Annotated in this window: 58 protein-coding genes, 1 tRNA gene and 4 pseudogenes (2 of these 63 running past the window's edge); 31 read left to right on the forward strand and 32 right to left on the reverse strand. The window is 44.5% G+C overall.

Annotated features, from left to right (window positions below):
* From KHO06_RS14450 to KHO06_RS14475, 6 genes are all read right to left on the reverse strand, one after another.
* Window positions 1-647, reverse strand: partial view of a LacI family DNA-binding transcriptional regulator gene (locus KHO06_RS14450; RefSeq protein WP_212581788.1) — the 5' portion only. 352 nt of this gene lie to the left of the window's left edge; the window shows 647 of its 999 coding nt (coding positions 1-647); it begins with the start codon at window positions 645-647; its stop codon lies beyond the left edge, outside the window.
* A gap of 105 nt (window positions 648-752) precedes the next feature.
* Window positions 753-1,508, reverse strand: a complete 756-nt coding sequence (chbG, locus tag KHO06_RS14455; RefSeq protein ID WP_212581789.1) for a chitin disaccharide deacetylase — start codon at window positions 1,506-1,508, stop codon at window positions 753-755.
* Between the two features lie 17 nt (window positions 1,509-1,525).
* The gene (locus KHO06_RS14460; protein ID WP_005432872.1) at window positions 1,526-2,848 is read right to left on the reverse strand and encodes a 6-phospho-beta-glucosidase; all 1,323 of its coding nucleotides are present in this window, start codon (window positions 2,846-2,848) and stop codon (window positions 1,526-1,528) included.
* 10 nt (window positions 2,849-2,858) lie between these two features.
* On the reverse strand, window positions 2,859-3,170 hold the full coding sequence (locus KHO06_RS14465; RefSeq protein WP_005432874.1) for a PTS lactose/cellobiose transporter subunit IIA: 312 nt from the start codon (window positions 3,168-3,170) through the stop codon (window positions 2,859-2,861).
* 47 nt (window positions 3,171-3,217) lie between these two features.
* Window positions 3,218-4,552: a PTS sugar transporter subunit IIC gene (locus tag KHO06_RS14470; RefSeq protein ID WP_010450374.1), complete on the reverse strand. Its 1,335-nt coding sequence runs from the start codon at window positions 4,550-4,552 to the stop codon at window positions 3,218-3,220.
* 88 nt (window positions 4,553-4,640) lie between these two features.
* Complete coding sequence (locus KHO06_RS14475; protein ID WP_258104083.1) at window positions 4,641-4,937, reverse strand: PTS sugar transporter subunit IIB; 297 nt, start codon at window positions 4,935-4,937, stop codon at window positions 4,641-4,643.
* Between the two features lie 257 nt (window positions 4,938-5,194).
* On the opposite strand from KHO06_RS14475, the gene cod reads away from it, so the two are divergent.
* On the forward strand, window positions 5,195-6,478 hold the full coding sequence (gene cod, locus KHO06_RS14480; RefSeq protein ID WP_212581790.1) for a chitin oligosaccharide deacetylase: 1,284 nt from the start codon (window positions 5,195-5,197) through the stop codon (window positions 6,476-6,478).
* A gap of 354 nt (window positions 6,479-6,832) precedes the next feature.
* Here the strand turns inward: cod and KHO06_RS14485 are convergent.
* Window positions 6,833-6,917 (reverse strand) — tRNA-Leu (locus KHO06_RS14485).
* 316 nt (window positions 6,918-7,233) lie between these two features.
* Complete coding sequence (locus tag KHO06_RS14490) at window positions 7,234-8,340, reverse strand: hypothetical protein (protein ID WP_212581791.1); 1,107 nt, start codon at window positions 8,338-8,340, stop codon at window positions 7,234-7,236.
* A gap of 370 nt (window positions 8,341-8,710) precedes the next feature.
* On the opposite strand from KHO06_RS14490, the gene KHO06_RS14495 reads away from it, so the two are divergent.
* A complete protein-coding gene (locus KHO06_RS14495; protein ID WP_212581792.1) occupies window positions 8,711-9,184 on the forward strand; it encodes a hypothetical protein in 474 nt (157 codons plus the stop codon).
* Window positions 9,185-9,253: 69 nt separating this feature from the next.
* Here the strand turns inward: KHO06_RS14495 and KHO06_RS14500 are convergent, their stop codons facing one another.
* Together KHO06_RS14500 and KHO06_RS14505 are read right to left on the reverse strand one after the other, a co-directional pair.
* A complete protein-coding gene (locus KHO06_RS14500) occupies window positions 9,254-10,378 on the reverse strand; it encodes an XRE family transcriptional regulator (protein WP_074531561.1) in 1,125 nt (374 codons plus the stop codon).
* Window positions 10,378-11,031 carry a peroxidase gene (locus KHO06_RS14505; RefSeq protein WP_228767618.1) on the reverse strand — a complete coding sequence of 218 codons (654 nt, stop codon included), beginning with the start codon at window positions 11,029-11,031 and terminating at the stop codon, window positions 10,378-10,380. Before KHO06_RS14505 ends, KHO06_RS14500 begins: the two co-directional genes overlap by 1 nt.
* Window positions 11,032-11,830: 799 nt before the next feature.
* On the opposite strand from KHO06_RS14505, the gene KHO06_RS26565 reads away from it, so the two are divergent.
* The 4 genes from KHO06_RS26565 (at window position 11,831) to KHO06_RS14520 (ending at window position 16,140) form a co-directional block, all read left to right on the forward strand.
* Window positions 11,831-12,709 (forward strand): hypothetical protein, encoded by an 879-nt coding sequence (locus KHO06_RS26565; protein WP_244858364.1) that lies wholly within the window; start codon window positions 11,831-11,833, stop codon window positions 12,707-12,709.
* 61 nt (window positions 12,710-12,770) lie between these two features.
* The gene (locus KHO06_RS14510; RefSeq protein WP_244858365.1) at window positions 12,771-14,702 is read left to right on the forward strand and encodes a DNA polymerase; all 1,932 of its coding nucleotides are present in this window, start codon (window positions 12,771-12,773) and stop codon (window positions 14,700-14,702) included.
* 621 nt (window positions 14,703-15,323) lie between these two features.
* On the forward strand, window positions 15,324-15,794 hold the full coding sequence (locus tag KHO06_RS14515; RefSeq protein ID WP_212581793.1) for a hypothetical protein: 471 nt from the start codon (window positions 15,324-15,326) through the stop codon (window positions 15,792-15,794).
* A 43-nt stretch (window positions 15,795-15,837) separates the two neighbouring features.
* Complete coding sequence (locus KHO06_RS14520) at window positions 15,838-16,140, forward strand: hypothetical protein (RefSeq protein WP_244858366.1); 303 nt, start codon at window positions 15,838-15,840, stop codon at window positions 16,138-16,140.
* 103 nt (window positions 16,141-16,243) lie between these two features.
* Here KHO06_RS14520 and KHO06_RS14525 read toward each other — a convergent pair whose 3' ends face one another.
* Window positions 16,244-16,444: a glycine zipper domain-containing protein gene (locus KHO06_RS14525; protein WP_031841092.1), complete on the reverse strand. Its 201-nt coding sequence runs from the start codon at window positions 16,442-16,444 to the stop codon at window positions 16,244-16,246.
* A gap of 286 nt (window positions 16,445-16,730) precedes the next feature.
* On the reverse strand, window positions 16,731-16,997 hold the full coding sequence (locus KHO06_RS14530) for a hypothetical protein (protein WP_212581794.1): 267 nt from the start codon (window positions 16,995-16,997) through the stop codon (window positions 16,731-16,733).
* A 267-nt stretch (window positions 16,998-17,264) separates the two neighbouring features.
* Here KHO06_RS14530 and KHO06_RS14535 point away from each other — a divergent pair, with 267 nt between their 5' ends.
* The gene (locus KHO06_RS14535; RefSeq protein WP_212582483.1) at window positions 17,265-18,146 is read left to right on the forward strand and encodes a WYL domain-containing protein; all 882 of its coding nucleotides are present in this window, start codon (window positions 17,265-17,267) and stop codon (window positions 18,144-18,146) included.
* Between the two features lie 531 nt (window positions 18,147-18,677).
* Here the strand turns inward: KHO06_RS14535 and KHO06_RS14540 are convergent.
* The 5 genes from KHO06_RS14540 to KHO06_RS14560 form a co-directional block, all read right to left on the reverse strand.
* Window positions 18,678-19,121, reverse strand: coding sequence for a DUF2787 family protein (locus KHO06_RS14540; protein WP_212581795.1), 444 nt, complete (start codon window positions 19,119-19,121; stop codon window positions 18,678-18,680).
* 254 nt (window positions 19,122-19,375) lie between these two features.
* A complete protein-coding gene (locus tag KHO06_RS14545) occupies window positions 19,376-19,855 on the reverse strand; it encodes a hypothetical protein (RefSeq protein WP_212581796.1) in 480 nt (159 codons plus the stop codon).
* A gap of 50 nt (window positions 19,856-19,905) precedes the next feature.
* Window positions 19,906-20,280, reverse strand: coding sequence for a hypothetical protein (locus KHO06_RS14550; RefSeq protein ID WP_212581797.1), 375 nt, complete (start codon window positions 20,278-20,280; stop codon window positions 19,906-19,908).
* A gap of 102 nt (window positions 20,281-20,382) precedes the next feature.
* A complete protein-coding gene (locus KHO06_RS14555) occupies window positions 20,383-21,609 on the reverse strand; it encodes a site-specific integrase (protein ID WP_212581798.1) in 1,227 nt (408 codons plus the stop codon).
* 684 nt (window positions 21,610-22,293) lie between these two features.
* Window positions 22,294-22,959 (reverse strand): SDR family NAD(P)-dependent oxidoreductase, encoded by a 666-nt coding sequence (locus KHO06_RS14560; RefSeq protein WP_212581799.1) that lies wholly within the window; start codon window positions 22,957-22,959, stop codon window positions 22,294-22,296.
* 236 nt (window positions 22,960-23,195) lie between these two features.
* Between KHO06_RS14560 and KHO06_RS14565 the strand changes: the two genes are divergently transcribed.
* A complete protein-coding gene (locus KHO06_RS14565; protein WP_005432836.1) occupies window positions 23,196-23,675 on the forward strand; it encodes an RDD family protein in 480 nt (159 codons plus the stop codon).
* A gap of 73 nt (window positions 23,676-23,748) precedes the next feature.
* Here the strand turns inward: KHO06_RS14565 and lptG are convergent, their stop codons facing one another.
* Both lptG and lptF read right to left on the reverse strand, forming a co-directional pair.
* Window positions 23,749-24,819, reverse strand: coding sequence for an LPS export ABC transporter permease LptG (gene lptG, locus KHO06_RS14570; protein WP_005432857.1), 1,071 nt, complete (start codon window positions 24,817-24,819; stop codon window positions 23,749-23,751).
* 3 nt (window positions 24,820-24,822) lie between these two features.
* A complete protein-coding gene (gene lptF, locus KHO06_RS14575; RefSeq protein WP_005432848.1) occupies window positions 24,823-25,923 on the reverse strand; it encodes an LPS export ABC transporter permease LptF in 1,101 nt (366 codons plus the stop codon).
* Window positions 25,924-26,123: 200 nt separating this feature from the next.
* Here lptF and pepA point away from each other — a divergent pair, with 200 nt between their 5' ends.
* The 5 genes and pseudogenes from pepA to KHO06_RS14600 form a co-directional block, all read left to right on the forward strand.
* A complete protein-coding gene (gene pepA / locus KHO06_RS14580) occupies window positions 26,124-27,632 on the forward strand; it encodes a leucyl aminopeptidase (RefSeq protein ID WP_005534257.1) in 1,509 nt (502 codons plus the stop codon).
* A gap of 115 nt (window positions 27,633-27,747) precedes the next feature.
* Window positions 27,748-28,197, forward strand: coding sequence for a DNA polymerase III subunit chi (locus tag KHO06_RS14585; protein ID WP_005432852.1), 450 nt, complete (start codon window positions 27,748-27,750; stop codon window positions 28,195-28,197).
* A gap of 94 nt (window positions 28,198-28,291) precedes the next feature.
* Window positions 28,292-31,150: a valine--tRNA ligase gene (locus KHO06_RS14590; protein ID WP_212581800.1), complete on the forward strand. Its 2,859-nt coding sequence runs from the start codon at window positions 28,292-28,294 to the stop codon at window positions 31,148-31,150.
* Window positions 31,151-31,376: 226 nt separating this feature from the next.
* Entirely contained in the window at window positions 31,377-31,775 is a 399-nt protein-coding gene (locus tag KHO06_RS14595) for a DUF2061 domain-containing protein (RefSeq protein WP_005441986.1), read from the forward strand.
* 66 nt (window positions 31,776-31,841) lie between these two features.
* Window positions 31,842-32,318, forward strand: a pseudogene (locus KHO06_RS14600) (GNAT family N-acetyltransferase); the annotation flags it as partial.
* 16 nt (window positions 32,319-32,334) lie between these two features.
* Here the strand turns inward: KHO06_RS14600 and KHO06_RS14605 are convergent.
* Both KHO06_RS14605 and rraB read right to left on the reverse strand, forming a co-directional pair.
* The gene (locus KHO06_RS14605) at window positions 32,335-33,135 is read right to left on the reverse strand and encodes a hypothetical protein (RefSeq protein WP_212581802.1); all 801 of its coding nucleotides are present in this window, start codon (window positions 33,133-33,135) and stop codon (window positions 32,335-32,337) included.
* A gap of 171 nt (window positions 33,136-33,306) precedes the next feature.
* On the reverse strand, window positions 33,307-33,723 hold the full coding sequence (gene rraB / locus KHO06_RS14610; RefSeq protein WP_005432867.1) for a ribonuclease E inhibitor RraB: 417 nt from the start codon (window positions 33,721-33,723) through the stop codon (window positions 33,307-33,309).
* 584 nt (window positions 33,724-34,307) lie between these two features.
* Between rraB and arcA the strand changes: the two genes are divergently transcribed.
* The 6 genes and pseudogenes from arcA to KHO06_RS14635 all read left to right on the forward strand — a co-directional run bounded on the left by arcA (window position 34,308) and on the right by KHO06_RS14635 (window position 38,939).
* The gene (arcA, locus tag KHO06_RS14615; RefSeq protein ID WP_005432859.1) at window positions 34,308-35,528 is read left to right on the forward strand and encodes an arginine deiminase; all 1,221 of its coding nucleotides are present in this window, start codon (window positions 34,308-34,310) and stop codon (window positions 35,526-35,528) included.
* Between the two features lie 157 nt (window positions 35,529-35,685).
* Window positions 35,686-36,690 (forward strand): ornithine carbamoyltransferase, encoded by a 1,005-nt coding sequence (locus KHO06_RS14620; RefSeq protein ID WP_212581803.1) that lies wholly within the window; start codon window positions 35,686-35,688, stop codon window positions 36,688-36,690.
* Between the two features lie 69 nt (window positions 36,691-36,759).
* Window positions 36,760-36,885, forward strand: coding sequence for a hypothetical protein (locus tag KHO06_RS26825; RefSeq protein ID WP_005432831.1), 126 nt, complete (start codon window positions 36,760-36,762; stop codon window positions 36,883-36,885).
* Window positions 36,886-36,974: 89 nt separating this feature from the next.
* Window positions 36,975-37,905 (forward strand): annotated as a pseudogene (gene pyrB, locus KHO06_RS14625) (aspartate carbamoyltransferase).
* Between the two features lie 17 nt (window positions 37,906-37,922).
* The gene (pyrI, locus tag KHO06_RS14630; protein ID WP_005432849.1) at window positions 37,923-38,384 is read left to right on the forward strand and encodes an aspartate carbamoyltransferase regulatory subunit; all 462 of its coding nucleotides are present in this window, start codon (window positions 37,923-37,925) and stop codon (window positions 38,382-38,384) included.
* A 165-nt stretch (window positions 38,385-38,549) separates the two neighbouring features.
* The gene (locus KHO06_RS14635) at window positions 38,550-38,939 is read left to right on the forward strand and encodes a RidA family protein (RefSeq protein WP_005432832.1); all 390 of its coding nucleotides are present in this window, start codon (window positions 38,550-38,552) and stop codon (window positions 38,937-38,939) included.
* Between the two features lie 86 nt (window positions 38,940-39,025).
* Here the strand turns inward: KHO06_RS14635 and KHO06_RS14640 are convergent, their stop codons facing one another.
* From KHO06_RS14640 to mlaF, 8 genes and pseudogenes are all read right to left on the reverse strand, one after another.
* Window positions 39,026-39,751: a 1-acylglycerol-3-phosphate O-acyltransferase gene (locus KHO06_RS14640; protein WP_038891164.1), complete on the reverse strand. Its 726-nt coding sequence runs from the start codon at window positions 39,749-39,751 to the stop codon at window positions 39,026-39,028.
* A gap of 147 nt (window positions 39,752-39,898) precedes the next feature.
* Window positions 39,899-41,164 carry a UDP-N-acetylglucosamine 1-carboxyvinyltransferase gene (gene murA, locus KHO06_RS14645; protein ID WP_005432829.1) on the reverse strand — a complete coding sequence of 422 codons (1,266 nt, stop codon included), beginning with the start codon at window positions 41,162-41,164 and terminating at the stop codon, window positions 39,899-39,901.
* A gap of 9 nt (window positions 41,165-41,173) precedes the next feature.
* Window positions 41,174-41,428: a BolA family iron metabolism protein IbaG gene (ibaG, locus tag KHO06_RS14650; protein ID WP_005432865.1), complete on the reverse strand. Its 255-nt coding sequence runs from the start codon at window positions 41,426-41,428 to the stop codon at window positions 41,174-41,176.
* Between the two features lie 3 nt (window positions 41,429-41,431).
* Window positions 41,432-41,753 (reverse strand): annotated as a pseudogene (locus tag KHO06_RS14655) (lipid asymmetry maintenance protein MlaB).
* Window positions 41,753-42,391, reverse strand: coding sequence for a phospholipid-binding protein MlaC (mlaC, locus tag KHO06_RS14660; RefSeq protein ID WP_005535407.1), 639 nt, complete (start codon window positions 42,389-42,391; stop codon window positions 41,753-41,755). Before mlaC ends, KHO06_RS14655 begins: the two are co-directional and overlap by 1 nt.
* 3 nt (window positions 42,392-42,394) lie before the next feature.
* The gene (gene mlaD, locus KHO06_RS14665) at window positions 42,395-42,892 is read right to left on the reverse strand and encodes an outer membrane lipid asymmetry maintenance protein MlaD (RefSeq protein ID WP_005432853.1); all 498 of its coding nucleotides are present in this window, start codon (window positions 42,890-42,892) and stop codon (window positions 42,395-42,397) included.
* 2 nt (window positions 42,893-42,894) lie between these two features.
* Window positions 42,895-43,686, reverse strand: a complete 792-nt coding sequence (mlaE, locus tag KHO06_RS14670) for a lipid asymmetry maintenance ABC transporter permease subunit MlaE (RefSeq protein WP_005535409.1) — start codon at window positions 43,684-43,686, stop codon at window positions 42,895-42,897.
* Window positions 43,676-44,479: a phospholipid ABC transporter ATP-binding protein MlaF gene (gene mlaF, locus KHO06_RS14675; protein ID WP_005535411.1), complete on the reverse strand. Its 804-nt coding sequence runs from the start codon at window positions 44,477-44,479 to the stop codon at window positions 43,676-43,678. Before mlaF ends, mlaE begins: the two co-directional genes overlap by 11 nt.
* Before the next feature lie 399 nt (window positions 44,480-44,878).
* Here mlaF and KHO06_RS14680 point away from each other — a divergent pair, with 399 nt between their 5' ends.
* The 11 genes and pseudogenes from KHO06_RS14680 (at window position 44,879) to mgtE (ending at window position 53,934) form a co-directional block, all read left to right on the forward strand.
* Window positions 44,879-45,844 (forward strand): calcium/sodium antiporter, encoded by a 966-nt coding sequence (locus tag KHO06_RS14680; RefSeq protein WP_038891160.1) that lies wholly within the window; start codon window positions 44,879-44,881, stop codon window positions 45,842-45,844.
* Between the two features lie 35 nt (window positions 45,845-45,879).
* Window positions 45,880-46,851: an arabinose-5-phosphate isomerase KdsD gene (gene kdsD, locus KHO06_RS14685; RefSeq protein WP_045367607.1), complete on the forward strand. Its 972-nt coding sequence runs from the start codon at window positions 45,880-45,882 to the stop codon at window positions 46,849-46,851.
* Between the two features lie 90 nt (window positions 46,852-46,941).
* The gene (gene lptC / locus KHO06_RS14690; RefSeq protein ID WP_005535416.1) at window positions 46,942-47,505 is read left to right on the forward strand and encodes an LPS export ABC transporter periplasmic protein LptC; all 564 of its coding nucleotides are present in this window, start codon (window positions 46,942-46,944) and stop codon (window positions 47,503-47,505) included.
* Window positions 47,486-47,980 carry a lipopolysaccharide transport periplasmic protein LptA gene (gene lptA, locus KHO06_RS14695; RefSeq protein WP_212581804.1) on the forward strand — a complete coding sequence of 165 codons (495 nt, stop codon included), beginning with the start codon at window positions 47,486-47,488 and terminating at the stop codon, window positions 47,978-47,980. Before lptC ends, lptA begins: the two co-directional genes overlap by 20 nt.
* A gap of 1 nt (window position 47,981) precedes the next feature.
* Window positions 47,982-48,705: pseudogene (gene lptB / locus KHO06_RS14700) on the forward strand (LPS export ABC transporter ATP-binding protein).
* Window positions 48,706-48,755: 50 nt separating this feature from the next.
* Entirely contained in the window at window positions 48,756-50,231 is a 1,476-nt protein-coding gene (locus KHO06_RS14705) for an RNA polymerase factor sigma-54 (RefSeq protein WP_005432834.1), read from the forward strand.
* 23 nt (window positions 50,232-50,254) lie between these two features.
* The gene (gene hpf, locus KHO06_RS14710) at window positions 50,255-50,542 is read left to right on the forward strand and encodes a ribosome hibernation promoting factor (protein WP_005432838.1); all 288 of its coding nucleotides are present in this window, start codon (window positions 50,255-50,257) and stop codon (window positions 50,540-50,542) included.
* A gap of 2 nt (window positions 50,543-50,544) precedes the next feature.
* Window positions 50,545-50,991, forward strand: a complete 447-nt coding sequence (ptsN, locus tag KHO06_RS14715) for a PTS IIA-like nitrogen regulatory protein PtsN (RefSeq protein ID WP_005432846.1) — start codon at window positions 50,545-50,547, stop codon at window positions 50,989-50,991.
* 14 nt (window positions 50,992-51,005) lie between these two features.
* Window positions 51,006-51,869: an RNase adapter RapZ gene (gene rapZ / locus KHO06_RS14720; protein WP_005432858.1), complete on the forward strand. Its 864-nt coding sequence runs from the start codon at window positions 51,006-51,008 to the stop codon at window positions 51,867-51,869.
* A 2-nt stretch (window positions 51,870-51,871) separates the two neighbouring features.
* Complete coding sequence (locus tag KHO06_RS14725; protein ID WP_005432843.1) at window positions 51,872-52,147, forward strand: HPr family phosphocarrier protein; 276 nt, start codon at window positions 51,872-51,874, stop codon at window positions 52,145-52,147.
* 431 nt (window positions 52,148-52,578) lie between these two features.
* Window positions 52,579-53,934 carry a magnesium transporter gene (gene mgtE, locus KHO06_RS14730; RefSeq protein WP_010450444.1) on the forward strand — a complete coding sequence of 452 codons (1,356 nt, stop codon included), beginning with the start codon at window positions 52,579-52,581 and terminating at the stop codon, window positions 53,932-53,934.
* Window positions 53,935-54,017: 83 nt separating this feature from the next.
* On the opposite strand, the gene pmbA is transcribed toward mgtE, so the two are convergent.
* Complete coding sequence (gene pmbA, locus KHO06_RS14735) at window positions 54,018-55,361, reverse strand: metalloprotease PmbA (RefSeq protein ID WP_045454961.1); 1,344 nt, start codon at window positions 55,359-55,361, stop codon at window positions 54,018-54,020.
* A 110-nt stretch (window positions 55,362-55,471) separates the two neighbouring features.
* On the opposite strand from pmbA, the gene yjgA reads away from it, so the two are divergent.
* Window positions 55,472-55,996, forward strand: a complete 525-nt coding sequence (gene yjgA, locus KHO06_RS14740) for a ribosome biogenesis factor YjgA (protein WP_010450448.1) — start codon at window positions 55,472-55,474, stop codon at window positions 55,994-55,996.
* A 65-nt stretch (window positions 55,997-56,061) separates the two neighbouring features.
* On the opposite strand, the gene KHO06_RS14745 is transcribed toward yjgA, so the two are convergent.
* Window positions 56,062-57,024 (reverse strand): D-2-hydroxyacid dehydrogenase, encoded by a 963-nt coding sequence (locus tag KHO06_RS14745; RefSeq protein WP_212581805.1) that lies wholly within the window; start codon window positions 57,022-57,024, stop codon window positions 56,062-56,064.
* A gap of 32 nt (window positions 57,025-57,056) precedes the next feature.
* A protein-coding gene (gene rluA, locus KHO06_RS14750; RefSeq protein WP_081234489.1) for a bifunctional tRNA pseudouridine(32) synthase/23S rRNA pseudouridine(746) synthase RluA crosses the window boundary here: on the reverse strand, window positions 57,057-57,671 show its 3' portion. 138 nt of this gene lie beyond the right edge of the window; only the last 615 of its 753 coding nucleotides appear in the window; its start codon lies beyond the right edge, outside the window; its stop codon occupies window positions 57,057-57,059.

Genomic DNA, 57,671 nt, shown 5'->3' on the forward strand with positions numbered 1-57,671 from the left:
TCTTCACACCAGCTCTCGTCTATATCAATACCAGCAGTTTTCATCGCATCAACATAGCCGAGCTTTCTCAATAAACTGTTATGACGTTGAGAGGGGCCTGTGATACAGGCAATATTTTTATGACCACCAGCGATTAAGTGCTCGACAGCAATTCGACTAGCATGATGATGATTGAAGGTAACGCAGCGCTCCTCAATACCTTCGACATAACGATCGAGCAACACAAATGGCGTTGGCAGCTTTGCAAGTTCTCGCAAGTCATCATCAGATAGGTAACGACTGTGAAGCACGTAGCCATCGCAACGTAGGTCATTAAAGCGTTGGATAGCTTCTCGTTCCCCTTTAGCAGAATGGTGGCCTTGCGCAGTAATCAGAAATTTCTTATGCATGTCCAATTCGGTCTGCACTTGTTCCATCATCTCACCAAAGAATCCACCCGTGTAGTAAGTAACCAAGAGGCCGACCATGTTACTAGATGAAGTCGCCAGTGAACGAGCAATAGCGCTTGGGCGATAGTTAAGCTCCGCCATAGCAGCTTCAACTTTCTTTCTCGTCTCATCGCGGAACTTGCCTTCCCCATTAATAATGCGAGACACGGTGGAACGGTTTACTCCCGCAAGTTCGGCTACATCTTTTATCCTTGCCATAATACAACTAGATCCAACTACTTATGTTTTATTCGTGGTGATAATACAAAAAAGTGGCTGCCAGCAAATCGTAAGGTGTATAGGGGTCGATGCTGACAGCCTTAATCATACACTGACGATTTTACATGAAGAAATGAGAGCCGAGTAATCCGTGACTGTCATACCATGCTGAGCAAATTCTTGTTTCAGTATTGGAGAAGTCAGCACTTGAAGTTCCAGCTCTCTTTGCAAGGCATAGCTACTTTTCAATAATAAGGATTGATCCGCCTCAGCCGGATGACACATCACTTCAACCACATCATATTTAGCTTTCAAGCTCAACAAATGCTTCATGATGCCATCCAAACTAACTCCTTGATCATAAAAATCATCGGTAAAGTAGTACTTCACCTTACTCTCTGTATGGCACAAGCCGCTGCCGCGCAAAGGCACTTTATATTTCTGAGCAACTTTGCGAATCACAGGAAGCAACTGTGGGTGTGTATGCGCATGGTGATGGCTATCTAAATGACTCAGAGGCAATCCCAATTTTAGAAATGCCTCGACTTGAGCGATTGCCTCTTGGTAAACCACCTCTTCTTCGAAATCTTGTTTCTTCCATAGCTCATCGTAACTAACAAACTGCGTTTGACCATTGGTAAGATTCAGGTGCCCTGTTACCGGGGCACCTGCAGTAAAACGCAAATGCACGCCAATCTTTAAGTTCGGATTTTGCTTTGCTAATTCCACGGCATGTTCTTCAGCATCCATCCCCACCATCATAGTGGTTGAACGAACCACTCCTTGTTGATGGGCTTTAACAATGCCTTTATTCACACCGGGAGTTAAACCAAAATCATCGGCATTAAAAATTACTTTCATTGGCGTGTCTCCTCGCTCTATAACGTTGTTAATTTGAATTGAGGTAGATAAGGGGCGTTCACTGCTAAGATCTCATCCAATATGGACTTGGCTCGACCAATATCTGGAACAAGTGGGTTATTGGTTAACGCCATTAGTGCTTTGTCGTAGCTTCCTTCAACTGCTGCTTCGATAGCGAGTTGCTCATAAGCTTTAACTTGATGAAGTAAGCCTTTGATATTGCTTGATAGCTCACCAACCGCAAGTGGCTTCGCTCCCCAACTTCCAATTACAGCACTACACTCGATCACGGCATCATCAGGTAAGCCATTGATAGCCCCATTGTTTAACACGTTCACTACGTGGATACTGTTACGGTTGTTATAAATTGAGTCGACGAGGTTTAATGACGCATCTGAGTAATAGGCACCGCCTCGCTCTTCCAACTCTTTTGGTTTGTGGTCTAAATTCGGGTCTTGATACAGCTTAAATAGCGCACTCTCTGTCGCCATAACTTGCTCTGCTCGCGTGCCTTGCTCACCTGCACTCTGCTTTTCTTCTGCTAACATCGCATCGGTTTGATAGAAGTAACGATGATACGGGCAAGGAATGGCTCCAAGCGCTTTAAGAAATGCCGGATCCCACGGTTCTTCCCAGATATTCTTCATACTGAAGTTAGCGCCATCCCCAACTTTCTCCAGTACGGTTTGAGTAATGTCTTTGCCTTTAAGCCACGCTTTCAATACCCAAACAAGATGATTTAAACCTGCAAACTCAAGTTGAAGCTCTTTCGGCTCGCAATCCATCATTTCAGCAATCATCATTTCCATAGACACCGGAACGTTACACAAACCAATGCTCTTTACGTTGGTGTATTTACTGACCGCTTCTGATACCAAACCTGCTGGGTTAGTAAAGTTGAGCATCCACGCATTAGGCGCTAGCTCTTCAATGTCTTTACAAATATCAAGAATAACCGGAATAGTACGCAGCGCTTTGGCAAAGCCACCCGGCCCTGTTGTTTCCTGACCTATAACGTCATATTTAATCGGAATGCGCTCATCATTCGCTCGCGCAGCCAAGCCACCAACGCGGAACTGAGTCATAACAAAATCAGCGTCTTTAATCGCATCTCGGCGATCAAAGCTCGCTTTGATTTCAATATCCGCCCCTGCCTTGTCGACCATTCGTTGTGCTAAGCCTTTAATGATCTCCAATTTCTCTGCGCCAGACTCAATATCCACAAAGTGCATTTGCTTTACAGGCAAGAACTCCAAGCGTTTTATTACGCCCTCAACAAGCTCTGGAGTATAACTACTACCACCACCAATAATGGCGAGTTTGATTGCATTTCTTGGCATAGCGACGTCCTTATTTTTCTGCTAACTGCTTATTCAACGCGACAATTTCCACTGCCATTTCTTGCGCTAAGATGGTCGTCATCAAATGATCTTGAGCGTGTACCATCACCAAGGTCATTGGCACTTTGCCTTCACCCTGATCTTCTTCAATTAGTTGGGTTTGAATCAGGTGGGCTTTGTTGATGCACTCTCTTGCTTGAGAAAGCTTTTCCTCTGCGGCTGAAAAATCCTTCTCTCTCGATAAACGCAATGCCTCATAGCTCAAACTTCTGGCTTCACCTGCATTACAGATAATTTCCATTACGACTAATTCTTGTTCCATCTTTTCTCTCCAGAAACATGGGCTGCCATGTGACAGCCCAATTACTATTAAGCAGTCACGCCTTCGCCAGATGGCTGTTCAGCATCCTTACTTTCTTTGCTAGTAGGTAACTCTTGTTCCATCACCTGCTTCTCAAACATCTTGAAGAACGGCAGATAAATAAAGAGGTCAAGAATCAGTAGGCCAATCACCAACAGCACTGGTGAGAACGTCCAACCACTACCCCATGAAGCACCAATCAATGCAGGCGTTGTCCAAGGTGTAGTCGCAACCCCCATGCCCACAAAGCCAAGCTGTACTGCAAAGTAAGCAATAGTTGCGTTAACGATTGGCGCAAATACAAAGGGAATAAACAGGATTGGGTTCATTACTACTGGGCTACCAAAAATCACAGGTTCATTGATTTGGAAGAAACCCGGCACAGCACTCATTCGGCCGATACTCTTAAGGTGCGCGGAACGGCTAAATGACATCAGCATCACTAGCGCAAGTGTTGCGCCCGAACCACCAATAAAGATATAGAAATCCCAGAATGGTTGAGTGAATACGTTTGGAATTGGTTGGCCCGCAACAAACGCATCAATGTTAGCGCTGATGTTGGTAAGGAAGATTGGCGATAGAAGACCCACCACAATCGCCGCACCGTGAATACCAGCAAACCAAAGTAGCTGACACACCAGCAATGCACCAATGATTGCAGGTAAGGTATTCGATGCACTGATCAGTGGCTTGAACATTGCCATAACCGCATCAGGGATCAGCATGTCATATTGAGTTTGAACAAAAATACTCAGCGGATACAAGGTTAGGAATATAGCGAGTACTGGCAAAAGGACCTCGAAAGAACGAGCGATTGCAGGTGGTACTTGCTCTGGCATGCGGATCGTAATGTTGTGCTTTTTCATAAAGCGGTAGAGCTCAACCGCAAAGAAGGCACACATTACCGCGGTAAAGATTCCGGTACCACCCATGTGCTTCATAGCTAGTGCGCCATCTTTAGCTGGAGCAGCAACCAAAAGGAAGCTCATCAGTGATAATACCGCGCTGGTGATCCCATCCATTTTGTACGCTTTGGCTAAGCTATAGGCAACCCCAAGCGAGACAAATATAGTCATGATCCCCATCGACATATTAAAGGGCATCATAATGGTATCGAAATGTGTGGTGGCGAAGTCTAACCAGACTCGCCCGAGTGTAAACGTAGTGTCTTCAGCAAATGGTGGGAAAGCAAAAATTAAGATAAAACTACCAACAATAATAAACGGCATTGCCACAATAAATCCGTCTCTCATTGCTCTAACATGGGGTTGATTTCCCACTTTTGCCGCAATCGGGGCTATATGCTTTTCGACTATTCCTATAATCGCATCATAAAGCTTCATAGAGTCCATCCTTATTTTTTGACAAAAGAATCCCGCACCAAATATTTATATTTAGTGGATATTCTTCTTTCTATTTAAAGTTATTGAATTAGTTAATCAGTTCTAATGCTTGTTGTAATACTTCTTCCCCTTTCATCATTCCATAAGCTTGTGGAGAAATAGCATCAATATTTTTGCCGTGCTCTTGTGCGGTTTTACGCAGTTCTTCTAGTTGGAATCGTACCTGAGGACCAAGCAAACACACATCGTACTCTTTGATCGCTTCATCAAATGCGTTTACCGATAACGCATCAATCTTGCACTCAAGCCCTTGCTTTTCAGCAGCTTGCTCCATTTTCTTTACAAGCATACTGGTCGACATACCAGCACTACAGCATAAAAGAATTTTTTTTCATAGCCTTACTCCCGTTGTGTAAATTTCAATCTACAAAAACTGTAGCAAAAATAACCAACGCAAAAAAGCGCAACCGGTTGCATTGTTCGTGAACCAAATCCCATTTTGGAAAATACAGCCTATTTTTTATTAATTAATTAGGTCTAGGATAAAAGCCAACAAAATAACAAAAATCATTAATTACATTTATAACTATCAATATTTCACTACTGACAATGTCATAATTAATTTCAAAAAAGGAATAGAAAATGAAATTAACAAAACTGGCTATGGTTACACTTTTAGGCTCTGCGCTATCTCAATTCTCTTATGCCCAAGAAGCACCCAAAGGCACCATTTATTTGACCTTTGATGACGGCCCGATTAATGCATCTATCGACGTTATTAATGTGCTTAATCAACAAGGAGTTAAAGGTACTTTCTACTTTAACGCTTGGCACTTGGACGGCATTGGAGATGAGAATGAGGATCGTGCTTTAGAAGCACTTAAACTTGCTCTAGACACTGGGCATATCGTTGCTAACCATAGTTACGCCCACATGATCCATAACTGTGTCGAAGAATTTGGCCCAAACAGCGGTGCTGAGTGTAATGCAACCGGCGATCATCAAATCAACTCTTACCAAGATCCTGTTTATGATGCGGGGACGTTTGCCGAGAACTTAGCTGTATTGGAAAGATACTTGCCGAATATAAACAGTTATCCAAACTATCGCGGTGAAGAGTTTGCACGATTGCCTTACACCAATGGTTGGCGTGTAACAAAGAACTTCAAAGCGGATGGCTTGTGCGCAACTTCTGACGATCTAAAGCCTTGGGAACCAGGCTATGTGTGTGACACAGATAATCCATCAAACAGTGTAAAAGCTTCCATTGAAGTACAGAATATTCTTGCGAATAAAGGCTATCAAACTCATGGGTGGGATCTCGACTGGGCACCGGAGAACTGGGGCATTGCAATGCCAGCAAATAGTTTGACGGAAGCAGAACCTTTCCTAGGCTATGTCGACGCCGCTCTTAACAGTTGTGCGCCAACAACGATCAATCCTATCAACTCCAAAGCGCAGGAATTCCCTTGTGGTACTCCGCTACACGCAGACAAAGTTATCGTGTTAACACATGAGTTCTTATTCGAAGATGGCAAACGCGGCATGGGAGCAACCAAAAACTTACCGAAGCTGGCTAAGTTTATCCAAATCGCAAAAGAAGCAGGATACATTTTCGATACCATGGATAACTACACACCAGTTTGGCAAGTTGGCCAGGCATACGTTGCTGGTGATTACGTAACGCATTCAGGTACTGTTTATAAAGCGGTTACAACGCACGTCGCACAACAGGATTGGGCACCGTCTTCAACATCTAGCCTTTGGACAAATGCCGATCCTGCAACTAACTGGACACTAAACGTTGCTTATGAAGCTGGTGATGTCGTGACTTACCAAGGTCTCCGCTACCTAGTCAACGTACCACACGTATCGCAAGCGGATTGGACTCCAAGCACTCAGAACACCTTGTTCACAGCTCTATAGGCTGTTCCTACTATCACCATGTAGTAGTTTGCGCGAGGCATACCCCTCGCGCTTTTTTTATTTTGAGAAATCATAACGTCGAGGATCTGCCTTAAACATATGATATCGGTAGGCTGAGTTGATTGGACAAGCACTCCTGCCGCCACCGCGAAGGCAACGCTAACTAACATTCTTCTACTATTTTCAAGCGCCCAAAACGACGAGACGAAAAGCCGCTATAAAAGCGACCTTTCTATGTATGGTACCGGAGGATGACTTGACTGGGCAGGCACTCCTGCCGCCACGCTAGATTTGAATTCACAAACCTCAGATACAACAAAGCCCCGACTTTCGTCGAGGCTCTGTCTTGGAATATGGTACCGGTGGGCGGACTTGAACCGCCACGCCCGAAGGCAACGGATTTTGAATCCGTCGTGTATACCAATTTCACCACACCGGCATCTCTAGGCTATCGCCCTTTGATGGTTGGCATTATACGGAAGCTTTTGACCTACGCAAGCAGAAAAACCTTTAATAACTATCGTTTGCTGATAATTTCGCCACAAAGTGTGACAAAGAAGATCTCATCTTAGCTCAGTCTGCCATATAACTTGGTAAATCAGCGATAAAAGACCATGAATGCACCATGAATCTTTTCGGTCACTTTCGGATTCAAAATCTCGTTGCTTCGGGCGTGAGGTTCAAGCTTCCGGTGATGATGGAGCTAAACGTTTTGAGATAGCTATGACCATTCATTAGGAAGTAACAACTGATAATCACTCCCATAACTTCAAACCATCAGCTTTACCTTCCAGTTCCTTTAAGTTTTCCTTCCATGCTTTGATTTCACTCTCCGTGGTAGCCACTTTCATTTCGAGCTCAGCTTTTAAGCGTCCTTTATTTATAAGCTCCCTCTCCTTACCTACTAGAGTTTTTAATGGCTGTATAGCTGCTCTAAATGCAGGGGCGATATCCTTCTCATAGACAGCTTCAACGTCAGTAGTAGCGTAATGTAAGAAAGATTCTTTATCAAAGAACTGTATGAACTCTTCCGCTGCAATTAGTATACCTTCGACAGCTTTAAGGGCTTCTTTCTCACGGATTGTAATCAAATCAATTTGTTCAGTTCTTGTAGTCAAAAGTTTATGGGCATCTTCCAAGCTTTGTTTGTAAGTTAGAGCATTTTGTAGAGATTCCTCCAATCCAGAAATACTAGAGGCAGCGTTAATATTTTCTATCTCAAGAGCATTAATCTTCTTAGTCATTTTAGACTCTTGGTCATTCTTATCCATCGTCACCTGATGGATTTCTTGACGCAACTTTTCAAGCTCATCACTTAACATTGATTGAGTTTTATTACTCGAATTCAACTGACTCTGTAGGGAATCTCTATGTTCACTTATGTTGGTGAGTTCTGTGTTCAATTTTGTCCTTTCTTCATCCCAGCTATCAAGCTCTCGACTTAGTAACTCTGACCAGTATTCAGTTTTCGATTTAGCTTTTGCCCTACTGGAATTGATCTGGCTTTCATAGATAAACTGTTCGGCTTCGTGCTTTTTCTTGATACGTTTCGAGTCGATAAAAGTAAACTTTGCCCCATCAATGTAGTGCTGTACTAAGGGAACACCAAACATATAAAGCAAAGTGAAAAGAACGGGGTAGACAATCATCATCAAAGGAGGGCTTGATAGAACTGTGGGCTGTAGCTCCCAAAAGGTAGCATCTCGCTCCAAAAGTAATAGCTTTTGCTCCGAACTACTAAACCAAAACGTTAGAACGATACTATGATTAACAGCAAACCATGACAGAATAAACGATCCAAGAATTGGAAGCTTCAACCGATTTACAGCCTCTTGAGATAAGGCAGACATTAGCTCTTTCATTTCAGTCCTTAAAAAACAAGAAAGTATATATCGTGAAAAATTTTACCACTTAATTTTGAAAATACAGTGAGCAAGCAAAGGTTCAGCGCTTCATTCTAACCGAATCACACACGCCACCATAATGAAACATTTATTAGCCCCTTCACCCACCTTAACCCAACATTAAGATCAGCAGTCCAGTGATGGTTTGTTCAATATAATAAAGAAACTTTTCACACTGGATAATTCCACACAACTGAGTAGAAAAATATATTTACCAATGTTGTTCACTTCTACGTTTTTTACTTTTCAAAACATATGCAATTGCTTGTTAAATGCACTCTTGTTATTCTCAAAGTTGCATCATTTTCGAGTGATAAAGAGAACTAAAATGGGATATGAACTTGTCGTCAAAAGAGCAAAAAGAATTGAAGGATTATTAGAACATTTGGGAGCTGAGGGCGTCGGGTTGGGTAGCAAAATTCGAAGCATCGAAGATCATTTCGATACAGCAACAAAACTAAAGCTCATTAGAATTAAGGATATCAGAAATATCATCATTCACGAGGACGGCAAAGAGCCAGAAGGGTGTTTATTCAACGAGTTTAAAAAGCTAACTGACAGTGTTATACCTGATCTACATATTTTAATCGACAATTACGGAACAGTTGATTGGAAAGCTAGCCATGAAAAGCATAATCACAACATGAACAAAAATTCCCAGCAAAACACCCAAAGTGCGTCACCTAAACCAAAGGAAAGTAGTGACTCTCAGTTACAACAGTCCATAGATGAGATATGGTCAACTATGACAGGTCTAGCTAAATTCACAGACGGCGTAATTAACTTTCTTAAAAAATTGTGACAATACTCATACAGTATCTCGATGCAAATAGTAAGGGTATAATCTTTAACAGATATACCCTTGCGAGATTCAGAAATTGAAAGGGACGACTACATCATCAAATGGAGACACTACCTTAGGTGAGTATTCTATACCTGTGATTTCAGATAATGTTTCAATTGTTACGCCTAGCTTTTGGGCTAGCATATCAAAAGATATTCCTAAGTCAGACTCTAAGACCTCTATCGCCTGATTCATGACATGAGGTGTTTCCATTGGAATTAGATCGTCTCGTCGCTCACTCTTCGTTTGTCCAGTTTTACTAAACCAAACATTCGCAGAGCGATACTGCTGCGCATTGATGAATCCTAAAAAATGAGCTCGATAAACAATCGCTCTTGCACTCACCTTCCATCGTTGCTTTAAATCATACAGCCTATTCCAGTTAATTCCTCTTGGAGTCAAACAAGTTGGAAACTCAACTGCAAACGCCGACCTAGGGAATAAGAAAGCACTCGCAAACATATCAGCTTCTTTTTCTGTACGTTTACATCCAGTTTCAATACCGTTATGCATAATCAAGTGACCACATTCATGCGCGATATCAAAACGTAGGCGGCAGATACTCCCTTTCGCATTATTACGAATAATTAGTGGGTATTTCCGATTCACCGAAAGTGCATCAACTTTATCAGAAACGCCATCAAAACAAGTAACAATAGCCCCTGCGTTTTCAGCGACATCAATCATATCATCTATCGGCGCATCAAGAGGAAGCCCCCAATACTTGCGAGCACCTTCTGCTATTTTTTCAATAATAGGAGCCGTAAACTCTGGAATTTTATCTGAATCAATTAAATTGAAACGATTTTCAGGTAACTCAAGGTTTTGATGAAGTATCCCAACTAACTGCTCTAAGACAGTACTGTATGACAATACTCTATTCGCTACGACTGCTGGTGTTGTCTTGCGCTTTCTGAAATGACACTGCTCTGCTTTCACATCACCGGATAAAGGCATATAAAAGAAATCGGCAGAAACACCAAGAAATTCAGCTAAAGCACCAACAACATCATCAGGAGGAGTTCTAGCTTCCCCTTCATACTGATGAATACTCTGGCGACTAGCAGAGACAGCTTCTCCTACATCTTGAAGGGTATACCCTTTTAGTGTTCGTGCGAGACGTAATCTCTCACCAACAAAATTCTCACACATTAACGATTACCATTTTGTACATCGCTGTCTTCGTCTGGTTTTTTCTTCACCGATACCTTAGCTTTATTAAGCTTAACAGGCTCAGGCAATGCTTCCGTTACCTTACTTAAGACAGGAACAGGTTGTTCTAGCGGCACTTCATATGCAGACACTTGCTCTTCATTGAGATACCCCGTAAAGGTAATACGCTCAACATATCGATCAGAATCAACTTCAACCGCAAAAAGCCAGCGAATATATGATGATTCACCGATATCTTCAAACAAAAATGTCATTTGTCGATGAGCTTCAGCACAAGCAATTTGACGTCGTTTACCCGGCGCTCTTGGAGAACCTCGATACATTCGAACAGGGACTCCTCCAATTGAAAAAGTGAAACGCCCATCATCCTTTAACATACCGAGCCATGACCAATTTTCAGCATCTAAAGTAGCCCAGATAATCTGCTGACGGCAGCACTCGTAAGCTCGTAAACCAGTCGAACGAGCAGTATCGCCCAACTCTTCATTATGTAAATCAATAACGTCGTCACGGACAGAGCGAATCAAAGAGGCAACTTGCTTAATACGTTCAGGTGTCAACTCTGGAACAATATCCCAAGGATCTTGCATATTTAAGGTTCCTAATAAAACTGTAGCAGTGAAATCTGCCATCAATATTATGCTTTTCTTGGCATTTGTCAACAGCATAAGAATGCGTCAAGCAAAATTAAAACAGTCACCAACTTTAAGCTAAGTCAACAAAATTTGTATTTTGGCTATTTAAAAACACTATCAATTTCAGAACCAGTTATAGCAGTGGATACATTGCTGCAATTATCCACCAGCATTAGCACAACCATCACGGGGGCAATATCATCACCACGTCAGCAAGGAATGACAGCAATCGCTATCACTACATTGCTACTACCAGTTATGAAATAGAAAGCCTGATCCCTTACGAAATCAGGCTTTCAGCTCATTACCGCATACTAAACAACAAGTTTTTTTAGCGCATTTCAGGTTGTACTTTTCTAGCATCAATGCAGCTTCATCAACCTCGTCGGGGTGAAATACCAAGGTCAAGCTCACCGTATAGGGTTAGTAACTGATAACACTAACTCACGAAACCACTCTCACACCCAATCACTCAGTCCTCACTACTAGGTAAATTACTATTTAAATCGGAGCTCTACCGGAGTTATTTATGTGTTTTTTAACCTCCACAGAAAAACAGCATCATTTCCAAAGTATCCATACCCCACATAGACAGCCAACTTCAACAAATTAGCTTCTAGTGATACCTCGTATCAGAAAAACCAAAACCAAACTGCCATATCATCATCGCCCCCACAGATAAAATCGAACTAAAACCCAACCAAAAACCAACCCACGCTCACTCCTCTTAACCCTCTGTGGTATAAAGAATTCATCCTCAACTCTCATAAACACAGTTAGGCATCAAGGAACAATAATGAGCAATAAAGAACAACCTAACCATGATGAAATCAAAGACACAGAGTTAACCCAATTTTTCCAAGATGAAACCAGAGACAGCACGACAGAATCAACTGACATTGAACTTGACGAATTTCTAGCTCAAGAACAAACCAATCAATACTCAAGCAACGAAGTCGATGATGAACTAGACCTCTACTTCGAGAATGAACAACAATCACCATGGCAAGCGCTCAAAGGTGATGATGAAGCGGTTCACATTGGCATAGATAGTGAGTACGTCTACAACGCCGAAGAGAACCGAAACGACATTCTGTCTTATCAGTACTACCTTATTTCAGGTGAACACCACATAAGCGATGTGGTACTGACTCCAGTCGCAGAGGTCATAAAGAAATCCAGAGCTGCAAATAAGAGCCGAGAGGACGAACTCAAAGCTATAAATAAAGTCAAGAAACCACGTAAGAAATTCGAAGAGTTCTTAGTTGAGATACTTCAAGCCGCTTTAGGTCGCGGGTTCATCAAAGGGTGGCCAAAATCCATCTACATCTACGCACATTACCTAAGAGCCGATATGGTTTCATTCGAGGCATTCTGGGATACCAGTCAGAAAGCGAAACTGGAAGTCGTCAGAAGCACATTAACCTCGACCCGTGGTACATATGGCATAGATTTAGATGCTGTAGGAAGAACCAAGCAAGCTTCAGAACCCGTCCACTTTACAGACAAGAATGGAAAGAAACGTGAGAGTCGCGTGCGCTTTGTCGATACCATGCTTCTATCCCCGGGACAAAGTGGACTTGATAATGCTGGGGAACTCATCGGTATAAAAAAAAGAAGTCATTCCAACGCCTTATCGCAAAGATCGCATGGACGAACTGCTCATTGCAAATGAACCACTCTTCCTTCGCTATGCCCTACGAGATGCCGAAATAACAGTGAGGTATGGATTCGATATGCAACAATTTGCACTAGAAGACATTAAAAAATCACTCAAAGATAAAGTTCCAGAAGAACGGTTAGACAAACTTCAATTTGAACATCTACCATCAACACTGGGTAACTTCTCAGTATCACTCTTCAAAGCACTCACGGGTGATAAAGATGCATTAAACCAAGCACTCGGCATGGAGACCAAAACGATTCAATACTGGAATCAAACAAAAGGTCGTGTCATACAGAAGAAAGAAACTGTCATCACAGCTGGTCGTCGTATCTTCGAACAATTGGCAATAGACTGCTTCCATGGAGGTAGAAACGAGTGTTACGTGTTTGGTGGTGCAAACTTAGGTGATTACAACGATTTCGACCTTGCTACAGCGTACGTCAATGCCTTAATGGACATTAACCCCGTAGACTTCGAGAAAAGCTTCACTTCAACCAATATCAGTGACTATCTTGGTCATAAAATGGGGTTTGCTTACGTTAAGTTCAACTTCAATAAAGACACTACGAAGTTTCCATGCCTACCCGTCAGAACTGATCTCTATGGTTTATATTACCCACTGGAAGGCTATTCCTACTGTACTGCGCCAGAACTAGAAGTCGCACATAATATGGGGTGTGATATTGAAATTCAGTTCGGTGTGATCGTTCCGTGGATTGAAGATGCCGAACCATTATTTAAAGGGTTCACCCAACTCATCCGTGAACAACGTCAAAAGTATACGAATGAGGGCGATAAATTCAGAGAGAAGCTATGGAAAGAGATTGGCAACACACTGTACGGTAAATTAGGACAAGGGTGCAAGGGACGCCGAGGCTTCAACTCCTTAGATGGGTTAAGCAAAAATATCCCACACTCTCCTGTAACCAACCCATATTTCGCAGCACATGCCACTGGGTTCGTTAGAGCCGTTCTCTCAGAGCAATTAGACGGGGTTCATAAACGCCATGGCGACGGCGTTACCGTTGTAAGTGCCACAACAGATGGGTATCTCGTAGACTGTACTGAAGAACAACTCCACGTTTCAGGAACTATCAGCCAACGGTTCAGTAAGATCTGTGAACAAACGGGAGACGGTAAGATGATTAAGCATAAACACCATGCTAAACAAATCATCGCAATGAAAACCCGTGGACAAATTACAGGTGAATACGGCAATACCGAACCCGTCATAGCAAAAGCAGGCGTTAAGCCACCAGAATCAGCTTTATCATCGCTAAAGGATGAAAATGCCTTCATGGTCGAACTGTTCTTAGACCGTTATCCCGGACAGAAGATCCCTAACAACTCATTGATTTCACCTCGTGAGATGTATCTTAAAGACATGGACTTGATAGAAATCCAACGAGAAAAGACACTCAATTTGGAGTTCGACTTTAAGCGTAAACCCGTAAATCCTCGCACGACCAAAATCCGCCACCCTAAAGGTCACATCGTCGAGCATATCTACTTTGATACCGTACCATGGAAGAACGAGCAACAAGGTCAACAGACTCGCGCATTATTCGATGGATGGCGACGCAATAACTGCCTTAAAACCATGGAAGATTGGGAGAACTGGATCGATTACAGCAAGACGAAGCCATTACTTAAAGGTTCACATATCAAATATGAAGAAGATGGTTCACATGGTGTCTTACTCAAGCTCGCATTAAGAGCACTGTCTAAAGAAAGCTACGGACTAACAAGAACCATCAAAGGTAAGAAGCTCACCATTAAACAGATCACTGCTATGTTTCATGATGCTGGATTTGAGATCGCAGACAATGCAATTAATAACTCACGCCAGTCGGAGTTTCGCCCTAACGTACTCGCAGCAACACCAAGATTGATCCCTCTATTAAGTTGGTTAAAAGAAACATTCCCTGACATGGAGATAGAGCATTTCTTTCATGAAGATGAACTAACTGAGGCATTAACGATGCTGAAAGCATATCGATAGTAGTAATTTTAACAGATAAATATGGAAGCCATCGCTACTGCTAGAATATCTAAGTCATTAATTTAAAATAAAAATACTAAGCAAAATGGATGTTGTATCTTGATATGATATTCAGCCTACGATTCTTCTCTAAGATTAGGACAACAATCAGGAGGGAATTGCATGACCGAATTACACTATCAAGATACAACATCCATCTTTCCACGTAACCATCTGATAAAAATGAAAATTATCATATTAACTAGAGCTGTACCCTCTTCGTTTCTTGCTGCTATGCAAATGAACTCCCTCTACTGCTCATTCTTATCCTAGTAGTAGCAATCAATTGTTAAATAAGATGATGCAATTGTTATTAGTGTCATTTCTGTGATCTAGATCAATCGATACAAGGTATTTTTGACGTGGGGATAACCTTTATAACAATGGGATAAGCTCCGGCTTTTAGTTGATCAGTAAAGTGGTGATACCCTCGTTAAAACCTGTATAAACGAGTATTTCACTGTCTTAAACCCGCTGAAAGCTAAGACCTCGATGCGAAAATTTAACAATTAAAAACAATGCTTTAAATCCATTTAAGTATGCTTTTAAATGCTCCTCAATTTCACTAAGGAGGCAGTAGCAATGGCAACTGAATCAACTAAAAATACAGTGGTCCTTTTCAACGATACCCTTGAATTATCACCGAGCACTTTATGTACTATGAATATAGTAAAAAACAATGTGAGTGTGCGGGCTGCTAATGGTAAACAAGTGGCTTATCTGGCTTTAAAAGATGAAAAAAGCCAAGCCATGCTTGATGCGTTACTTGCTGACCTAGAGAAAAAATGCATCCGCGACGCCAACTATTGGATTACTTTACCGACTGGTAGTTGGGTGCGTAAAAACTCAATTTTAGGCTACGAATTACACCAGAGTGAGAAACACAGTGGGGTCATCTTACGCACCCAGAACAACCGAATCTTATCTTTTATTCCATGTGCAGATCTGGATATGCAGCGTTTAATCGTCCAAGAGCTACACAAGGCAACCGAAAGTAAAACTCCATCTCGCCGTTACAAGCCAGATTGGAACTTTTATAACCAAGCAGCGTAACGCTGTTATCTTTATCATTTTATTAACTACGGAGTACAAACCCATGAATACCAACAATCAAAACCGTCACCAGCTACTAGTCGATGCTGTTTTTAATGGTCTGAAAAAAGGCAATCAAAACCGCAATTACCGCGTTAATGAAATACGTCGTGTTGCTGATGAAGTCACTCTTCAACATGGTAGCATTCCACGCCTTGGGATGATTTTGCGTAAATTACCTGAGAACCTCTTTCATGCTTATGATCTAGACCGCAATTCTTTTGGGTATAAAGAAACGACTGAGAAATTGAAAGCCACGATCAATGAAGTAATGGGGAAATCCATTTTTCCAAATGTCAAAAAATAAACGACTAAAGAAAGAAATTTTATGCCTTTTATTGCCCAGACCTTGCCTAGATTATTGAACTATTGAAGTGCTAGTTACCACCTAGCACTTCTTCATTCGCTCTTTACTCAAGCTTTCCTAGCACTGCACCTATAACCCCGCCAATGATGATACCTACGGGTGTTGCTAGTGGATGTGGCACTTTTGAGCCAATCACCGCGCCAATCACACAACCTCGCTTTGCTCCTTCAATACTCAACTCAACCTCACACTTATGTGGAACGTCACGTTCCGGTAAATAAATAGAAACAGCTTTACTCTGCATACCCTCTCCTTATTTCAGGAATGAAAAAGGGCGATACCTTCCGATATCGCCCTTGGATAATTACAAACACGGTTTAGTGAGAATGACCGCACACCTGACAGCTACCATCATCATAAGCACGCTCACCACATGCAGGACAGGTTGTAACTAATGTTGTTATTGATTTAATCGCCATGTAAAGGCTCCTTCTTGTTGGTTGATTAGGGTGTTGCGAAGCCCATTGATATCTCGGTCTAGAGAGTCCAATTCGAAACCGATACACCTTGAGCCAGCTCCGCAACAAAACTTATTGGGCTTTACCTTTAGGTGTATCTGGATCACATTGAGACACATCAGTAACACGACCATTCAAGGTTCCGCAGACATCAGCTTCCCATTGCACGATAACGCCATAAGCCGAAGTATTTTGAACTCCTGCTTTACCATTCCATTGAGGCTCTAGTAGTTCTTTCATTTTCGAAATATCCCCCGGATTTCCTCCGAATGTGCCCCCCGCAAATACTGGTGATGTAAATAGCGAAGTTAGACCTAGCAGGATGATGAATTTTTTCATTGTTGTTTTTCCTTAAATACGTAATGACGCCGCTAATAAAGACAGCGTTAACGTGAATGATGAATAGTTTAAAAGAGGAGATCGACAGGATGTGTCGCTCAGGTATAGAAATACTGAAATGATTAGTAGACGCCTTGGAGGGCATACTTTGAGGTGACCGATGAAAGCTATAGCAATATCAGTAACCTTATGAAAATTAGCTAGAAATAATCAGGTTCTTTCTCAGTGCGACACCACCTGACGAGCGACCTATCTACAATGCGTAGAATGAAAGAGCATGACAAACTAGCGAAACGACTTGGCATCATACTGACCCGTTTAAATACGGGTGAGAAGTTGTATCTGAACGATTTAAGTCGTGAGTTCGGAGTCAGTGAAAGAACCTTACAGCGGGATTTCAACCAGCGATTAAATTATCTACCTATACAGCGTGAAGGGGCATGCTACTCTCTTGACCCCAAAGTGCTAGGTAGGCAGAGCAATAACGAAATATCACTTCTGCTGCTGAACATGGGCTTTGATGGCTTGTTTTCAGGTAAACACTACTTGAGTAATGGCGTGTTGAATAACAAAACTCACCCACCTTTTCTATTCAAGAACCTACAAATTGAAGACATTAGTAACAACACATCTGTATTCGAGAAACTCATTGAATCGATACAACGCCGAAATGTCATCAGCTTTAACTGTGAAGGGAAAACTTACGATAAATTCCACGCATACAGGTTGGTGAATGACTCGGGCTACTGGTATGTCGCAGGGGCACAGAGAAACCGCCTAGAGTCACTCAGAGTCGCTAAGGTTCGAGGTTTAATCCGTTACGAGGATAAATACTCTCCTGACCCTAACGTTGAGCAGAAGCTGACTAGTCGAGGATATGAAGAACCTCTACTAAATCCCGTTGAGATAGTTATCCAGATGAGTAGTAAAGTGACAGAGGCATTCTTAAATGAAAGCAACACCAATAACTTCCAATTGCTAAAAGAACTGGATTCTGGTGATGTACTGGTGAGTCACCAAACTAAGAACATTCCAGAATTACTACGACAGCTCAAAACATGGCTGCCTCATGTAGAAGTGCTCTCACCTGACTGGATACGTTACTTATTCAGACAAGAGCTTCAAGTGTATCTGGACTCAACCAAGTAGAAGACACCGTACAGATTGAAGTGTGTCGTTGACCTTGGTGTTGGTTAGTCATCATGGGCTCCCGACACCAAAGTATAATGTCGTTTTGATTTGTTGTTGTAGCCCCTTCCTTCCATGGACAAACCACTATGCACCGGTTTTTAAGCTCTCTATGTCGGCTATGGGAGCTAGATCATTTTACAACATCATGAACCGATACCGATTAAGGAAAGACTCAAAACGATACTGTTTTTCACCGTTATTTAGAAAACACTTAAATAACTCCGGTAGGAGGTTGTTATTAAATGGGTATATCTATGATTTCTGATGCACGAACTCTGCTCCAAATCACTCAGTCCAGTCCGTATCTTTACCTAGGTGGTATCGCTAATTGATTAAGCTTCGCCACCATTGGCTATCTACTGGGTATGATAACTGTAGAACAGAAATATGAATTGAACTTGTCACTATAGATCCCAGTGACAAGTTCCACTTTAACTCAACAAGTAATGGGAGCCGATAATGTCAAAAGCTCGGTATAGACCAACCAAATTAGATGGACGAATCCACCGTGGCTTTTATCTCATCAAAAGCCCCCATTTCCACGTAGCTGAGAAAGTTGGTTTCCCATAGTGAATAGAACTCAGTGACACTAGATTCAGTAATGGGAACTTCACCCATGTATCGGATATAAGTTACTCCATGACCAAAGTCAAAGTCGATTTCTTTCTCAAGTTCAGGCATCAATCCACAGTAACTAAAGTCAGTGATGTAATCGAAAACCCATTGGTCATTAAGTCTAGTGATACGGATCTCGACAGGGTGATATCCTCCATTCTCTGGGCTGTAAGATTTCTGACGGAAAGAAAAGACAACCGATTGGATCATGGGTGTCCATTTACCTGATTCGGTGATCACTCGGTTTAGAGCATCTTGGAGGCTAGTTGATATAGGTAGCAAAAAGCGCTCAACATCAAACTGAAGTGCTAAGTTCATTATAAAATCTCTTTTAAGTTGTTAGGTGTACGCTCTTACTAAGAACGAGGTATGAAAATTGCGAAATGGCTAGGTTCGAAGTAGTTTTCCTCTCCCCTCCACTGATAACCCAAGAAATTTGAAATCCGTCGAGTTGTGATATCAGCACTGACCGTGTTACTCATCGTTCTTTAGTGGTAATCACTTGATGAAGTAAACAAGTTAAAGCTCATCGACCTAGCGGATTTCTTCTGTCGTCTTACTGTCTGGTAGGGTTATTTTTTCTTAGATATGGCTTGAGATTTGGCGAGTGCCAGTAATGCGCTTTTCTTCTCCTCGAAGTCTGTTGAAAGCACATGTAAATAGCGTGATGAATCCGTTTTTGATGCTAATCCTAAGTCCCGGATTATCACAGAACAGAACGAGTGGTTGTTTGCCGAGCCACCACTGAAAATCTGCTTGTACAGTGAACTCTTCCACGGTTTATCTTTCTGAGCTTCTATCAGTTCAAGCATTGCTGTAACGGATAGCCATTCTTTTGAATGAAGTCCTGCACCACCTTCCTGCCCTGTAATCCTGAAGTAGAGCTGTTTTTCTTCATTATGAAGTGCAACTTCATAAAGCACCTTCCCATTACCTGCTAACTTCGGTGCCGCTCCTGAAAGTACTATTTGTTCGAAATGATTAATCTCTTGATGCTGCTCATCTTGAGTGCCAGTATTAGGGAAGTCTGGGTCTACTTTGCGTTGGGTCATAGATATTCTCCTGTCGGTGATAATGTGAAATATTGCTGCGTGAGTGACGACTAGCTATCAACGTGAGCGAGTAGCGTCTGGATTGGATGAAGTTGAGAGGTAGAATGCCCGGCTAGGTAACAGCCTGAGCCTTGGTCGTTAAGTACACCTAACGCTATGACCATTGAGCCGATAAGTAGCACGTACTCAGGGTGAACAGTGACGAAATCAATCAGGTACTTGGCTTGTTCATCCATATCATGAAGGTCTTGATTGGTATCACTCTCATCGAACGAAATCAGAGTGATGCCTATTTCGTCCCAACTTTTCTCCAACTCATGTAAATCTCCATCTGTCGATTCAGTCAAATGCGTAATGAGATTAGCCTTATCTGAACTAGGCAAACGCAACCCCATTAGCTCTGTAAAAGTTTTTATTACTTGCATGTATTTCCCTTTATTCCAGATACGAAAAAGCCCCTACCAGCTCTCGCTAGTAGGGGCATATACGTAATTTTTATATATGTTTGATTTTGAGGTTAAAACTATCTAACTGATGCGGTGTGCTAGTCTTGGTGCCTGTTCTTTCAGTACAGAAGATAAAGTATCCGAGCTGTTGAGTAGCTTTTGCTGGGAATGTTTTACATACCTTTGGGTACTACTCAGGTCTTTATGATTCATTAAACGTTGCACAGTAAGAACATCAACACCGTTCTCTATCAAGTTTGTAGCAAAGCTATGACGCGCCACGTGAAAGCAAACTTCATGAGGATTCTTGATACCTGCTCGTTCCTTAATCCGAGCAAAAGCATTTCGCGGTTGTGAGATATAACTCCCCTCGTTACGTCCATAGAACACATAAGGATTTCCTTTCTTCCGCATGTTTAAGAGCTCCCTGAACAGTTCGACCATAAATGGAGTCAGCGGTACAGTCATGCTGGAGCCGTTCTTTGTGTCTGGAACGAACATGGTCTTATCAATCAGGCTAATATTTCGCCACTTAATCGTACGTAATTCAGAATCTCGACATCCCGTAAGGAAAAGCAGAGAAATGAAATTTCCAGTCACACGACAATAATAATCTCGTGATGCACGTATCACTGCGGCTGTCTCTTCCATAGTGAGATAGCGAGTTCGCATGTTGTCTGGATTGATAAGTGACACCTTATCGCCGATATAGGGTATGTCTAAAAGGCGGTATGCTTCCTTTAGGATGGTTTTCATCAAGGCAATAGTACGATCGACCGTGGCTGCTGCGTACTTCTTACCGGGGCGATACTCCGTTGCTAATAGCTTTGCTTGAACTTGATGAAGATGGACACCAGTTATCTTATCGATAGGCTTCGTATGTAGGTGCTTCCAGTGCTCAAATCTAGCGATATCATCACGCCATGTTTTCTTGCCTTTGCTTTTCTTCGAAACAATAAAGGTATCGTGGAAGAAATCGTACAAGGTCGGTACTTGGTTTTCGACCTTTTTATCGCGTTCAAGTTTCGGATCAATCCCATCGGCAATTTGTACCTTTAACTTGCGAGCTTTATTTCGAACGGTGGGCAAATCGATATCGGGCCACTGACCGAGTGCAATGCTGGATTTTTTCTTGGTGATTGGCGACACAAATCTTAATAAGAAGCGTTTCCTTCCGGATTTGCCTATAAGCAATTTCAAGCCCTGAACTTCGGTATCGGAGACTTCATTGTTGGTAGATTTAGATCGTCGATCATGAGGTGGGATGTTGTTTAGTTTGCTTGGGGTAAATTTGAAGAGCTTACTCATATGAATACCTCAGTAATTAACTAAAGTATTTATATATGTCTCAAATTTCATTAGAAACAAAAAATCAACACAATAAAAAACCAGACCACAACAAACATGTATCCATTGAAAGTGTACACGGTTCTGTTTTTGTAGCATTTGACCGTAGCGTAACAGTAACTTTTCGATTTTACGGTCTTTGGTATCTAACCATCGAGTCTTGAAGATATTCCAAACTAGAAATTCCCCAACGCTTTTCGGCTTACCAAATTGACCGTAGTGACCAGTAAAGCTTAGGTTCTGTTTTTGCTGTTCTATGCCTGAGTTGAACAGGAAGTTGTCCGTAAAGGGGCAGGGAGAGAAAATAAGAAGGGATTATTAGAAGTGTGATGAAGGGCTAACATTTCACATGTTCTGAAAGTAGAAAAGCCTCGATAAAAATCGAGGCTTTTCATAAAATTCTTTGTAAATTAGCAACTTAGACTAATTTTTTGAATCCGTCGTGTATACCAATTTCACCACACCGGCATCTCTGGGCTATTGCCCTTTGATGGTTGGCATTATACGGAAGCTTTTGACCTGCGCAAGCAGAAAAACCTTAAATAACTATCGTTTGCTGATAATTTCGCCACAAAGTGTGACAAAGGAGATCTCATCTTAGCTCAGTCTGCCGTTTCACTTTGTTATAACACCAACCATTAAACCCTATAAACGATTAACGGTAATATCCGAAACGTAACCATTACCAACATTAGATAGCGCACCATGAATCATCGTCGCTGCATCACCTGCGCTCATAAAGCTACTGGTGTCTAATGACTTACCGCTCGTCTCCCAAAATTCCGTTGCCATACCTCCAGGATACACAGCGATAATTTTCATTGGTTTACCTTTTAACTCCATACGAACGGACTCAATCAAACCTTTAACTGCCCACTTCACCGCACAATAAGTCGATTCTTGTGCCTTTGGCTGTTGTGCCGCTGTCGACATCACCATCACAACATTTACCGGCTGATCTTGATAACGTTTGACCAACTCTCGAAGAATATTAATCGCCGAAGTGAGGTTATTTTCAATCAGCTTTTGAATCTCTTGTGGGTCTTGCTCGGCCAACAAACCAAAATAACCACTTCCCGCACAATGAATCACGGTAGTAGGCGCTTGAGGTAACTCATCAAATAAATTCTCCACTTGCGATGCGTCGATCAGATCACAACTTCGCACCTGAGCTTTACTTGAGAGGTGTTGAGCAAGCGTATTTAACTTCTTTTCGCTGCGGCCAGTTAACAGTGTTTCTTTGCCTTGGGCATCATACAACTTAGCGAGCTGTGCACCTAAGCCACTACTTGCGCCTGTAATTACGATCATCTTGCACCTCTATTACATCATTCGTAATCTTGTTTTCTAAGCAAGGTACCCCATGTTTGGGGCTTTCACAGGTTACATGGTAGGAAGTTTGAACTCGATTGCTTTGTTGAGTGGTTGATTAGCGATAAAGCACTTGTGATTTGCCCGTAATTAGAGACTCTGTGCGTTAGCTCTCTTTTCACAAGCTAATGGAATCTATATTCTGACGCACAATTTTAAAGGTAAGTGATGGAACTATGACTACTTCTACAACTCTTCCACCAGCAGGCTTTTTCCGTCGACTCGCAGCGTTGTTTTACGACACACTGATTATCCTCGCGATTGAGATGATGGCTGCAGGCGTGGTAATGGCGATTGTTTTTGCGCTTAACGCGGCAGGCTTGTTGAGCTATGGAGAATATGTGGATGCAGCAGACATGCTAGGAAAGCATCCAGTATTAAGCCCACTATTTACACTATATCTTGCAGTGGTGTGGATCTACTTCTTTGTGTTCTTCTGGACTCGCGCGGGCCAAACCTTAGGGATGCGAGCTTGGAAAATGCAAATCCGTAACAGTAAAGATGGCGCACCAATTACGATTACTCAGGCACTAATTCGCTTAGCGACATCTGGCTTCGGCTTGGCAAACTTAACGGTGCCAATTGACCCACAAAAGCGTGGTTTCCACGATATTTGGGCAAAAACCGAAGTTGTTGTCTTACCGAAAGCAAAATAGCGAAACAGCAAAAGCAGAATAGAAAAAGGAAGGCACTATGCCTTCCTTTTTTATATTTATCGCTTTTGAAAACCTACAGTTTTCTTCTTAGCAAGGATACCGCGATTGCTAGGAACACCAAGCTAGGGGCTAATGCACCGAATACAGGCGGAATGCCATATACCAAGGTTAGCGGCCCAAAGAACTCACTGGATATGTAGAAGGTAAAACCTGCAACTACCCCCGAGAGCACCCTCGCTCCCATGGTCACGCTACGCAATGGGCCGAAAACAAACGACAACGCCATCAGCATCATTACCGCGATGGAAAGCGGCTGAGAAAGCTTGCGCCAAAATGCCAGCTCATAGCGTGAGGCGTCTTGCTCTGAAGCTTTCAAATAGGTCACATAGTCATACAAACCGCTTAGAGAAAGCTCTTCTGGCTTCACCGTCACAACCGCAAGCTTATCTGGCGCGAGCGAGGTGTGCCATTCCATCTGCTCTACGTCACGCTTGGTAATGACGTTCTCATTCTCCATATCCGTGACTTGTACGTAACGCATCAACCAGTTGTTGTCTTGCTGGTAATCCACTTCTTCAGCAAAGATGACTTTATCTAGTTTCTTATCTTCATCGAAACGCCACATGTTCAAACCGTAGAGTTTGTCATCTTCCACTTTTCCGATAAAGATGAAGTCATTGGCATCACGAGCCCATACCCCTGCCCGCACAGATACGATGCTACCACCAGACAAAGCAAACGCACGCAGGTCACGCGCCATCTTTTGCGCTTCAGGTGCGCCCCACTGACCCAACGTCATGACGATAAGCATCAATGGCACCGCGGTCTTAAGCACTGATAAACCGATATCCAACTTAGAGAAACCCGCCGCTTGCATAACCACAAGTTCAGAGCTTGATGCCAGCATGCCCAAACCAATCAAGGCCCCCAGCAGCGCGGCCATTGGGAAGAACATTTCGATATCGCGAGGAATACTCAGCAAAACAAAGTAAAGCGCATGCATTAAGTCGTAAGCACCACGGCCTACTTTACGCAACTGCTCTACGTATTTGATGATGCCCGACAAGCCAACGAAGGTCGCCAGAACTAAGGCAGTGGTAGAGATGATCGTTCTACCGATGTAAAGGTCTAAGAGTTTAAACACAGCTTACGCGAGCCTCTTCTTGCGGAATTTGTCTTTCATTCGTCGAACCGGAACACTGTCCATCATGTTTGCCAAGATAGCGACAATCAACAACATCGCATTGATTGGCCACATACCAATGGCAGCAGGAATCGCACCATCCTCTAACGCGGACTTCGTTGCACTGATGGCAAGGAAGTACGCTAGGTAAATCAAAATAGCCGGTCCCATTTTAGCGAAACGCCCCTGACGTGGGTTCACCGCCGACAATGGAATCACCAGCATGGTCAAAAGCGGGATACATACAAATAACGAAATACGCCATTGCAGCTCAGCTTGCGCTTCTGGATCTGGATGACCAATCAAATCGGCCGTTGGATACGCTTCCCAGTCACGCCCTTTTTGCTTCACTTCACGTTGACCAATCAAACCTTCGTATTGATCGAACTTGGTGATCATGTATTCAACGCGAGTCGGCACACCTTCATAGCGCGTACCTTCGTGCATAGTGATGATCTGGCGACCATCCGACAGTTCTTTTACTTCACCAGAAGAAGAAAACATTACGCTTGGTAAGATAGAGTCACGAGGGCGCATCTGTGCGACAAACACATTACTTAGCGTGCTGTCTTTGATGTCATCAATGAACACAACTGAAGAACCGTCAGGTGTTCCTTGGAACTGACCTTTTTTAAGTAGGTCTACGCTATTTTCAGCAGCAACTTGTTCGTAAAGTTGCTCTACGCGGTCTTGCGACCAAGGTGATAGCCATAATGCGTTAAACGCCGCCACACCAGAGGTAATGATCGCTAAGTACAACGCAGCCTGCACCAAGAACTTGTTCCCGATGCCTGTCGCGTTCATCACCACGATTTCACTTTCCGCATATAGGCGACCAAATGTGATCAATATGCCGATGTACAAACTCAATGGCAGCATTAATAGTCCCATTGCTGGCATGTTTAAACCAACCACTGAGAAAATTAATCCAGCAGGAATATCCCCGTCCGAAGCATCAGCGAGAACACTGATAAACTTCTGGCTCAAAAACACCAAAAAAAGCACGAAGAAAATCGCAAATTGGCTCTTGAGTGTTTCGCGGATCAAATATCTAACAATAATCACGCTGAAATTACCTATACAAAACTTGTTTTTTTGGTCGAATCACTATAGTTTCCCGTTGAACCATTTATTTTTTTAAAAATTATAAACTAGATGTTAGCGCTTAAATCAGCTCTGTTGGTAAGACCTGAGCTTAAATTCAACAAGTAAGCGATCATTATCTAACATTTAGAGCAATTTGTCTTCAGGATGTAGGAGTACGCATGGAGTTCAGTGTTAAAAGTGGCAGTCCAGAGAAACAACGTAGCGCATGTATCGTTGTTGGTGTGTTTGAACCACGTCGCCTTTCTCCAGTAGCCGAGCAACTTGATAAAATCAGTGACGGTTACATCAGTTCACTACTTCGCCGTGGTGATCTAGAGGGTAAACCTGGTCAGATGCTGCTACTGCATCAAGTACCAGGTGTTTTGTCAGAGCGCGTTCTACTTGTAGGTTGTGGTAAAGAACGTGAGCTAGGCGAGCGCCAGTACAAGGAAATCATTCAAAAGACGATCAGCACACTTAACGAAACAGGTTCTATGGAAGCAGTGTGTTTCCTAACTGAACTGCACGTTAAGGGTCGTGATACTTACTGGAAAGTTCGCCAGGCAGTAGAAGCGACTAAAGATGGTCTTTACACATTCGATCAGTTCAAGAGCGTTAAGCCAGAAACTCGTCGTCCACTGCGTAAGCTAGTATTCAACGTACCAACGCGTCGTGAACTAAACCTAGGTGAGAAAGCAATCACTCACGGTCTAGCTATCGCATCTGGTGTGAAAGCATCAAAAGATCTTGGCAACATGCCACCAAACATCGCAAACCCTGCGTACCTTGCTTCTCAAGCACGTCGCCTTGCTGACGATTACGAAACCGTAACCACCAAGATCATTGGTGAGCAAGAGATGGAAAAACTGGGCATGACATCTTACCTAGCCGTAGGTCGTGGTTCGAAGAACGAATCAATGATGTCGATTATCGAATACAAAGGTAACCCAGAGTCAGAAGCAAAACCTATCGTACTTGTCGGTAAAGGTCTGACGTTCGATTCAGGCGGTATCTCTCTAAAACCTGGTGAAGGTATGGATGAGATGAAGTACGACATGTGTGGTGCAGCATCTGTATTCGGAACAATGAAAGCGCTAGCGAAGCTAAACCTACCAATTAACGTGATTGGTGTTCTAGCAGGCTGTGAAAACATGCCAGGCAGCAACGCTTACCGTCCAGGTGACATCCTAACAACCATGTCAGGTCAAACGGTAGAAGTTCTGAACACGGATGCGGAAGGTCGTCTTGTTCTTTGTGACGCACTGACTTACGTAGAGCGTTTCGAACCAGACTGCGTAGTTGACGTTGCAACGCTAACTGGTGCTTGTGTTATCGCGCTAGGCCACCATATCAGCGGCGTAATCTCTAACCACAACCCACTTTCTCATGAGCTAGTAAACGCTTCTGAGCAAGCGAGTGACCGTGCATGGCGTCTACCAATGGCAGACGAGTACCACGAGCAGTTGAAGAGCCCATTTGCTGATATGGCAAACATCGGTGGTCGTCCTGCTGGTACTATCACTGCGGGTTGCTTCCTGTCTAAGTTTGCTAAAAAGTACAACTGGGCACACCTTGATATCGCAGGTACTGCGTGGAAATCAGGCGCAGCGAAAGGCTCAACGGGCCGTCCTGTCTCAATGCTTGTCCAATTCCTTTTGAACCGCAGCGGCCAAGAGACAGAAGAGTAATTTCTGAACAACATCTAAAAGGGCCGCAAGGCCCTTTTTTATTACCTCGATTTTCTAAAATTAAAATCGGATTTAATATGGTTTCAGGAAGAGACCAACGGCAAGTGAGAGAATGATGCAAACTGCAACCTTCTACATCATTAACGAAGAGAGCCCGCAAGCAACGGTGGCTGGCTTTGAGGAATACATTGTTTTTTTGGCTCAGCACTTTGCTCGCCAAGGCGCAAAAGTATATCTGAACTGCCAAGACAAACCGCATGCCGAGCAGCTCGCTGAAGCCTTTTGGCAAATTGATGCAGACAAGTTCATGGCACATAATCTTGTAGGCGAAGGACCGAAATACGCCACCAACATTGAAATCGGCCATGAAGGTGTAAAACCTAACTGGAATCGTCAGCTGGTAATTAATTTGGCGGAAAATGAGACAACCTTTGCGAACAAGTTTGCTCAAGTGGTAGACTTCGTGCCTTGCGAAGAAAAAGCTAAACAGCTCGCAAGAGAAAGGTATAAAATTTACCGTCAGGCAGGTTATCAACTGCAAACGATCGAAATTCAATATCCTTAACGGTCAATCCTTATAGTTAAGCTCTCCACTCAGAGAGTTCACTTATAAAGATTGACTTAGATTCAACCATCAACGTATCCATTAAAAGAGCGCTATGGAAAAGACATACAACCCAACTTCAATCGAACAAGCTCTGTATCAGACTTGGGAAGAGAAAGGCTACTTTAAGCCACACGGTGACACTACTAAAGAATCATACAGCATCATGATCCCGCCACCGAACGTCACTGGTAGCCTACACATGGGCCACGCGTTCCAAGACACGATCATGGATACGCTTATCCGTTGTGAACGTATGAAGGGTAAAAACACTCTTTGGCAAGTAGGTACGGACCACGCAGGTATCGCAACTCAGATGGTTGTTGAGCGTAAGATCGCAGCAGAAGAAGGCAAAACAAAACACGATTACGGTCGTGAAGCTTTCATCGACAAAATCTGGGAATGGAAAGGCCAATCTGGCGGCACTATCACTAAGCAGCTTCGTCGTCTTGGCGCATCTGTAGACTGGGATCGTGAGCGCTTTACGATGGACGATGGTCTATCTAACGCCGTTCAAGAAGTGTTCGTACGTCTATACGAAGACGATCTAATCTACCGCGGTAAGCGTCTAGTTAACTGGGATCCAAAGCTACACACAGCGATTTCAGATCTAGAAGTAGAAAACAAAGACACTAAAGGCAACATGTGGCACTTCCGCTACCCACTCGCAGATGGCGTTAAAACAGCAGATGGCAAAGACTACATCGTTGTTGCAACGACTCGTCCAGAGACCATGCTAGGCGATACTGGTGTTGCGGTTAACCCAGAAGATCCACGTTACAAAGATCTTATCGGTAAAGAAATCATCCTTCCTATCGTTGATCGTCGCATCCCAATCGTGGGCGATGAGCACGCAGATATGGAAAAAGGTACTGGCTGTGTGAAAATCACACCTGCGCACGACTTCAACGACTACGAAGTTGGTAAGCGCCACCAGCTACCAATGATCAACATTCTGACTTTCGACGCGAACATCCGTGACGCTTCTGAAGTATTTAACACCAACGGCGAAGCAAGCGACGCTTACAGCACTGAGCTACCAGCTAAGTACCACGGCATGGAACGTTTTGCCGCTCGTAAAGCTATCGTTGCTGAATTCGACGAACTAGGTTTACTTGAAGAAGTGAAAGATCACGATCTACAAGTTCCTTACGGCGACCGTGGTGGCGTGGTTATCGAACCAATGCTAACTGACCAATGGTACGTACGTACTGCGCCTCTAGCGAAAACAGCAGTTGAAGCAGTAGAAAACGGCGACATCCAATTCGTTCCTAAGCAATACGAAAACATGTACTTCTCTTGGATGCGTGACGTTCAAGACTGGTGTATCTCTCGTCAGCTATGGTGGGGTCACCGCATCCCAGCTTGGTACGACAACCAAGGTAATGTTTACGTAGGTCGTGACGAAGAAGAAGTTCGTAAGAACAACAACCTAGAGTCAGTCATTGAACTTCACCAAGACGAAGACGTACTGGATACATGGTTCTCTTCTGCACTATGGACGTTCGGTACTCAAGGTTGGCCAGAGCAAACTGACGATCTGAAAGTATTCCACCCTTCAGACGTACTAGTAACTGGTTTCGACATCATCTTCTTCTGGGTTGCGCGCATGATCATGATGACCATGCACTTCGTGAAAGACGAAAACGGCAAACCACAAGTACCATTTAAGACGGTTTACGTTACTGGTCTAATCCGTGACGAAAACGGCGACAAGATGTCTAAGTCGAAAGGTAACGTACTTGACCCAATCGACATGATCGATGGTATCGACCTAGAGTCTCTAGTAGAGAAGCGTTGTGGCAACATGATGCAACCTCAGCTAGCGAAGAAGATCGAGAAGAACACTCGTAAGACGTTTGAAAACGGTATCGAAGCATACGGTACAGACGCACTACGTTTCACTCTTGCAGCAATGGCATCAACAGGTCGCGATATCAACTGGGATATGAAGCGTCTTGAGGGTTACCGTAATTTCTGTAACAAACTATGGAACGCAAGCCGTTACGTAATGATGAACACAGAAGAGCAAGATTGTGGCTTCAACGGTGGTGAGATTGAATACTCACTAGCGGACAAGTGGATCGAGTCTCAGTTTGAACTTGCAGCGAAAGCGTTCAACAACCATATCGACAACTTCCGTCTAGATATGGCGTCTAACACGCTTTACGAATTCATCTGGAACCAATTCTGTGACTGGTACCTAGAGCTAACTAAACCAGTTCTATGGAAAGGTACTGAAGCGCAACAGCGTGGTACTCGCCGTACACTAATCACGGTTCTTGAGAAGACTCTACGTCTAGCTCACCCAGTGATTCCTTACATCACTGAAACTATCTGGCAAAGCATCAAGCCACTAGTTGAAGGTGTAGAAGGTGAGACAATCATGCTTCAAGCACTGCCTCAATTCGACGAAGCAAACTTCAACCAAGAAGCGCTAGACGATATTGAATGGGTGAAAGCGTTCATTACCAGCATCCGTAACCTACGTGCTGAATACGACATCAACCCAGGTAAGCCGCTTGACGTTATGCTGAAAGCTGCAAACGCAGAAGACGCAGCGCGTCTAGAAGCAAACAAACAAGTACTGATGTCTCTAGCGAAACTAGAATCTGTACGCATACTTGCTGCTGACGAAGAAACGCCAGCGTGTGCGACAGCCTTGGTTGCTAAGTCTGAGCTGATGATCCCAATGGCGGGTCTGATCGACAAAGACGCTGAGCTTGCTCGTCTAGATGGCGAAATCAAGAAAACTCACGGCGAAATCAAGCGTATCGAAGGCAAACTAGGTAACGAAGGCTTCGTAGCGAAAGCACCTGAAGCAGTTGTTGCTAAAGAGCGTGAGAAGCTTGAAGGCTACAAAGAAACACTAGCTAAGCTAGAAGAGCAGAAGACAACGATCGCTGCACTTTAATCGCTAAAAGCTAGAATAAAAGAATCAAAGGGTTGGTGTGAAAGCATCAACCCTTTTTGCATTTTATCGCTCAGAAAGCTTTCAAAGATATTCACTCTTCTCTCCTACTCTACCTCCTATTTAATAGCTTTTACCTATCAAACTAATCTTAACTGCCCATTAGATTTAATGATAATAATTCTCAATAATAGACCTATCGAAACAACACAACGATTGAGTAATTATCATGAAAAAGACACTAACCTTTGCAGCACTCCATTTTACTATCGCGTTTAGTGTCGCTTACGTGCTTACTGGCGACATTCTAATTGGTAGTTTAATTGCCATGATTGAGCCTTCAGTGAACACCGTAGCTTTCTACTTTCATGAAAAGGCATGGGCAAAAGTCCCAGCGCTTAAAGCTCGTCAGTGGATGACCAAATTAAAAACCGCAAGCTTTGCCACTATCCATTTCAGTGTTGCGTTTAGCGTGGTTTACTTACTAACAGGTGATGCGTTTGTTGGCGGTATCATGGCGATGCTAGAGCCAAGCTTGAACACTGTGGCTTACTACTTCCACGAGAAAGTATGGATGCGTAAATCAGATAGCCAAGCACCACAGTTTTGTTTGCATCAACACGCTTAAACGAAATATATTGGGTCACAACTCGTGGCCCTTTTTTATAGGCAAAATATGGAACAAATTGCTGGCTTCACCCTCCGTACAATTACAGCGCAAGATAACTCTGGCATTGCTCAAGTGATTCGTAAAGTTTCTGCAGAATACGGTTTAACCGCAGACAAAGGTTATGGTGTGGCCGATCCAACGCTTGATGACATGTACTCGGTTTACGACCAGCAAGGCGCAGCCTACTGGGTAGTCGAATACCAAGGCGAGATTGTGGGTGGCGGCGGCTTTGCACCTTTAGCTGGTGAGCCAAATGTGTGTGAGCTGCAAAAGATGTACTTCTTACCTCAAACACGAGGGCACGGTTTAGCCAAACGCATCGTCGCATTGAGCTTACAACTGGCGAAACAGTTTGGGTATCAGCAGTGCTATTTAGAAACGACAGAATGTCTAAGAGAAGCGGTAAGCTTGTATGAAAAGCTAGGCTTTGAGCATCTCGATGCCCCGCTAGGACAAACAGGGCATGATGCATGTGAAGTCGTGATGCTTAAGACGCTATAACGTTTTATCCCCAAACTTAAAGTACAAGATGGGTAACACAGAGCTCTTGGCTAAGCGCCACTTTAAATGCTTGGCGTTGCCCATCTAATTCCACCGCGAGTTCGTAGAGATCTTTTGGATCGGGATCATTAAGATCGGCATACTTTGGCGCTTCGATCTGGAATAAAGCACTCGCATGATCCGCTCGGACATCAATAGGAATATGATAAGTCATGCCATTAAACTTAACCGATGCCGATACTAGACCCGGCGCAAAAGTTTGATAGTACAAGTCTACTTTAAACTCACAACCACCACCGTGGTGCCAAATCTGTTCGGTTGCCACACGGTCTAAACGCACATTGCGAATAAACTGCAGATACGGCTCTTGCCATACCCCTAAGCGCTCATCACTCTTTTGGTATTCATGATCCGCAAGTGAGCACAACTCTGGTTTATCCTCATCCAGCAGAAGATCTTCTTCTTCCTCAAGGAACAGGATCTCAAAACGGTTACGTCCCATTTGCATGAACGGACGAATGTCTTTTTTGTACACGCTTTGTGAACCGTCACAGTCGAACAATGCTACCCCGTTCAAACGCACTTCAGCATGGTAATCCACACCACCCAACACCATTTCTACCGCTGGGAATGCCATCATGGATTCGTCCACTTCAATGTCGTGCATCAGGTGCCACTCTTGCTGACGAATCGCTTCTTCAGTCAGTTCAGTAGGCAATACCTGACTCAAAGGAGCAGGGAAAGTAATGTCATCCTGTGGGATAGAAAGGTCCGTGAGTGGAGAGACTTGCCATAAACCGGCGAGTGAGAGTTGCATATACACCTTGAGCTAGATCAATTTTCACGCATTATATACTCAAGTTGCTTAGGGTTATAGGCAATATGCCTAGAAACTCAATGAGAATTATTTATCGTTAGCCACAGTTATCATTTTTAAGGCACAAAAAAGCCAGCGATAAACGCTGGCTTCTTAGATCGAGTAAGAGGATTACTCTTCGTCTTCATCATCTTCTTCAGGGTAAAGCGCATCTTCGCCTTCGTAGTAAGTACCCCAACCGTCGTAAATGATGTCGTATTTTTCTGCAAGATGAACCAGTTTCTCAACCTGAGCATCAATCGCTTCTGCGTTTAGTGCAGATTCCATTGTTGCATCACAGCAAAGTAGCTTGTTGCCGTCTTCATCTTCTGTTTCTTCAGCTTCAAGAACTTCAAAGCCCATCTTGAACGCTTCAACAACCGCTTTTTCTAGTGTGTCGAAGTCTTCAGCAAATAGGTGGTGCTCGATTTCGTATAGTGAATCTGGATCGCTGCCGTCTTCTAGCAATGCTGCAATGATATCGCGAGTCTCTTCCTTTTGAATCTCAATTAATTCTTCTACTGATAGATATTCATCTTCGTGAGACATGTTTTGGCTCCAGATTAGTTACTTGATGGAAACACTATACTCTAAACTGAGTACGTTAATGCGGTGAAATATGGCACGGATTGCGATGAAAAGCCACAAACAAACACCAAACTGCGGTGATTCTTGATGATAATTTTTGCTCGCAAATCTAAACCCCGCTCACAGAAACAAAAAATTAACAAAAACAGCTAATCTTTAATATTCAGAAGATCCTAATTGAACCTAAGACGAGTAATTTTAGACTTGTTTGCGTGTTTATGATCTTGGAGTGAATACAGCAACGGCTCGGTAATTCTGACCTAACGAATAAAAGAAAGCTAAAAACTGCATATTTCAGAATGGTTATGCATGTTTTATGCACTATTGATGTATGACTTCTCTCTCGAACGAAAAAGAATAAAAACGCACTTTATAAAAGTCATGAACAAACAATAAAATATAGAATTAAAATACACTAAGGGATTATTTACAAAATATAACGCCAAAAAACGATATTTTTGCAATATATAAGCAAAGTTCTAGGACTTGCATCTTTGCACCAAGCTTGTCATAACTAACGGCTGGAATATTTGTAAGGATGCAAAATGAGTAAGCTGTACGTTGGATCAGAAGTTGGTCAACTAAGACGAGTTCTATTAAACCGCCCAGAGCGCGCCCTCACCCACCTAACGCCATCGAACTGCCATGAGCTACTGTTTGATGACGTATTGGCGGTAGAAGCGGCAGGTGAAGAACACGACGCATTCGCGCGCACATTGCGTGAGCAAGATGTCGAAGTGTTACTGCTTCATGATCTACTGGTTGAGACCCTTGCGGTTCCAGAAGCAAAACAATGGTTGTTGAACACTCAGATCTCTGACTTCCGTTACGGTCCGACTTTCGCTCGTGACTTACGTCAGTACTTCGCAGAGATGGACGATGAGCACCTAGCAAGCATTCTTCTTGGCGGCTTGGCTTACTCCGAACTGCCAATCAAATCTTCATCAATGTTGCCGAAGATGAAGCGTCCACTGGATTTCGTTATCGAACCTCTGCCTAACCACCTCTTTACTCGTGACACGTCATGCTGGGTATATGGTGGCGTTTCTCTTAACCCAATGATGATGCCTGCACGTCAACGCGAAACCAACCATCTGCGCGCGATTTATCGCTGGCACCCAACCTTCGCGGGTCAAGACTTCATTAACTACTTTGGTGATGAAGACCAGCACTACGACAATGCTAACGTTGAAGGTGGTGATGTACTGGTTATCGGTAAAGGTGCGGTTCTGATTGGTATGTCTGAGCGTACAACTCCGCAAGGTGTCGAAAACTTAGCGGCAAGCCTGTTTAAATCTGGTCAGGCGAAAGAAGTGATTGCTATCGACCTACCAAAACACCGCTCGTGCATGCACCTTGATACGGTCATGACGCATATGGATGTGGACACTTTCTCGGTATACCCAGAAATCATGCGTAAAGATTTAGATACTTGGCGCCTAACACCTAAAGGCAACGGTGAAATGCATGTCGAAGCATCACACAACTATCTGCATGCCATCGAATCGGCACTTGGCTTAGACCAATTGAAGATCATCACAACCGGTGGTGACAGCTACGAAGCTGAGCGAGAGCAATGGAACGATGCCAACAACGTACTGACAGTGAAACCTGGTGTTGTGATTGGTTACGAGCGTAACGTCTACACTAACGAAAAGTACGACAAAGCTGGCATTGAAGTCCTGACCATTCCGGGTAACGAGCTTGGTCGCGGTCGTGGTGGTGCACGTTGTATGAGCTGCCCAATCGAACGTGACGATATTTGAGAAACCTCTCCCACCAAATAAAACCAATTGAGACTAAGGTTGATGTGAATGCATCAACCTTTTTTTGTCTTTAATTAAAATAATTATTCACAATAAAAGCATTTATATGTTTTAATGCTTTTATTCTTTATCAACCAAACGACCTAAGGGACGAGCTATGGCTTTCAATCTACGTAATCGCAACTTTTTGAAGCTATTGGACTTCTCAACTAAAGAGATCCAGTTTTTGCTCGAACTGTCTGCAGAGCTGAAAAAAGCTAAATATGCAGGAACAGAGCAGAAGAAACTTCAAGGTAAAAACATCGCACTAATCTTTGAGAAATCTTCTACTCGTACCCGATGTGCGTTTGAAGTCGCGGCCTTTGACCAAGGCGCTCAAGTCTCTTACATCGGTCCTTCTGGCTCGCAGATCGGTCATAAAGAGTCGATGAAAGACACCGCTCGTGTTCTTGGTCGTATGTACGATGGCATCGAATACCGTGGCTTTGGTCAATCCATTGTTGAAGAGCTTGGTACTTATGCTGGCGTACCAGTCTGGAATGGTTTAACGGATGAGTTCCACCCGACCCAAATCCTTGCAGACTTCCTGACCATGCAAGAGCACGGACGTGGGAAACAACTGCATGAAATGACGTTTGCTTACCTTGGTGATGCTCGCAATAACATGGGGAACTCACTCATGGTTGGCGCAGCAAAAATGGGCATGGACATCCGCCTTGTGGCACCAAAAGCGTTCTGGCCAGAAGAAGCATTAGTGGTCACTTGCCAAGAAATTGCCCAACAAACCGGCGCGAAAATCACGCTAACGGAAAACGTTGAAGAAGGCGTTAAAGGCTGTGACTTCCTATACACCGACGTTTGGGTCTCGATGGGTGAGTCTGCAGAGGCTTGGGATGAACGTGTTGCGCTGATGACACCTTACCAAATCAATATGGATGTGATTAAGCAAACGGGTAACCCTAACGTGAAGTTCATGCACTGCCTGCCAGCCTTCCACAACGATGAAACAACTGTGGGTAAAGAGGTCGCGGAGAAATACGGTATGAAAGGGCTTGAAGTAACCGAAGAGGTGTTTGAATCTGAATACTCTATCGTATTCGACGAAGCCGAGAACCGCATGCACACGATTAAAGCCGTGATGGTGGCAACCTTAGGCAGCTAAACCAAAGCATTAAAAATGGTAACAAAAACCATGATGTAATCGCTTGCGCTCACGAAAGTTAAGCGTATAATGCTCGGCAATTTGTCTGAGGATTACGAAATGACCACGCCGATTGCTGACGTAAAAACGCGATTTGCTCTAGCTAAGCGACTACGCTTACGTGCTGTTATTTTCGTTAATTCTATTGAATTTTAAAACCTCCCCAATTGGGGAGGTTTTTTTATGCCTAAAATTCCATCACGGTGAATTTTGGGGATAGTCACCACTTTATAGGGAAGAAGATCATGGCGAACTCGCTTTACCAGAAGCACATCATCTCTATTCCAGAGCTTTCACGTGAAGAACTGGAACTGATTGTAGAAACTGCAGGTCAGCTAAAAAAAAGAACCTCGTCCAGAACTGATTAAAAACAAGGTTGTAGCGAGCTGTTTCTTTGAGCCATCCACGCGTACTCGTCTGTCGTTCGAGACAGCAATTCAACGTATCGGTGGTGATGTTATTGGTTTCGATAACGGTGGTAACACCTCTCTGGCGAAAAAAGGCGAGACGCTGTCTGACTCAGTTCAAGTGATCTCTTCTTACGTCGATGCATTCGTAATGCGCCACCCTCAAGAAGGCGCAGCGCGCTTAGCCTCTGAGTTTTCTAACGGCGTACCCGTTATCAACGCAGGTGATGGCGCAAACCAACACCCAACGCAAACGCTACTCGACCTATACACCATCGCGGAAACACAAGGTCGTCTAGATAACCTGAACGTTGCATTCGTTGGTGACCTAAAATACGGCCGCACTGTACACTCATTGACGCAAGCATTGGCGAAGTTCAACAACATCCGCTTCTTCTTTGTTGCACCAGAAGCACTTGCGATGCCTGACTACCTATGTGAAGAACTTGATGAAGCAGGTATCCAATACAGTCTGCACACAGACATGGAAAGCGTGATTCCTGAGCTCGACATTCTGTACATGACTCGCGTACAGAAAGAGCGCTTTGATGAATCTGAATACGCACACATCAAGTCAGCTTACATCCTAACAGCGGCACTACTAGAAGGTGCGCGTGAGAACTTGAAAGTACTGCACCCACTGCCTCGTGTAGATGAGATCACCACAGACGTCGACGTCACACCGCACGCTTACTACTTCCAACAAGCAGAAAACGGCGTTTACGCGCGCCAAGCATTGTTGGCACTGGTTCTTAACGAAACACTGTAATCGAGGGAGAAAATCACATGGCTAAAGAAACTCAATTGCAGGTAGAAGCAATCAAAAACGGCACAGTAATCGACCACATTCCAGCACAAATTGGTATTAAGGTGCTGAAGCTGTTCGATATGCACAACTCTTCTCAACGCGTAACCATCGGTCTGAACCTGCCTTCATCTGCACTCGGTCACAAAGACCTACTCAAGATTGAAAACGTGTTCATCAACGAAGAGCAGGCAAGCAAGCTCGCGCTTTACGCACCACATGCGACCGTAAACCAAATCGAAAACTACGAAGTAGTGAAGAAGTTGGCGCTGGAGTTACCAGAGAAAGTTAACAACGTGTTTGAATGTCCGAACAGCAACTGTATTACACACAACGAGCCGGTTGCGAGCAGCTTCCAAGTGTTCGAGAAGAAGGAAGAAATCCGTCTGAAGTGTAAATACTGTGAGAAAGTCTTCGCGCGTGAGATCGTGACTGAGCGTTAATTTCCCGCTTCGAATCTTGCTAACGATAAATTAACTGATACCCCGCTAATGCAGGGTATTTTGCTCTTTACGTGCTTCATGTTTAAAGGCAAACTGATTCTTCTTAAGAACGCTCAAGATGCTTGAGTAAACTCTTTATTCCCCTAAACAGATGGAACAATTCAAATGACGAAAGTACTTCACACTGAGTCTGCACCAGCAGCAATCGGTCCTTACGTTCAAGGCGTAGATCTAGGCAACATGGTTCTAACTTCTGGCCAAATCCCAGTAAATCCAGCGACAGGTGAAGTGTCTGCAGACATCGCAGAGCAAGCTCGTCAATCTCTAGAGAACGTAAAAGCTGTTGTTGAAGCATCAGGCCTTAAAGTGACTGACATCGTTAAAATGACAGTATTCGTGAAAGACCTAAACGACTTCGGTACAGTAAACGAAGTTTACGGTAAGTTCTTCGATGAGCACGAAGTAGCAAACTACCCTGCACGTTCTTGTGTAGAAGTCGCTCGTCTGCCTAAAGATGTTGGCATCGAGATTGAAGCAATCGCAGTTCGCAAATAATTGCGCAGGCTGACAAACATAAAAAAACGGGTAGCTCAGGCTACCCGTTTTTTTATTGTCTTTTGGCGATAATGTCGCTGTAAAACTTAAGCTGCGTTGCGCTGTTTTACTTCTTCATCTAAGGCTTCTAGTTTTGCTTTCATCTCTTCACGACAAACATTCGCTAGCTCACGTACGCCTTCTTTGCCGTAACCTTCTGTGCTCACAGGAGGCAGCATCTCAATGATCACGTGACCATTGTTCCAGCGGTTCAGTTTGATGTGGTCAGTAGAGCTACACACAATTGGAATGATTGGCACTTCTGCACCGATAGCGGCATGGAAAGCGCCCGTTTTAAATGGTAGTAAACCGCGACCACGTGAACGTGTACCTTCAGGGAACATCCACACTGAAACATCACTATTTTTAATGCTGTCTACGACTTGGTCGATAGTGCCTTTTGCTTTAGAGCGGTTTGCACGGTCAATCAAAATGTTACCTGTTAGCCAGTAAAGCTGACCAAACAACGGCATCCACGCTAGACTCTTCTTACCTACTGTTACGACCTTAGGTGTAACGGCTGAAGAGACAGTGAAAAGGTCCCAGTTGTTCTGGTGGTTAGCTATGTAAACATGCTGACCACGAGAGTACGCATCTTCCGGAATACGCAGCTCTAGCTTGATACCAAACACACGCGACATTTTGCCGAATAGACGACCGAAGGTGAAAACGTGCTTAGGGTTTCGAGGGCTTAGTAGGCAGTAACCGCAACCACCAATAAACATCACAATTGCGAAAATTGCGACAGCAAATACACGTAACAGTGCAATCATTGTTGTTCTCCAGGAACCGGCTTTGCGCCAGCTACAGCTATTATTGTCTCTTTGAACATAGTCATGGACTATGACAGAAAGCGCGATATAAAAAAGCCGAAACCTGAGTTTCGGCTCTCTTCATATCTAGGTCAACTGCGGTGCAGTTTAACCTGCCTCACTCACGCGCTCAATATTTGCGCCAAGTGCAGACAGTTTATTTTCGATTTTGTCGTAACCGCGGTCGATATGGTAGATACGGTCAACGATGGTTTCGCCTTTTGCGATACAACCTGCAATCACCAAACTTGCCGAAGCTCGTAGGTCGGTTGCCATCACTTGTGCGCCACTTAGAGAATCTACGTCACCACAGATAACCGTGTTACCTTCGATTTCCGCTTTCGCGCCCATGCGCATCAATTCTGGTACGTGCATGAAACGGTTTTCGAAGATCGTTTCCGTGATCACGCCGCCGCCTTTCGCCATCATGTTCAATAGCGTGAATTGCGCCTGCATGTCAGTAGGGAAGCCTGGGTGCGGAGCCGTGCGGATGCTTACCGCTTTCAGCTCACGGTCAGTCATATCAACAGAAATCCAGTCTTCACCAGTTTCTACTAATGCGCCCGCCTCTTCTAGCTTCGCCAATACCGCTTCTAGAAGGTGTGCATTGGTGTTGCGACATACTACTTTGCCGCCAGAAACCGCTGCTGCAACTAGGAAGGTACCTGTTTCGATACGGTCAGCCACAACATTGTGCTTACCGCCACCTAGACGCTCAACACCCTCGATGGTGATGGTATCAGTACCTGCACCAGAGATTTTTGCGCCAAGTGTGTTTAGGAAGTCCGCTGTATCAACGATTTCAGGCTCGCGCGCTGCGTTGTCTAGCGTTGTCGTGCCTTCAGCAAGCGCTGCTGCACACATGATAGTGATCGTTGCACCAACACTCACTTTGTCCATCACAATGTGCGCGCCTTTTAGGCGACCATCAACTTCTGCTTTCACGTAACCATCTTCTAGTGTGATGGTTGCGCCAAGCTGTTCTAGACCAGTAATGTGTAAATCAACAGGACGAGCACCGATAGCACAACCGCCAGGTAGAGAAACCTGACCTTGGCCAAATCGAGCTACAAGAGGACCAAGCGCCCAAATAGATGCACGCATGGTTTTTACTAAATCGTAAGGAGCACAGTATTCGTTGATACTGCTTGGATCGACATGAACGGAACCATTACGGCTTACCTTTGCGCCAAGACGCTTAAGCAGTTCCATGGTGGTGTCGATATCACGAAGGTGTGGCACATTCGCCACTTCTACAGGCTCTTCCGCCAAGATAGACGCAAATAAAATCGGTAGTGCTGCGTTTTTTGCACCTGAAATGGTCACTTCACCAACCAGTGGTTTATCTGACCCAATAACTCGAAACTTTTCCATCAATAAACCTTAAAGCGACATTAGCTTCTTATCACGAGCCCACTCTTCTGGAGTGAACGCTTTGATCGATAACGCGTGAATGTCGTTACGCTGGATGTAATCCATCAGAGGACCGTAAATTAACTGCTGCTTCTTAACGCGGCTCATTCCATCGAAACAAGCATCAACAGCAACCACCTCATAGTGGCTACCTTCACCTTTTACATGCACTTCTTGAAGGTTTAGTGCTTCTTCTAGTAACTGTTGTACTTTTGCGCTATCCACAATTTACCCCTGATAATTCTGTATATGTTTGGCCACTAAAGATTCAACATTGCTCAATTGAAACAAAGTGCGCAATTGCGCCGGCACGAAACTGAGCATTATATGACAGTTTTGTTTTTTTTGCATGCTCTAATAAGTGGATTAACATCACCATTCCCGCAGAGTCAATGCGTTCAATCTCTTCTAACGAGCATTCTAGCTCGGTTTGAGAAGGTTGCCATTGCTGTGCCACTGCCCACAATGCTGGCACTGAATCACGATCCAGCGCCCCTGTAAGCTTAAGAATGTCTGCTTGTAATTGCCACTGAGAATGAGACTGCGCCATTACTTTGCCGCCTCGAAACGAATTGGCTGTGCTGCCAGTTTCTCTAAATCTTTCGCGACCGCTAGAATGCCTTCTTGGCGAATCTGAGTATTCCACTCTGATTGCTTGCTTGATAGTAGGCTGATGCCTTCTGCAACCATGTCGAATGCTAACCATTCACCTGTTTTCTTATCTTTACGCAGCTTAAACTCAAGTTTGATGTTTGGACGCGGTGCGTCGATGATATCAACCTTGATGCTCGTAATGCGTTTAGAAGGATCCAGCTTTGGCTCAGGGCCAAATTCAATTTGTTGATCCGAGTATTGCGTTAACACTTGCGCATATGAGGTCACCAAATAAGCACGGAATGCTGTGATGAACTCACCCACATCTTCACGCTTCGCACCTTTTAAGTTTGGACCAAGCAGTTTCAATGCTGCATAGCGATCGTTAACGTAAGGCATCAGCTCTTCTTCAACGATGGTCTTAAGCAAATTTGGATCTTGCTTAATTTGTGGCTGTTCAGCTTTCAAACGATCAAATGTCACTTCCGCAACTTGTCTCATCATTTGATAAGGCTGAGTTTTATCCACTTCTGCAGCCACTGCACCAAAAGCAGTAAACGCTGCTACGAATGAAAGTAATAGTCTCGAAAGCATGGGTTATTCCTTACTTGTATCACCAGAATCGCCTGAACCACCAATGCTGTATAGGACTTGGCCGATAAGGTCTTCCAGTACTAATGCAGATTTGGTGTCTTCGATGGTGTCACCATCAACAAGCATTTCTTCATCGTCAAAAACAAAGCCCGGTACCAAGCCAATGTACTGTTCACCAATCAATCCCGATGTCAAAATTTGCACACTAGAGGTTTCTGGGAACTGGTTGTATTGGCTGTTAATCGACAAGCTAACTACTGGTAATAGGCTATCAGGGTTAAGTGTAATGCTACTTACACGACCGATAACAACGCCGCCAACTTTCACTGGAGAGCGAACTTTCAAACTACCAATATTGTCGAACTCGGCTTTCAAGGTGTAAGTATTGCCAGAGCCAATGCTTTTTACGTCAGCAACCTGAAAAATCATCACAAGAATCGCGCAAATTCCTGCTAATACAAAGCTGCCAACCCATAATTCTGTTTTACGTGTTTGTTGCATGATTAATTCCCAAACATCAATGCGGTCAGTACAAAGTCTAGTCCCAGTACTGCTAAAGAAGAATGCACAACAGTGCGCGTCGTTGCTCGGCTGATCCCTTCCGAAGTAGGGATAGCGTCATAGCCATTAAATAGAGCGATCCAAGTAACGGTAATCGCAAACACGATACATTTGATCATGCTGTTACCGATGTCTTGGCCTAATTCAACCGAAGATTGCATTGCAGCCCAGAAGCTGCCGTGGTCTACGCCTTTCCAATCCACACCAACAAGCTGTGCGCCCCAAATACCCACAGCCATGAAGATCATCGCGAGTAGCGGCATTGAAATAGCACCCGCCCAAAAACGTGGTGCAATAACGCGTTTTAGCGGATCCACAGCCATCATTTCTAAGCTTGAAAGCTGCTCTGTGGCTTTCATCAATCCGATTTCTGCTGTCAGCGCAGAACCAGCACGACCAGCAAACAATAACGCAGTTACTACTGGCCCTAGCTCACGTAGTAGCGAAAGAGCGACCATTTGACCAAGGCTGCCTTCTGCTCCGTAATCCACCAGCACGACATAACCTTGCAAGCTAAGCACCATACCGATGAACAAACCAGAAACGACAATGATCGCTAGCGATTGCACGCCTACGGAATACAGCTGCTTAATCAGTAAAGGAAGGTTTTTGATTGGCTGTGGTCGAGTCACTAACGCACCAACAAGCATCAATGTTGCGCGACCGAACGCCTCACAAATAGCCAATGTGCGTCTGCCTAGTGAAGCGACAAATTGAATAAAGCTATCGACCATCAAATAAATCCTTTTCGATACTTTGAGCTGGGAAACGGAACGGTACTGGCCCATCCGCTTCGCCTTGTAAGAATTGCTGAACGCGAGGATCTTGGTTGTCCCTCAGTTCTTGAGGGGTACCAAAGGCAATCACTTTGCCATCAGCCATCAAGTAAACCCAATCCGCAATACTCATCACTTCTGGCACATCATGAGAAACGACGATAGAAGTCACGCCCAATGCTCGGTTAAGGTTACTGATCAACTCAACCAACACACCCATGGTAATAGGGTCCTGCCCCACAAACGGCTCGTCGTACATGATGAGGTCTGGATCAAGCGCAATCGCTCGAGCCAGTGCAGCACGACGCGCCATACCACCAGACAGTTCACTTGGCATCAGCTCTGCCGCACCACGAAGGCCTACCGCTTCAAGCTTTAACAACACCATGGTGCGGATGAGTTCTTCGGAAAGCTCGGTATGTTCACGTAAAGGAAATGCCACATTATCGAACACATTCAGGTCGGTAAATAGCGCCCCTGACTGGAACAACATGCTCATTTTTTTACGTGCGTGATACAGTTTTTTGCGTGACAACGCAGGAATGTTGTCACCATCAAACCAAATCTCACCCTGTTCAGGGTATATCTGACCGCCAATCAGGCGCAGCAGTGTCGTTTTACCGATACCCGACGGTCCCATAATGGCCGTCACCTTCCCTTTTGGTACGTGCAAATCAATACCATCAAAGATCTTGCGCTCGCCGCGTGAAAAGGTGAGATTGTTAACGGTAACTAAATCGTTGTTCGACATACTATCTCTTCTACTATTTGTGAGCGGTTCTCACAGAGTTGTAATCCAACTCAACCCCGATTGTTTTCAAGATATTACGTCGAGAATATCCTAAAGTGACTTCGGTACACTTATTAGGCTGCAATCATAAGCACATTGAACGTTAATTAAAAGCACTGTTCAATTAAATAGAGCCGACGAAATTCAAGCAAATCTTCATAAAATATGACGAAATGAAAGGAAGGTGTTTACATCTCACTCCAGATTAACCGCATTAAGAACGACGATTGAATGAGCAACAATTAAACACAATTTCGTTACTAACCTTTAATTTATTTGTTGTTTATCTTCCATTTTTGGCCGCAAAAGGTCAAAATTAGCGGTTACTCATTTCACTTATTTTATTACTTAGGAATCATCATGCTCGAAGCCGTAGCATTGCTTATCGTCGGTCTGGTCTTACTTGTTTGGAGTGCAGATAAACTTGTTTTTGGCTCTGCTGCTCTGGCCCGCAACGTCGGTATTTCACCTCTAGTGATCGGTATGACCATTCTTGCAATGGGCTCATCTGCACCAGAGATGATGGTTTCGGCAACCGCTGCATGGGATGGCAAAACCGATACCGCGGTTGGCAACGTGCTCGGTTCGAACATTGCTAATATTGCTTTGATCCTAGGTATTACTGCGATCATCAAACCACTTTCTATCAGCTCTGCCGTGATTCGCCGCGAACTGCCTTTGATGATAGCAGTTACTGTACTTGCTGGTATTTTACTGTGGGATAGCCACTTAGGCTTCTATGAAGGTATCTTGCTGTTTATTTTGTTCGGTGGATTCCTATTTGCCATGCTGCAAATTAGCCGTAAAGAACAGAAGGCTGGTGATGCGTTTGTTGATGAGCAAGAATCTGAAGTCCCAGAAGGCGTAACTAACCCGAAAGCAATCATGTGGGTTGTGATTGGCTTGATACTGCTTCCTTTGGCAGCAAGCATGCTGGTAGATAATGCCGTCATTATTGCGAAACACTTTGGCATGAGTGACCTAGTGATTGGCCTTACTATTATTGCTATCGGCACTAGCCTTCCAGAACTCGCTGCATCTCTTGCTGGCGTTCTAAAAGGCGAAGACGACATGGCCGTAGGTAACATCATCGGCTCAAACGTATTCAACATTCTTGCGGTTATGGGTCTACCTGGCATCATCAATCCATCGATGCTGAGCGAATACGCTATGGGTCGTGATTTCTGGGTGATGCTAGGGGTTTCTCTCCTTCTTGTGGCAATGTGTCTTGGTAAGTCACGCAGTATCAACCGCCTTGAAGGTGGTATCCTGTTTGTGTGTTTCTTAGGTTACCAAGTGTACCTATTCGCAAACATGGCCGCTTAATAACATAATAAGTAAAGACAAATTGGAGCACTGATATGTCCACTCAATTTGATTTTCGCGCTGCAGCTAAACAAGTTCTTGATATTGAGGTCTCAGCTTTACAACAGCTAGACCAATACTTTGACGCGCAGTTTGAACAAGCTTGCGAATTGATTCTTTCCAACAACGGCAAAGTTGTCGTGATGGGCATGGGCAAATCAGGCCATATTGGCAACAAGATTGCCGCAACGCTTGCCAGCACAGGCACCTCTGCGTTTTTTGTTCACCCAGGTGAAGCAGCACATGGTGACCTTGGCATGATCAGCGCGGGTGATATTGTTATTGCGATTTCAAACTCGGGAGAGTCTCATGAGATTTTGTCTCTATTCCCAGTTTTGAAACGCCTGAACATCAAAATCATCAGTATGACAGGCAAGCCAGAATCAAATATGGCAAAGCTGTCCGATCTGCATTTGCAAATTACAGTCCCTAAAGAAGCTTGTCCGCTGGGCCTTGCTCCAACAAGCAGCACAACGGCGACATTAGTAATGGGCGATGCCCTTGCAGTTGCGCTATTGCAAGCTCGTGGCTTCTCAGCGGAAGACTTTGCGTTATCACACCCTGGTGGTGCGCTGGGAAGAAAATTGCTGCTTAAGCTGTCTGATATAATGCACTTCGGTAATGCACTACCAAAAGTATCACCTGATGCGCTTATTCGTGACGCCTTGCTCGAGATTTCTGAAAAAGGCTTGGGCATGACAGCCATCGTCGATGAGCACGATGCTATGCTTGGTATATTCACCGATGGCGATTTACGTCGTACTTTGGATAAGCGCATTGATATCCACACCACAGCAATTGGTGAAGTGATGACGCAAAACCCAACTACAGCACATCCGGAGATGTTAGCGGTAGAGGGGTTGAATCTAATGCAAGACAAGAACATCAATGCTCTGATCTTGTGCGATAACAATAAGATTGTTGGCGCACTGAATATGCATGATTTATTGAAAGCTGGCGTGATGTAGTATTGCATCACCCAAAAGACTTAACGATTGATTTAACAGATTAAGGCAATGGTCAGGGAAGTACTGAGCTAAGATAAAGGCCTTTATTTTATGAGTTTTACTCGCCTTATTTATTTGCTCTTGATCTTTGTTGTCGCGTGGTGCGGTTATTACCTCATGACACCAAAAGGCAATGAAGATATTCAAGTAGCACCAAATTTAGAACTGCCTATGTTCAGTGGTACTGGACTAGAAAACATCACTTATGGTGAAGATGGTGTCCGCAGTTACATCATCCGTTCCACTAACTTGGATCACTATGCCAAGAGTGGAGACACGATTTTTAAGAGCCCAACACTGATGGTTTACCGTGAAGGTAGCGTCGTGGAGTGGAAAGTCACTGCGACAAAAGCAGTACTTGATGAAGACCAGATTCTGACCTTGTACGACAAAGTACTGATGCAGAATCTATTGCCTGGCGCGAGTTTCGATACCATGGCGACAGATAAATTGGTCATCAATCTCACCAATCGTGATTTTAAAGCCGATCAACAAGTAATGTTGGTTGGACCGCAATTTGAAACTACCGGAGGCGCAATGCAGGGCAACTTGAAAGCTCACACTGCGACTCTGACAGATGAAGTTCAAGGTCGATATGAAACCGTTACACCTTAGCCTACTGGCATTGGTTTTAGCAGCGCCGCAAGCGTTAGCACTTAAGTCGGATACTCAACAACCGGTTTACATCAATTCAGACACCCAACAGGTGGACATGAAGAGTAACCAGGTCATCTTTAAAGGTGATGTATCGCTTAAGCAAGGTAGCATCAATATCGATGCTGATAGAATCGTTGTGACTCGCGATCCTAAGACCGAGTCTATCAAGCAGATCCAAGCATTTGGTAAGCCTGCTACGTTTTCTCAGTTGATGGACGATGGCAAAACGCTAAGCGGCCAAGCAACTGAGTTAGACTACCGCATCTCTACTGATGAATTGACCATGAAAGGTCAAGCGCAACTGGCACAAGACGGCAATACCATCAAAAGTTCGTCGATTCGTTACCAAATTGGTCAACAGAAGCTAGTCGCCGACAGCTCGAAGGATGAGCGCGTAACCACCATCCTGCAACCGAATCAAATCGAGAACTAATATGGCAGTACTGAGTGCAAAGAACCTTGCGAAAAGCTACAAAAAGCGCAAGGTAGTTACCGATGTAAGTCTCGAAGTAGAATCTGGCCAAATCGTTGGTCTATTGGGTCCAAATGGTGCGGGTAAAACCACTTCGTTTTACATGATCGTAGGTTTGGTTCCGCGTGATGAAGGTACCATCACCATCGACAACCAAGACATCAGTATTTTACCGATGCACAGTCGCTCTCGCTTGGGTATCGGTTACCTGCCGCAAGAAGCGTCGATCTTCCGTAAGCTATCTGTTGAAGACAACATCATGGCCGTTCTCGAGACTCGCCAAGAACTGACTCGCGAAGAACGCCAAGACAAACTGGAAGATTTGTTGGAAGAATTCCACATACAGCACATACGCACCAGTGCGGGTATGGCACTATCAGGTGGTGAACGCCGCCGTGTAGAAATTGCTCGTGCATTGGCAGCAAACCCTCAGTTCATTTTGTTGGATGAACCGTTCGCGGGTGTTGACCCAATTTCGGTTAACGACATCAAAAAAATCTTGAACACTTGCGCGATCGCGCCTTGGCGTGTTAATCACAGACCATAACGTACGCGAAACCTTGGACGTTTGTGAAAAAGCCTATATCGTAAGTCAAGGACACCTCATCGCATCGGGAACTCCGGATGAAGTTCTCAATAACGAGCAAGTGAAACAAGTTTATCTCGGCGAACAATTCCGTCTATGATTACATTAGGAACGGTAAGATTCTGAGCATTACAAGGTAAGTAACACTGAATGAAACCTTCATTACAACTCAAGCTAGGTCAACAGTTAGCCATGACGCCACAGCTGCAGCAAGCGATTCGTTTGTTGCAATTGTCGACGCTCGATCTTCAACAAGAAATCCAAGAAGCGTTGGACTCCAACCCGCTACTGGAAGTTGAAGAAGGCCACGATGAGCCTCAAGCAAACGGTGAAGACAAATCAGCGTCTGAATCTGCTGATAACAGTGCGAACGAAGCTAACGATGCCTCAGAACCCGACCTTCCAGATAGCTCAGACGTGATTGAAAAATCTGAAATCAGCTCTGAGCTAGAAATTGATACCACTTGGGATGACGTATACAGCGCAAACACGGGCAGCACAGGCCTAGCGCTGGATGACGACATGCCAGTCTACCAAGGTGAGACCACGGAGTCGCTGCACGATTACCTCATGTGGCAGTTAGACTTAACACCTTTCAGTGAAACCGACCGCACCATCGCCCTCGCGATAATCGATGCCATCGACGACTACGGCTACCTAACCCTTTCTCCTGAAGAAATCCACGAAAGCTTCGATAACGAAGAAGTGGAATTGGATGAAGTAGAAGCGGTACGTAAGCGTATCCAACAATTTGACCCGCTCGGTGTAGCCTCTCGCAATCTGCAAGAGTGCCTATTGCTACAACTGGCAACTTTCCCTGAAGACACGCCATGGCTTGCTGAGGCGAAAATGGTGTTAAGCGATCACATCGACCACCTTGGCAATCGTGACTACAAGCTGGTCATCAAAGAGACTAAGCTTAAAGAAGCGGACTTGCGTGAAGTATTGAAGTTGATTCAACAACTTGACCCTCGCCCAGGTAGTCGTATCACACCCGATGACACTGAATACGTCATTCCGGATGTGTCCGTATTTAAAGATCATGGTAAGTGGACCGTCTCCATAAACCCTGACAGCATTCCGAAACTAAAAGTAAATCAACAATATGCGCAACTAGGCAAAGGAAACAGTGCGGATAGCCAGTACATTCGCAGCAATTTGCAAGAGGCAAAATGGCTGATTAAGAGCCTAGAAAGCAGAAACGAGACGCTTCTCAAAGTTGCAAGATGTATTGTTGAACATCAACAAGATTTCTTCGAGTATGGTGAAGAAGCCATGAAACCAATGGTGCTAAACGACGTAGCATTGGATGTGGACATGCATGAATCGACAATTTCTCGTGTAACAACACAGAAGTTTATGCATACCCCACGTGGCATTTTTGAATTGAAGTACTTCTTCTCTAGCCATGTTAGTACAGACAATGGTGGAGAGTGTTCGTCCACAGCAATTCGCGCACTCATCAAAAAGTTGGTCGCAGCGGAGAATACCGCTAAGCCACTGAGTGATAGCAAAATTGCTGCTCTTCTGGCTGACCAGGGGATTCAAGTCGCGAGACGTACGATAGCGAAATATCGTGAATCCTTGGGTATCGCCCCTTCGAGTCAGCGCAAACGCCTACTTTAGGCACCAACTGAAAAGGAAAGTCTATGCAAATCAATATTCAAGGCCATCACGTTGATCTTACCGATTCAATGCAAGACTATGTTCAATCTAAGTTTCAGAAGCTCGAAAGGTTCTTCGACCACATTAACCAAGTCCAAGTCGTACTAAAAGTTGAAAAACTCAACCAAATAGCGGAAGCTACGCTCCACATCAATCAAGGCGAAATCCACGCGTCATCGAACGACGAAAGTATGTATGCAGCAATTGATTCGCTGGTGGATAAATTAGTTCGTCAACTTAATAAGCACAAAGAAAAACTAAACAGTCATTAATCATGCAACTGAGCGAAATACTGTCACTGGACTGCACCAAAAGTGCAGTCCATTGTACAAGTAAGAAACGTGCCCTAGAAATGATCAGCCAAATTGTCGCTGAAAACACGGGCCAAGATTCTACAGAACTGTTTGAGTGTATGCTCAGCAGAGAAAAAATGGGTAGTACTGGTATCGGCAACGGTATTGCTATCCCTCACGCAAGAATGCAATCAAGCGACAAAGCCATCGCGGTGTTACTTCAGTGTGACGAAGCGATTGAATTTGACGCTATCGACAACCGACCTGTCGACCTTCTTTTTGCTCTCCTTGTACCTGAAGAACAGTGCAAAGAGCACCTCAAAACACTATCCTCTATGGCAGAGCGTCTAAGTGACAAGCAAGTGCTTAAAAGCTTACGTAACGCTCAGAGCGATGAAGAGCTCTACGACATTATGATTCATAAGTAATCAGGACGATCACCATGCGATTAATCGTTGTTAGCGGGCACTCTGGTGCCGGGAAAAGTGTTGCCCTGCGCGTACTTGAGGACTTAGGTTACTACTGCGTAGACAACCTACCGGTAAACTTACTTGACGCGTTTGTTCAGTCAGTATCTGAGAGCAAACAAAATGTCGCAGTAAGCATTGATATTCGAAATATCCCTAAGAAACTCAAAGAACTGAATACTACGCTAGAGAAGCTGAAGGCTGAACTGGATGTGACAGTACTGTTCTTAGACGCAAATAAAGAAACGCTTCTCACCCGCTACAGCGAAACACGTCGGATTCATCCGCTATCACTTGGCAGTCAGTCATTATCACTTGATCAGGCGATTGAGCTTGAACAAGAGATCTTAATGCCTCTGAAAGCACACGCAGACTTAGTTCTGAACAGTAGCGGTCAATCTCTGCATGATCTCAGTGAAACCGTACGTATGCGTGTGGAAGGCCGAGAACGAAAAGACTTAGTCATGGTGTTTGAGTCGTTTGGTTTCAAATACGGATTACCATCTGATGCAGATTACGTGTTCGATGTGCGTTTCTTGCCAAACCCACACTGGGAGCCAGCGCTGCGCCCTCTCACTGGTTTAGATGGCCCGATCGGCGCCTTCTTAGAGCAACACCAGTCGGTACTTGATCTGAAATACCAAATTGAAAGCTTTATAGAGACTTGGTTACCACTATTAGAGAAAAACAACCGTAGTTACCTGACCGTTGCGATCGGTTGTACTGGTGGTAAGCACCGCTCGGTTTACCTCACTCAAAAAATCGGTGAGTACTTTGCTGACAAAGGACACCAAGTACAAATTCGCCACACCTCATTGGAAAAGAACGTTAAGGAATAACGGTGGAATTAAGTCGTAAAGTACTGATCCAAAACCGCCTAGGCTTGCACGCTCGTGCTGCGGTTAAACTGGTAGAACTGGCACAAAGCTTCGACGCGGTGATCACCATCGACAACGAAGAAGACAAAACCGCGACCGCAGACAGCGTCATGGGATTGTTGATGCTGGAATCAGCCCAAGGACAATACGTGACCATCCACGCCACTGGCGATCAATCTGAGCAAGCTCTTGATGCGGTTTGCCATTTGATTGAAGATAAGTTTGACGAAGGCGAGTGATTCACTCGCTTTTTTATTATCTCTAGCCAGATATCCCACATATACCCAAGTAACCTCGAGATGCTAGGTTCAGCGAGACTGACTTGGTTTGTAGACGCGGCGGCGATTTAAAGGTTTAGTGGGTCTAAATCAAGAATCGACAACAAAGTATACAAGCCAAGGCAGCTCGCCCTTTGGGAGCGTGTCATTGACCCGATTGCTGCGTCAAACAACTTGGAAAGAGCTGGCTATTACACTGCGTTGTTTTCCTTGCTCTCGAATCAATGACAACGCTCTGAATCCTGCATCTTGAAGTCACTTGGGTATAACTTTCACCTCCTGCTTAAATTCCGATAAATAATTTTGTCGACTTTCATAAGTTGTTATTAAAAGGTGCCTAGAATTAAGTTATTATTCAAAGCATTGTAAATATCAGGAATTGGGAGGAATGAATGGCAGAGCAAATAGAATTCGACCAAGCTCACCAAGCCCTCCAAGAAGTCACTGAAGCGCTGGAAAACGGCCGCTTCGTCCATGTTCGTCGACAACTTCAGGACATGGAGCCTGAGGATATTGCCCACCTTTTAGAAGCCTCCCCACGTAAAAGTCGTGAAGTTCTTTGGCAACTCACCGACCCAGAAGATTACGGTGAGATTCTTGACGAGCTAAACGAAGACGTTAAAGACAGTCTTGTGTCCAAAATGGCTCCTGAAGCGCTTGCAGAAGCGACAGAAGGCATGGACACCGATGACGTGGCTTACGTACTGCGTAGCTTGCCTGACGACGTCTCACGTGAAGTTCTGTCCCAGATGGATAGTGCAGATCGTCTGCGCGTGGAAACCGCCCTATCCTACCCTGAGGATACCGCGGGTGGGCTGATGAACACCGACGTAATCACCATTCGTGGTGACGTTGATGTAGATGTAGTCCTGCGTTATCTACGTATGAAAGGCGAACTGCCTGAAGCAACTGATGCGCTGTACGTCATTGATGATGAGAGCAAACTGATTGGTGAACTACCGATCACGACTCTGATCACCACGCAACCTGATGTCAAAGTCAGTGAAGTGATGGAAGACGCCGACGATGCAATTACAGTGGATACCAGTGACTCTGATGTCGCTAGCCTGTTTGAACGTCGTAACTGGGTATCTGCTCCGGTTGTCGATGAAAATCAGCACCTCGTTGGTCGTATCACCATCGATGACGTGGTCGACGTTATCCGTGAAGATGCCGAACACTCAATGATGAGTATGGCGGGTATGGATGACGACGAAGATACCTTCGCGCCTGTAGTAAAGTCTGCTCGTAAACGCAGTATTTGGCTTGGTGCCAACGTACTTGCTGCACTGGCAGCTGCTTCTGTCTCCAACATGTTTGAAGCGACTCTAGACCAAATGGCTGCGATTGCTGTCCTAATGACGATCGTGCCTTCAATGGGTGGTGTAGCAGGTAACCAAACCGTTGCACTTGTAATCCGTGGCTTAGCGCTCGGTCATATCGGTGACTCGAACAAACGCGAACTCTTGATGAAAGAAGCCGCCATCGGCTTGCTGAACGGCATCATGTGGGCGCTGATCATCGGTGGTATTGTGGTTGCTTGGAAAGGCAACTGGATGCTTGGTGGGATTATCTCCGCAGCCATGCTGACCAACCTACTGGTTGCAGGTGTTGCCGGTGTTACCATCCCAATCCTACTGAAGAAAATGAACATCGACCCAGCCCTAGCTGGCGGCATGGCGTTGACGACGGTGACTGATGTGATTGGTCTATCTGTCTTCCTTGGCCTCGCGACCTTGATGATTTAGCCTCAGTAATGACCATTAGGTAACGAATAATAAAAAAGCCTGATGAACAAATCAGGCTTTTTCGTATCTAGCGGTTAGTGAGTTTACTCACCAGCAACCTTCATGGTATCCAACAAGATCGAGCCAGTTTGGATTTGTGAGCGTGTTTCTACGTCGCTACCCACAGCCACAATCTGATTGAACATATCTTTCAAGTTACCCGCGATAGTAATTTCAGATACTGGGTATTGGATTTCACCGTTTTCTACCCAGAAACCTGCTGCACCGCGAGAGTAATCGCCAGTCACCACGTTTACGCCTTGACCCATGGTCTCTGTTACCAGTAGACCGGTACCCAGCTCTTTCAGCATTTGCTCGAAGTTTTGACCTGTCGACTTCACGTACCAGTTATGGATACCACCAGCGTGACCCGTTGGGTCCATCTTCATCTTGCGAGCGGCATAGCTGGTTAGCAAGTAAGTTGCTAAAACACCATCGGTGATGATTTCACGATCTTGCGTGTAAACGCCTTCGCTATCGAACGGGCTGGAAGCCAATCCACGTAGTACGTGTGGACGCTCAGAAATGTTGAACCACTCCGGCAAGACTTGCTTACCAAGATGATCCAATAGGAAAGAAGACTTACGGTATAGGTTGCCACCGCTGATTGCCATCACTAGGTGACCAATCAAGCCTGTCGCTACATCCGCAGCAAACATCACCGGGTATTTGCCTGTCTTAAGCTTTTGCGCATCAAGGCGGCTGATGGTTTTCTCTGCAGCGTTGCGACCAACCGTTTCTGGTGTCCAAAGATCATCACGATGACGCGCAACGGTGTAGCTGTAATCACGTTCCATCTCACCGTTTTGACCCACACCAATCACACAACAGCTGGTGCTATGACGGCTGGATGAGTAGCTGGCTAACAAGCCGTGACTATTACCATACACTTTTACGCCGTAGTGGCTATCGTAGCTTGCACCATCGCTTTGCTTAATCGCATCGCTGTAGTTCAACGCTTCTTTTTCAGCAGCAATCGCGACTTGCGCTGCGTAGTCTGGATCGGGAGCATCTGGGTGGAAAAGGTCTAAGTCTGGTACCTCTTTCACCATGTATTCTTTTGGAGCAGGACCTGCGAATGGGTCTTCTGATGTGTATTGAGCAATGTCTAGTGCTGCTAAGACCGTTTGCTCGATAGCAGCTTCACTCAAGTCAGATGTGGAAGCACTGCCTTTGCGTTGACCACGGTAGACGGTGATACCCAGTGCGCCATCGCTATTGAATTCAACGTTTTCCACGTCACCCATGCGAGTGGAAACACTCAAACCTGTGCTCTTGGTGATTGCGACTTCAGCGGCATCAGACTTCGCCGCAGCGATTTCTAGTGCACGTGAAACGGCTTGTTCTAGCTCGGTACGTTGCTCAGCAACCTGCTGTTTAATATCCATTGTCTTTCACATCATGTATTCGATGCACAATAGAATAACAAGAATTTCGCTTTCTCCCCACGATTCTTGTTAAAATAGTCATAATATTAATCAAAACACAGGCAACTGAAATGGCACGTAAGAATCAAAAAGCGCCATGGGAACCAGAAGAAGAGATCATCTGGGTAAGTAAATCCGAGATGAAGCGAGACATGGAAGAGCTGCAAAAGCTAGGTGAAGAGCTTGTAGGCCTAAAGCCAGCTGTTCTAGATAAGTTTCCATTGAGCGAAGACCTACGAGAAGCGGTTGCTGATGCACAACGCTTTAAAAACGAAGCGCGTCGTCGTCAGCTACAACGTATTGGTAAGCTAATGCGTTACGAAGATCCAGAACCAATCCAAGCGGCACTGGATAAAATCCGCAACAAGCACTCACAAGCGACTGCTGCTCTGCACAAGCTAGAAGCGCTGCGTGATCGCGTTGTGGAAGAAGGCGATAAAGCGATTGATGACGTAATGGAACTGTACCCAGAAGCGGATCGTCAACGTTTACGTCAACTTGCTCGCCAAGCAGCGAAAGAGAAGAAAGCCGGTAAACCAGCAAAATCTTACCGTGAAATCTTCCAAATTCTTAAAGCGTTTGAAGAAGAAATGTAATTCAACGCTCAAGAACGTAAAAAGCAGACCTTTGTGTCTGCTTTTTTCATGCCTATTTTCTGCTATTACGCCAAGCGATTGAGACTTTCACCGCGCTCAAAGGCGTTAATATTCTCAATCAAGATCTCAGCTAAACGCTGAATCGATGAGTCACTGCCCCAGGCAACGTGTGGCGTCAGCAATAGGTTAGGCAAGTGCATATTGGCAATCAGCGGGTTGCTTTCATAAGCGGGTTCTTGGGTAAAGACATCAACCCCAGCACCAGCAATCTCACCTTGCTTTAAGCCGTCCACTAAAGCTTGTTCATCCACCAAGCCACCACGTCCGGTATTAATCAAAATCGATGTAGGCTTCATCAACTTGAGTTCTGCCTCACCAATCAAATTATGTGTTTCATCATTCAGTGGACAATGCAGTGTGATGGCGTCCGCTTGCTCAAGAACCTCAGCAAAAGAAACATAACCTTCTCGGCACTCCGTTACGCCTTTGCGCTCCGAAAACACCACGTTCATCCCTAACGCTTGTGCCAGTTTTGCTGTTGCTTGACCTAATGCGCCGCTGCCAACCACACCCAAAGTGCTACCTGCCACATCGCCAATCGGATGCGTAAAGAAACAGAACTGTTTATTGCGTTGCCACTCGCCCGATGCGATATCTTGGTGATAACCAAACAAGTTACGACGCAAAGCAAACAGCATCGCGATAACGTGTTCTGGCACAGAGCGAGTCGCATAGCCACGCACGTTCGCGACCGCAACATTGTGCTCAGCGCAATAGTTGATATCGACGTTGTTGAACCCCGTGGCCGCCACGGCAATCATCTTGAGATTAGGAAGCTGAGATAGAACAGCTTGGTCGAGCACCACTTTGTTACTGATAACGATATCCGCATCAGTGAGACGCTCAATCACTTGCTCTGGAGAAGTCAGATCGTATTCCACCCAATCATGGGCAAAGCTCGGGCGGGGCACCTGAATTTGAACGGGGATGGTCGCACGGTCGAGGAAGACCACTTTAGGCAGTGACATAACAACTCCTTGTTCACTGCCTAAAGATGAATTTATGGACGTGGCAGTGTTTTGTAATCTGGTAATTTACGCGCTGGGTCGAAATAGTCAAAGATCATCGCTTCCGCTTCCGGGTAAAAATCACAAGGAACAAAAATGCTGCGCAGCCAATGGCATTTCGGATGGTAAAAGCTCAACTCAGCGGCGTGCAGTTCTAGGCGCTCGGAGAAGGCTTTCGCTTCTTCAGTTGCGTAAAACTCATCGCCCACAATCGGGTGACCTAATGCTTGCATGTGGACACGCAATTGGTGTGAGCGACCAGTGATAGGCAGTAAGCGAACAATTGTCGTCTTCGAACCATCAGGATGCTCTTCTCGCTTCGCTACTTGGAAAAGCGTCTTAGAAGGTTTGCCATCTTCAAAACACACTTTCTGCAACGGACGATTAGGCCAATCACAAATCAACGGCAGGTCAATCTCACCCTCTTCTTGCTCTATATGACCCCAAACGCGCGCGTAGTAAATCTTATGCGTCAATCGGTATTGAAACTGTTTCTTTAACGCGCTTTCTGCACGTTTGTTCTTCGCCAGTACCATCAAACCGGAAGTCGACATATCTAAGCGATGCACGACTTGAATATCTGGATACTGCTCAGTGAGTCGACTCCA

Source organism: Vibrio sp. B1FIG11 (assembly GCF_905175335.1).
Taxonomy (GTDB): domain Bacteria; phylum Pseudomonadota; class Gammaproteobacteria; order Enterobacterales; family Vibrionaceae; genus Vibrio; species Vibrio campbellii.

Bases quoted from the DNA above. Each gene is read 5' to 3' on its own strand.
- kdsD (WP_045367607.1), top strand. From the start codon at position 45,880: ATGTCCACTCAATTTGATTTTCGCGCTGCAGCTAAACAAGTTCTTGAT.
- rapZ (WP_005432858.1), top strand. From the start codon at position 51,006: ATGCGATTAATCGTTGTTAGCGGGCACTCTGGTGCCGGGAAAAGTGTT.
- KHO06_RS14635 (WP_005432832.1), top strand. From the start codon at position 38,550: ATGACGAAAGTACTTCACACTGAGTCTGCACCAGCAGCAATCGGTCCT.
- KHO06_RS14520 (WP_244858366.1), top strand. From the start codon at position 15,838: ATGAATACCAACAATCAAAACCGTCACCAGCTACTAGTCGATGCTGTT.
- KHO06_RS14495 (WP_212581792.1), top strand. From the start codon at position 8,711: ATGGGATATGAACTTGTCGTCAAAAGAGCAAAAAGAATTGAAGGATTA.
- KHO06_RS14470 (WP_010450374.1), bottom strand. From the start codon at position 4,552: ATGAAGCTTTATGATGCGATTATAGGAATAGTCGAAAAGCATATAGCC.
- KHO06_RS14585 (WP_005432852.1), top strand. From the start codon at position 27,748: ATGCAAACTGCAACCTTCTACATCATTAACGAAGAGAGCCCGCAAGCA.
- arcA (WP_005432859.1), top strand. From the start codon at position 34,308: ATGAGTAAGCTGTACGTTGGATCAGAAGTTGGTCAACTAAGACGAGTT.
- KHO06_RS14555 (WP_212581798.1), bottom strand. From the start codon at position 21,609: ATGAGTAAGCTCTTCAAATTTACCCCAAGCAAACTAAACAACATCCCA.
- KHO06_RS14620 (WP_212581803.1), top strand. From the start codon at position 35,686: ATGGCTTTCAATCTACGTAATCGCAACTTTTTGAAGCTATTGGACTTC.
- yjgA (WP_010450448.1), top strand. From the start codon at position 55,472: ATGGCACGTAAGAATCAAAAAGCGCCATGGGAACCAGAAGAAGAGATC.
- lptC (WP_005535416.1), top strand. From the start codon at position 46,942: ATGAGTTTTACTCGCCTTATTTATTTGCTCTTGATCTTTGTTGTCGCG.
- KHO06_RS14525 (WP_031841092.1), bottom strand. From the start codon at position 16,444: ATGCAGAGTAAAGCTGTTTCTATTTATTTACCGGAACGTGACGTTCCA.
- KHO06_RS14605 (WP_212581802.1), bottom strand. From the start codon at position 33,135: ATGCAACTCTCACTCGCCGGTTTATGGCAAGTCTCTCCACTCACGGAC.
- KHO06_RS14705 (WP_005432834.1), top strand. From the start codon at position 48,756: ATGAAACCTTCATTACAACTCAAGCTAGGTCAACAGTTAGCCATGACG.
- KHO06_RS14540 (WP_212581795.1), bottom strand. From the start codon at position 19,121: ATGAACTTAGCACTTCAGTTTGATGTTGAGCGCTTTTTGCTACCTATA.
- KHO06_RS14500 (WP_074531561.1), bottom strand. From the start codon at position 10,378: ATGTGTGAGAATTTTGTTGGTGAGAGATTACGTCTCGCACGAACACTA.
- KHO06_RS14465 (WP_005432874.1), bottom strand. From the start codon at position 3,170: ATGGAACAAGAATTAGTCGTAATGGAAATTATCTGTAATGCAGGTGAA.
- KHO06_RS14460 (WP_005432872.1), bottom strand. From the start codon at position 2,848: ATGCCAAGAAATGCAATCAAACTCGCCATTATTGGTGGTGGTAGTAGT.
- KHO06_RS14530 (WP_212581794.1), bottom strand. From the start codon at position 16,997: ATGAAAAAATTCATCATCCTGCTAGGTCTAACTTCGCTATTTACATCA.
- KHO06_RS14545 (WP_212581796.1), bottom strand. From the start codon at position 19,855: ATGACCCAACGCAAAGTAGACCCAGACTTCCCTAATACTGGCACTCAA.
- KHO06_RS14490 (WP_212581791.1), bottom strand. From the start codon at position 8,340: ATGAAAGAGCTAATGTCTGCCTTATCTCAAGAGGCTGTAAATCGGTTG.
- mlaC (WP_005535407.1), bottom strand. From the start codon at position 42,391: ATGCTTTCGAGACTATTACTTTCATTCGTAGCAGCGTTTACTGCTTTT.
- KHO06_RS14505 (WP_228767618.1), bottom strand. From the start codon at position 11,031: ATGGCAGATTTCACTGCTACAGTTTTATTAGGAACCTTAAATATGCAA.
- KHO06_RS14550 (WP_212581797.1), bottom strand. From the start codon at position 20,280: ATGCAAGTAATAAAAACTTTTACAGAGCTAATGGGGTTGCGTTTGCCT.
- murA (WP_005432829.1), bottom strand. From the start codon at position 41,164: ATGGAAAAGTTTCGAGTTATTGGGTCAGATAAACCACTGGTTGGTGAA.
- KHO06_RS14590 (WP_212581800.1), top strand. From the start codon at position 28,292: ATGGAAAAGACATACAACCCAACTTCAATCGAACAAGCTCTGTATCAG.
- KHO06_RS26825 (WP_005432831.1), top strand. From the start codon at position 36,760: ATGCTCGGCAATTTGTCTGAGGATTACGAAATGACCACGCCGATTGCT.
- pepA (WP_005534257.1), top strand. From the start codon at position 26,124: ATGGAGTTCAGTGTTAAAAGTGGCAGTCCAGAGAAACAACGTAGCGCA.
- hpf (WP_005432838.1), top strand. From the start codon at position 50,255: ATGCAAATCAATATTCAAGGCCATCACGTTGATCTTACCGATTCAATG.
- chbG (WP_212581789.1), bottom strand. From the start codon at position 1,508: ATGAAAGTAATTTTTAATGCCGATGATTTTGGTTTAACTCCCGGTGTG.
- mgtE (WP_010450444.1), top strand. From the start codon at position 52,579: ATGGCAGAGCAAATAGAATTCGACCAAGCTCACCAAGCCCTCCAAGAA.
- pyrI (WP_005432849.1), top strand. From the start codon at position 37,923: ATGGCTAAAGAAACTCAATTGCAGGTAGAAGCAATCAAAAACGGCACA.
- ptsN (WP_005432846.1), top strand. From the start codon at position 50,545: ATGCAACTGAGCGAAATACTGTCACTGGACTGCACCAAAAGTGCAGTC.
- mlaD (WP_005432853.1), bottom strand. From the start codon at position 42,892: ATGCAACAAACACGTAAAACAGAATTATGGGTTGGCAGCTTTGTATTA.
- KHO06_RS14745 (WP_212581805.1), bottom strand. From the start codon at position 57,024: ATGTCACTGCCTAAAGTGGTCTTCCTCGACCGTGCGACCATCCCCGTT.
- KHO06_RS26565 (WP_244858364.1), top strand. From the start codon at position 11,831: ATGAGCAATAAAGAACAACCTAACCATGATGAAATCAAAGACACAGAG.
- KHO06_RS14565 (WP_005432836.1), top strand. From the start codon at position 23,196: ATGACTACTTCTACAACTCTTCCACCAGCAGGCTTTTTCCGTCGACTC.
- KHO06_RS14510 (WP_244858365.1), top strand. From the start codon at position 12,771: ATGCAACAATTTGCACTAGAAGACATTAAAAAATCACTCAAAGATAAA.
- KHO06_RS14595 (WP_005441986.1), top strand. From the start codon at position 31,377: ATGAAAAAGACACTAACCTTTGCAGCACTCCATTTTACTATCGCGTTT.
- KHO06_RS14535 (WP_212582483.1), top strand. From the start codon at position 17,265: ATGAAAGAGCATGACAAACTAGCGAAACGACTTGGCATCATACTGACC.
- mlaF (WP_005535411.1), bottom strand. From the start codon at position 44,479: ATGTCGAACAACGATTTAGTTACCGTTAACAATCTCACCTTTTCACGC.
- pmbA (WP_045454961.1), bottom strand. From the start codon at position 55,361: ATGGATATTAAACAGCAGGTTGCTGAGCAACGTACCGAGCTAGAACAA.
- KHO06_RS14680 (WP_038891160.1), top strand. From the start codon at position 44,879: ATGCTCGAAGCCGTAGCATTGCTTATCGTCGGTCTGGTCTTACTTGTT.
- rraB (WP_005432867.1), bottom strand. From the start codon at position 33,723: ATGTCTCACGAAGATGAATATCTATCAGTAGAAGAATTAATTGAGATT.
- KHO06_RS14515 (WP_212581793.1), top strand. From the start codon at position 15,324: ATGGCAACTGAATCAACTAAAAATACAGTGGTCCTTTTCAACGATACC.
- cod (WP_212581790.1), top strand. From the start codon at position 5,195: ATGAAATTAACAAAACTGGCTATGGTTACACTTTTAGGCTCTGCGCTA.
- KHO06_RS14560 (WP_212581799.1), bottom strand. From the start codon at position 22,959: ATGATCGTAATTACAGGCGCAAGTAGTGGCTTAGGTGCACAGCTCGCT.
- KHO06_RS14640 (WP_038891164.1), bottom strand. From the start codon at position 39,751: ATGATTGCACTGTTACGTGTATTTGCTGTCGCAATTTTCGCAATTGTG.
- lptA (WP_212581804.1), top strand. From the start codon at position 47,486: ATGAAACCGTTACACCTTAGCCTACTGGCATTGGTTTTAGCAGCGCCG.
- mlaE (WP_005535409.1), bottom strand. From the start codon at position 43,686: ATGGTCGATAGCTTTATTCAATTTGTCGCTTCACTAGGCAGACGCACA.